This window comes from Corynebacterium sp. 1103A (assembly GCF_055700955.1).
In genome coordinates, this window is the sequence record NZ_JASTTF010000008.1 from 1 (window position 1) to 56322 (window position 56322).

Below are 56322 nucleotides of genomic sequence, written 5' to 3' on the forward strand. Positions count from 1 at the left end.
TGGCGCCACCTGTCCAAAGGCCGAAAAATGGAGCAATGTGCCCAAGTAGGCGCAAAGCTGGTCTCAACATGCGGCGCGCCTGTGGATAAGTGCCGCGCCTGCGCGAACCTACTGAAGGTGGGGAACCGCCGGTAGTCTTGACTAATCCAGCAAGGAGTTATGCACCATCGCGAAGACGTGCTCGGCCAGGCGAAGTTGTGTGGACTCGTCCAGGGTCGACAGGTGGCTGTCCAGGCACAGGTGTGTGAAGCCGTGCAGGGTCGACCACGCGCTGATGGTGTTGAAGAGCAGTTGCTCCTGGGTTAGCGTGGTGCCGGATTCGGCGGCATATGCCATCATGGCTGCGCGGTAGGAGAGGATCGCCTTGGCGTGGGAGGGCGGGAGCTCGAACGTGGCTGCCAGATCGGCGGGGCTAAGCCCCTGCTCGCTGGTGAGCGTGGAGCTGAAGGTGACCGGGAAGGTGGTTTCCGCGACGGCGAGCATGCAGCGGAAGAAGTTGGGCTCCTCGCGGGAGAAGGTGAAGTAGGCCCAGGCGGCATCGTGAAGCGCTTGGCTGGCGGTCGAGGCGCCGGAGTTGAAGCCATCGAGAGCGCCTTGGACGCGCGCGACTAGCTCGCCGATGGCGGCCTTGGCGACGGCGTGCTGGAGCTCGACCTGGTTCTTGAAGTGGCGATATGCGGAGGTTGGGGAGACGTCGGCCTCGCGGGTGACCGCCCGGATGGTGACGGCGTTGGGGCCTCCGCGCTGGCCGTACTTGGTTGCAATCCGCAACAGTTCGTTGTACAGGTCACCGTGATGGTAAGGTTTCGATCGCTGTTCCACCCTCGCTACGGTAGCACTGAATATTTTCCAGGAACCGTCTCGCCTCGTGGGAAGTGGCGCGTGGGGTAAAAGTCTTTATTTATTTCCGGCGTTTTCGCCGGTGTGCATCATCAGCAGCATGACGGCAGGGGTATTACCTTTGTTTTTCTCCCCGGGGCAATCGACCCGGTGCGGTGCGTAGGCGGGGAGGTGGATCACAGTGCCGGGGGTAACATCCGCGGCCTGGCCGTCGCAGGTGAACGTGACCTCTCCGGCCAGGCACTGGACCGTGATGGGGTGGGCCGCCTTGTGGTCGGGGAGGCACTGCCCGGGCAGGAAGCTAAACAGGATGAGGTTGACGTCGTCGGCGGTGAGCACGCGGCGGACGCCGGGGCGGGGGCGGGAGGCATCGGTGGCAGGGGCGAGTTCGAGCAGGTCGAGGTGGGTGAGCGTGGTCTCGGCCGGGGTGGCCTCACCGAAGGTCTCGGGGCGGTTAATCGGTAGGTTGTCCATCGGTGTCCAGTCTAGCGGGCGCGGCAATTAGTATGGGGCGTATGGATTTGATGATTGGTCGCGTGGTGAAGTCGCATGGGGTAAAAGGTGAGGTCGCGGTGGACGTGACCACGGACGACCCGGACGTCCGCTTTGCGGTGGGCGAGGTTATCCACGGCACGCGGGGAAACAAGGAGCATGCGCTGACTATCGCGTCGGTGCGCCCGCACCAGTCGCGCCTTTTGGTGCGCTTCGAGGAGATTCCGGACCGCACCGCCGCAGACGCCCTGCGGGGCACCAAGTTCTTCGCGCCCCCGCTTGACGATGCCGACGACGACGGCTTCTACGAACACGAACTGTTGGGCCTGCGCGTTATCCACGACGGCGCGGACATCGGCGAGGTCACCGCCCTGCAGCCCGGGGTGGCACACTCGCTGCTGGAGTTTCGTGGTGCCGAGGGGTGCACCAGCCTTATCCCGTTCGTGGAGGAAATGGTGCCGGAGGTCGACCTGGAGGCCGGGACCGTGACGGTCACGCCGCCGGAGGGGCTGCTGGATCTATGAGGCTCGACGTCGTCACGATCTTCCCGGAGTATTTGGACCCGCTGCGCCACGCGCTGCTGGGCAAGGCCATTGAGCAGGACCTACTGCAGGTCGGCGTGCACGACCTGCGCCAGTGGGCCACGGACCGGCACAAGTCGGTGGATGATTCCCCGTTCGGCGGTGGGCCCGGTATGGTCATGAAGCCCACGGTCTGGGGTCCGGCACTTGACGATGTCGCCGCCGGCACCGGCCCGGCCGCCAACGCCGCGCGCCTGGAGTCTTCGCTACCGCACCTGAACCGGGCGCGCCACGATGAGCTGGAGGGCATCGAGGCGCGCTCCTACGCGGCCGACGGTGCCCCCGACGATAAGGACGGACGCCCGCTGCTCATCGTGCCGACGCCGGCGGGCGAGCCGTTCACGCAGGCGCACGCGCGGGAGTTTTCCCGCGAGGAGCACATCGTTTTTGCCTGCGGGCGCTACGAGGGCATCGACCAGCGCGTCATCGACGACGCGCAGCGCCGCTACCGGGTGCGGGAGGTCTCCATCGGGGACTACGTGCTCATCGGCGGCGAGGTCGCGGTGCTGGTGATCGCGGAGGCCGTGGTCCGGCTGGTGCCGGGCGTTCTGGGCAACCAGCGCTCGCACGAGGAGGACTCCTTCTCCGACGGGCTCCTGGAAGGACCCAGCTACACCAAGCCGCGCGTGTGGCGGGAGCTTCCGGTGCCGGAGGTGCTGGCCTCGGGTGACCACGCGAAGGTGGACCGCTGGCGCCGCGAGGAGTCGCTGCGCCGCACCCGGGCCCGCCGCCCGGAGCTGCTGGAGCAGGCCGAGCTCAGCGACGCCGACCGCGCCTTCCTGGAAGGCTTGGACGCGGAAGGGGAGGCGCGGTAGCCATGGAGGTTTCTACCGATCTGTCGGTCCTGGTGGGCGAGGAGGAGCTGCGAGCCTGCGTGCCCGCGATGCCCGCCGCCCTGGCCGAGCACAAGGTCATCGTGAGCGATATCGCGGTGGAGGTCGTCGACGCCGAGTGCGCGGCGGACAACGTCCTGGTCCGCGAGTACGTCTGGAAGCACGGCGAGAAGCCGGTGGGGCTGGTGGTGTGGCGGGTCATCGTCAACGCGGAGACTGCGCTGGCGCTGCCGAAGGTGACCCAGGCGGTTGCGGAGGCGCTGCCCGCCGGGGCGCTAAGCTACGGCACGAGCGAAATCGGGCACACCGAGTTTGGCCTGGGTACGACCCTGGCGTACTCGGCGTCCCGGTAGTTTAGATTCTTAGTAGAAGAGGTATTTTGTGAATATTGCAGCCACGATTGCTGCGGAATTGGACGTGCGCGTCGACCAGGTTGAGGTCGCGCTCAAGCTCATGGCGGAGGGCAACACCGTGCCTTTTATCGCCCGCTACCGTAAGGAAGCGACCGGCGGGCTGGACGATGCCCAGCTGCGCACCATCTTCGAGCGCGCGACCTACCTGCGCGAGTTGGAAGAGCGCAAGGAAACGGTGCTGGCGGCCATCGAGGAGCAGGACAAGCTGACCGATAAGCTGCGCGCCCAGATTCTCGCCTGCGAGTCGAAGGCCCGCCTGGAGGACCTGTACCTGCCGTACAAGAAGCGGCGGAAAACGAAGGCGGACATTGCCCGCGAGGCCGGCCTAGAGCCGCTGACCGACCAGCTTATCGAGAACCCGGCGGCGGACCCGGGCAAGCTGGCCGAGCATTTCGTGACCGAGGGCTTCGCCGAGCCGAGGAAGGCGCTGGAGGGCGCGCGGGCCATCCTGGTGGACCGCTTCGCCCTCGATGCCGATCTGGTCGGCCAGGTGCGCGAGAAGTTCTTCGACGAGGGCGCGCTGGGCGCCCAGGCCGTCGAGGGCAAGGAAGCCGAGGGCGCGAAGTTCAAGGACTATTTCGACTTCTCGGAGCCTTTCGACACCCTGCCCTCGCACCGCATCCTGGCGCTGCTGCGCGGCGAGTCCGAGGGCGTGTTGCACCTGAACCTGGATGCCGGCGAGGACGCGGCCTATGAGGGAATCATCGCGGACCGCTTCGATCTAGATACGTCGTCGGCCTGGCTGGCCAACGCGGTGCACTGGGGCTGGCGCACCAAGCTCTATGTCTCCTCCAGCTTGGACGTGCGCATGCGGCTGAAGGAGCGCGCCGAGGAAGGCGCGCTGCAGGTCTTCGCCACGAACCTGCGCGACGTGCTGCTAGCCGCCCCCGCGGGCCAGCGCGCCACCCTGGGCCTGGACCCGGGCTACCGCAACGGGGTCAAGTGCGCGGCTCTGGACGCGACCGGCAAGGTGCTAGATACCACCATCATCTACCCGCACCAGCCACAGAACCAGTGGTCGCAGGCGGTTAGGGAGCTGGCTACCTGGTGCGCGCAGCACTCGGTGGACCTGATGGCCATCGGCAACGGCACCGCCTCCCGAGAGACGGAGAAGCTGGCCAGCGAGGTGGCCGACCTGGTCGCCCAGGCCGGCGGGGCGCGCCCCACGCCCGTGGTGGTCTCCGAGTCGGGCGCGTCGGTCTATTCGGCTTCCCCGCTGGCGGCGGAGGAATTCCCGGACATGGACGTCTCCCTGCGCGGGGCGGTCTCGATTGCCCGCCGCCTCCAGGACCCGCTGGCCGAGCTGGTCAAGATTGACCCGAAGGCCATCGGCGTGGGCCAGTACCAGCACGACGTGAACCAGACCCAGCTGGCGCGCACCTTGGATGCCGTCGTCGAGGACGCCGTCAACGGGGTAGGGGTGGATCTGAACACCGCCTCGGCCCCGCTGCTGGAGCGCGTCGCCGGGATCAACTCCACCATCGCCGGCAACATCGTGGCCTACCGCAACGAGCATGGCAGCTTCGCCAGCCGCAAGGAGCTCAAGAAGGTCCCGCGGCTGGGGCCGAAGGCCTTTGAGCAGTCCGCCGGCTTCTTGCGCATTACCGGCGGCACCGACCCGCTGGACGCCTCCGCGGTGCACCCGGAGGCCTACCCCATCGTGGCGGCGATTGCGAAGTCGACGGGGCTTGGCATCGGCGAGCTGATTGGCAATAGCCGCGTGCTGAGCGCGCTGAACCCGCAGGACTTCGCCGACGAGACCTTTGGGGTGCCGACGGTGACCGATATCATCGCCGAGCTGGACAAGCCGGGCCGCGACCCCCGCCCGGAGTTCAAAACCGCCACCTTCCGCGAGGGTGTAAACAAGGTCTCCGACTTGAGCCCGGGCATGATCCTGGAGGGTACGGTGACCAACGTCGCCGCCTTCGGCGCCTTCGTGGACGTGGGGGTCCACCAGGACGGGCTGGTGCACGTGTCCGCGATGAGCCACAAATTCGTCTCCGACCCGCACGAGGTGGTCCGCTCCGGCGAGGTCGTCAAGGTCAAGGTCATGGACGTTGACGTGCAGCGCCAGCGCATCAGCTTGAGCCTGCGCCTGGACGACGAGCCCGGCGAGGACGGCAAGCCCGCCAAGCCGGGCGAGCCGGGCAAGCCTGGAAAGGAAGCCAAGGGCGGCCGGGGGCCGAGGGGTGGCGGCAAGAAGCCGAACAAACCGCGCGGCGGCAAGCGCGGCCAGTCCGCGGCCCCGCAGGGCGGTTCCATGGCCGACGCGCTGCGCAAGGCCGGCTTCGGGCGCTAAGAACCGCTGCCCGGGATTTGGCGCGGGCTTTGTGCTTGTGTCAAAATGGTTAACTGCTGTATGTAATAGGCACGAACCGGCGCACGGGCGCTAGGGTCCTCTGTCTTAAACTGAAAAGGATTTAAACAATGAGCAACATCATCGACAAGATCGATGCCGCGCAGATGCGCGACGACATCCCGGCCTTCCGCCCGGGCGACACCCTCGAGGTTGACGTCAAGGTCATCGAGGGCAGCACCGAGCGTACCCAGCTGTTCAAGGGCGTCTGCATCCGCCGCCAGGGCTCCGGCATCCGCGAGACCTTCACCGTCCGCAAGGTCTCCTTCGGTATTGGCGTGGAGCGTACCTTCCCGGTCCACTCCCCGAATATCGCTTCCATCAAGGTCTCCCGTCGCGGCCGCGTCCGTCGCGCCAAGCTGTACTACCTGCGCGACGTGCGCGGTAAGAAGGCCCGCATCAAGGAGCGCCGCTAGCCGCTGCCTGCGCCCCTACAGCTATGGGGTGCCGCTCACGCCGCTGGTTTCTCGGACCGCCAAGTCCGGGGCCAGCGGCGTTTTGTTTTGTCTGGACCATTTGGGATGCTCGCCGCGAGGTGCTCGCCGCCGCAGGCGCCATTGTTGATAGGATCTACTGCGTGAATTACGACAACACAGCATCAACCCCGACCCCGGATGAGCCCGAGCAGGCCCAGGCGCAACCGGTGGAGCAGGAAAAGAAGCAGCTCCCGTGGCTGGTGGAAACGGCTCTGATTGTCGTGGGCGTGCTGCTGGTTGTCGGCGTCGTGCAGACGTTTATCGGCCGCCAGTACGTCATCCCGTCGGCGTCCATGGAACCGACCCTACACGGCTGCGAGGGCTGCACCAACGACCGCATTTTCACCGAGAAGATCAGTTACTACGGCGACAAGAGCCCGGAGCCGGGCGACGTCATCGTCTTTGTGGGCACCGACTCTTGGAACACCAACTACCAGTCGCCGCGTTCGGACAACTCGGTCATCGCGGCGATCCAGGAGGCGCTGAGCTTCGTCTCCCTCGCTCCGCCGGACGAGAACACCCTGGTCAAGCGCGTTATCGCGACCGGCGGGCAGACGGTGTCCTGCCAGGCCGGCGACCCGGCGGTCATGGTGGACGGCAAGCCCATCGACCAAAGCTACGTGATGGACCCGCCGACCTACCCGGTCGATGAGAACTCCGGCTCCGAGGCCTGCGGCGGGCCGTACTTCGGCCCGGTGACCGTGCCGGAGGGCAATTACTTCATGATGGGCGATAACCGGACCAACTCGGCGGATTCGCGCTACCACCTCGATGACCCGTACCACGGCACCATCCCGGACGAGAACGTGCGCGGCAAGGTGGCCTTCGTCTTCTTCCCGTTCCAACGGCTCGGCGGCGTCGATGACCCGGGAATCCAGCAGTAACCAGACCGCGCGTTTAGCCCGGCGGGACTACCGGCGTGCGGGAGATCCCCGCCCGGACTCCCGTCGTGCCGGCGCCGCGGACGGAACCGGGTCAGACCAGCGGCCGGGGCGCGCGCCCCGCGACGGTGAGGACGGCGCCAGCTGGTGGCGCGGCATGGCCCTTTCCGTCGTGGCGACCGTCGTGCTGCTGAGCCTCATCCAGGCCTTCATCGGTCGGCTCTATGTGGTCCCGTCCGGCTCGATGGAGCCGACCTTCCACGGCTGCGCCGGTTGCGAGAACGACCGCATAGCGGTGGAGCGGGTCTCCTATTATTTCCAGGACCCGCAGCCCGGCGACGTCGTCGTTTTTGCGTCCACGCCCTCCTGGGACGGCGAGTTCACCATGGAGCGCTCCCACAACGTGCTGGTGCGCGGCCTGCAAAACCTGCTCTCCCTGGTAGGCTTGGTGCCCAACGCGGACAACATCCTGACCAAGCGCGTTATCGCCACCGGCGGGCAGACGGTGTCCTGCCAGGCCGGCGACCCGGCCGTGATGGTCGACGGCCGGCCCACGGATCAGTCCTTCGTGCTGACCCCACCGGTCAACGAGGTCAACCCGCTGACCGGCTCGGAGGCCTGCGGCGGGGACTACTTCGGACCGGTGACCGTGCCGGAGGAAAGCCTGTGGGTGATGGGGGACTCGCGGACGAACTCGCTCGACTCCCGCGCTCACCTGGGCGACAACCGGCAGGGGACCATCCCGGTCGACAACGTCCGCGGCAAGGTCCGTGCGGTGGTCCTGCCGCTGGGCCGCGGCGGCATCGTCAAGCACCCGGACATCCAGAGGTAGCCGGACGTGCGGGCGCTGAAACAGCTGCGGACCTACGAGGTCGCGCTATCCAAGGCGGGCCTGGGGCCGGTCGCGGGCGTGGATGAGGCCGGCCGCGGGGCGTGCTGCGGGCCTATCACCATCGCCGTGTGCGTGCTGCCGGACAAAATCATCCCGGAGCTTTCCACCCTGAGCGACTCCAAGAAGCTCACCCCGCGAACGCGCGAGCGGCTTTATCCCATCATCCAGGACTGCGCCTGGTCCTTTGCCATCGTGCACATCGGGCCCGCCGCCATCGATCACCGCGGCATCCAGCACGCCAACGTCTCCGGGATGCGGCGCGCCGTCGCGCGCCTAGACGTGCGGCCGGGCTACGTGCTTACCGATGCCTTGAAGGTGCCCGGCATGCCCTGCCCACAGCTGCCGATGACCGGCGGCGACGCGGCGGCTCGGTGCATTGCGGCCGCAAGCGTGCTGGCCAAGGTCTCCCGGGACCGGCTGATGGTGGAACTCGACGAGCGCTACCCGGGCTACGGCCTGGCCGGGCACAAGGGCTACGGGACGGCGGCGCACACGCGCGCCATCGAGGAGCTAGGCGTCAATCCGCAGCACCGCCTGAGTTACGCTAACGTCGCCGCCGCGCAGCGAAAATACCTGGGCGCGCCTTGACGTGTGCGGGCCGCGGGCAGAATATGCTGGGCGTTATTACCTGCCCACGCGCTAAGGAGGAAGACCAACGTGAGTGCCGAAGACCTGGACAACTACGAGGCTGAAGTCGAGCTGTCGCTCTACCGCGAATACCGCGACGTGGTCAGCCAGTTTTCCTACGTGGTCGAGACGGAACGACGCTTCTACCTGGCGAACGCGGTAGAGCTCATCCCGCACACCTCCGGCGCGGACGTCTACTACGAGGTGCGCATGTCGGACGCCTGGGTCTGGGACATGTACCGCGCGGCCCGCTTCGTGCGCTACGCCCGCGTTATCACCTACAAGGACGTCAACATTGAGGAGCTCGACAAGCCCGATTTCGTGCTGCCCGATTAAGGGCGCGCCACTATAGGCGCTGGCGGGGCAGTGCGCAACTTTAAAGGCGCGGAGCCTGTGGATAACTCGGGGTGCTAAGCAGTTATCCACAGATTTGGCGGTTGCGGGGAGGCCTGCCCTTGTGCGGGGGTTGACTGCGGCGGTGTGATGTGGGTGTGCCGTTCGGGCGCGCGCTTCAAGCCACAGAATTTTTTGGGGGGAATTTCTACATGCACACCGCCTATACACGTAACTATGCCTTAGCCCGCCGCGGGGAGGCCTACGCGGCGCAGTTCTACCGCCGCCGCGGCGGCCAAGTCCTGGCCCACAACGTCCGCTACGCGGTCGGGGAGATTGACCTTATCGTGCTGGCGGGCGAAACCGTCATCTTTGTCGAGGTCAAAACTCGCAGCCGGCGCGACTTCGGCGTCGCTGAGGCCGTGAGCCCGCGCAAGCTGGCGCGCCTGCGCAAGGCGGCGCGGCTTTGGTTAAAGGACAAGCCTTTCGCGCAGGTGCGCTTCGACGTCGTGGCGCTGGTGACCTGCGGCGAAGGTTTCGAGCTTGAGCACTACCTGGGGGTCGATGATGGCGCTCGGTAAATGCTATACGACCGCCCTCGACGGGGTCCTGGCCAACGTGGTCACCGTCGAGGCCAATATCGGGGCCGGCCTGCCCGGCACCCACGTGGTGGGCCTGGCGGATACCGCCATCACGGAATCCCGGGAACGCATGCGTACCGCGGTGACCAATTCGCAGCTGCGCTGGCCCAAGACGAAGATCATCATCTCCATGTCGCCGGCGTCCATGCCTAAGTCCGGCTCCCACTTCGACCTGCCCATGGCGCTGGCCATCCTGGTCGCGGCGATGGGGCCGGAGGCGGACCTGGAAACGGGCATCGACGGCGCGAGCCCCGCGGGGCGCCTTGCCAGCTGCCTGGTGCTGGGGGAGCTCGGCCTGGACGGGACCGTGCGCGGGGTGCCCGGGGTCATCCCGGCGCTGCTGTCGGCGCGCAAGCACGGCTACTGCACGGTGCTCATCCCGCCGGACAACGCCGCGGAGGCCGCCTTGATTTCCGACATGAACGTGCTGGTGACGCCGACGCTCGAGCGGGCGCTGGCGTGGGTCTGCGGGGCGACCCCGCTGGAATCCGCCGCCGCGGCAGCCGGGCCGGGCGCGCACCCGCGGGCGCCGCGCACGCCGCTGGACTTCCGGGACGTTGCCGGACAGGCGCCGGCGAAGAAGGCCGCGGAGATCGCGGCGGCCGGCGGCCACCACCTGATGATGGTGGGCCCGCCCGGCTCCGGCAAGTCCATGATCGCCGCCCGCCTGCCCAGCATTCTGCCGCCGCTGAGCATCGACGAATCTGTCGAGACCACCGCCGTCCACTCGCTGGCGGGATCGGCCGGGACGGTCATCGGGCACGCGCCGTTTATCGCCCCGCACTCCTCGGTGACGCGGGCGGGCCTGTTAGGCGGCGGAGCGCGCGTGCGGCCCGGCGCGGTCAGCCTGGCCCACAACGGGGTGTTGTTCCTCGACGAGGTCTCCGAAATCCCCGCCGCCTTCCTGGACGGGCTGCGCGCGCCGCTGGAGGAGGGCATCGTGCGCGTGTCCCGGGCGCGCCGGGAGGTCAGCTTCCCCGCGCGCTTCCAGCTGATCATGGCCGCCAACCCGTGCCGATGCGGGGCCGATCAGGCCTCCCGCTGCAGGTGCCGCTCCGCCGACCGGCAGAACTACCTGCGCAACATCTCCGGCCCGCTGCGCGACCGCCTGGACATCATCCTGAGTCTGAACGCCCAGGGCGCGGTCATCGGCAGCGCGGAGGAGGAGCCCTCCGCCGTCATCGCCGAGCGGGTGGCCGCGGCCCGGGAGCGTTCTGCCGCCCGGTGGCGGCAGGCCGGGCTGGATGCCCGCACCAACGCGGCGGTGCCGACGTTTTGGATGCGCCGGGAATACCCGGCGACGGAGGACGCGATGGAAACGCTCAAGGCCCTGCTGCTGATGGGAGATATCACGCAGCGAGGCATCGATAGGGCGCTGAAGGTGGCCTGGACGCTCGCGGACCTGGCAGGGCTCAAGCAACCGGACCTGGATCTGGTCTCGCAGGCGCTGGAGCTACGGCAGGACTCGACGCTTTAGATGAGACAACCACAGGAGGAGGAATACTTTTATGTCCGATTTTCACTTGCGTAACGAGCTCGACGCCTGGGTCTACCTGAACCGGGTCGTGGAGGGCCCGTCGCGGCACCTGGCCGCGCTCCTGGGAGAGTACCCGGTCGACGAGGTCGCCTACGGCGTCTACCACGCCCGGGATTGGGTAGGCCCGCTTCTGCACCAGACCGCCAGCCGGCGTGACTGGCTGCGCCAGGACGAGGACTTGGCGGCCGCCCGTAGCGTCGGCGCCCGGCTGATTACACCCGCGGACCCGGAATGGCCCCGCGAGGAATTCGAGAGCGCCTTCGGCTTCTTCGCCCAGGCGGCGGGGGAGGCTCCGGTCAGCTTCGACGCGGAGGCCGTCGCCCCGCATTCGCTGTGGGTGCGCGGCGGTAACCTGCAGCAGGCCGTGCGGGAGTCCGTGGCCGTAGTCGGCACCCGGGCGATGAGCCGCTATGGCTACGAGGTGACGCAGCTGCTTGCCCGGGACCTGTGCCAGCACCACGTCACGGTGGTCTCCGGCGGGGCGCTCGGGATTGATACCACCGCCCACCAGCAGGCACTCGATAGCGGCGGGTGCACAGTGGCGGTGGCCGCGTGCGGCGTCGATTACCCGTACCCAGCGCGAAACGAGCCGCTGTTTAACGCCATCACCGCCCGCGGCGTCATGATCAGCGAGTATCCGCCGGGCACCACGCCGCAGCGCCACCGCTTCCTCACGCGCAACCGGCTGGTCGCCGCGCTAACGGCCGGGACCGTGGTAGTGGAGGCGTCGTTTCGCTCCGGGGCGCTGAACACCGCCAACTGGGCGGAGGCGCTCGGCAAGGTGGTCATGGCCGTGCCGGGGCCGATTACCGGCCGCGGGTCGGTGGGCTGCCACCTGCGCATCCAGGACCAGCGGGCTCAGCTGGTGGCAAACGGGGAGCAGATTAGGGAGCTCATCAGCCCGGTTGGGCAGGTGGACGCCGGCGAGCAGTTTGAGCTGGACTTCGCCGCCAGCCCCACCCAGCGCCTGTCGCGCAACGAGCTGCGCGTTTTTGACGCCGTCCCACCCAGCGACCGCGCCGAGGGAGCGCGCGCCCAGGACATCGCCCGCGATGCCGGGATGCGGCTGCCGCTGGCCATCCACCTGCTAGTCGTGCTGGAAAAGCAGCAGCTGGTGCGCCGCCAGGGCAACCTGTGGATCCGCGACAGCCTGCACGACGGGCACTAGGAGCCAGGGGCGGAGGTCCCCGCGAAGTCCCACACCCGCGGACTAGACTGTGGGGCATGACTACCACGCCCCGCCCCGCCGGCCAGCTGGCCGAGGCGATCGAGGACTTCGCCGAACACCAGCGGCTGGTAGAGGGCAAGTCCACGGCGACCGTGCGCGGTTACCGCTCCGACCTGCTCGATTTGTCCCGGACCGTGGGCACCTTCGCGGAGTTTCGCCTCAACGCGTTGCGCGCGTGGTTGGCGGAGGCGGTCAGCCAGGGCAAGGCCCGATCCACCCTGGCACGCCGGACCGCGGCGGTGCGCGCCTTTTCCACGTGGGCGCAGCGCCAGGGTTACCTGGACGCCGACGTGGCCGCGCGGTTGGTCAGCCCCAAGGTGGACAAGCACCTGCCGACCGTGCTGGGCACCACCCAGGCCGGCGAGCTGGTTGGTAACGCGGTCTCCCACAACGAGGAGGAATTCGCCCGCGACAGCGCCATCCTGGAGCTGTTGTATGCCACCGGAATGCGTGTCGCGGAGCTGGCCGGGCTGGACTGCGGCGACGTCGAGCTTGACCGGCGCACCGCCCGGGTCACGGGTAAGGGCAACAAGCAGCGGGTGGTGCCCTTCGGGCACGCGGCCGCCGATGCCCTAGCGCACTGGCTCGACGATGCCCGCCCCCGCATGGCCGCCGTCGAGGACGCGCTGTTCGTCGGCATGCGGGGCAAGCGGATTGATGTGCGGCAGGTCAGGCGCATCGTCGAGCGCGCCGGGACCGTGACCGGCACGCCGGACCTGTCCCCGCACGGTCTGCGGCACTCCGCGGCGACGCATTTGCTCGAAGGCGGGGCGGACCTGCGCGTGGTCCAGGAACTTTTAGGACACTCTTCGCTGCAGACCACGCAGGTCTACACCCACGTCTCCGCGCAGCGCCTGCAGGAGGTCTACCGGCAGGCGCACCCGCGGGCGTAGGGGGGCTGAGAAGGGCAAGCGCCCTAGAGTGGCTTGAGGCGGATGACCGGTTGACCTAACAGGCTGAGCGGATCGAGGTAGTCTTCCGAGCCGCGCCTGGCGCCCCAGTGCAGGCCGGGCTTGCCGTCGTGCGGGTGGCCCAGGGTGCCGATGACCTGGCCGGCGGTGACGGCCTCGCCGCGGCGGACCCGGGCGTGGACGGGTTCGTAGGTGGTGCGGATGCCGTCCGCGTGGTCGATGGAGACCACCGGTTTGCCGGCGACCACCCCGGCGAAGGCGACGCGGCCATCGTCGGAGGCGCGGACCGGGGAGCCGACCGCAAGTGCCAGGTCCACGCCGCGGTGGCCGGCGAGCCAGCGCTGGGCCGGCGGGTCGAAGCCGCGCAGCACCTGACCCGGGCTCGGGGAGCCGGAGACGGGGTCGACGTAGGCCAGGGCGGCTGGGGGTGCTAGCAGAAACAGGAAAAAGGTGGTCGAACAGCAGGCGGACAGGATACGGGGAACAATTCGTTGAATAGTCATGCCTTCACTGTGAGCCGGATGCCGCCGGTGGGGAAGAGGCAACCGCGCGGTCTGTGGATAACTCGCCGAAAATCGGCCGATTTGGTTGACCTGTCAACACGGGGTTATCCACAGGCGCGCTAATGTTTTGGCGCGGCCAGGATTTCGGGCTATTATGGAGCGCAGCAGTATGTCTTGCGTGCGTGCCAGAGCTTTATCATCTTTTACGCGCGCGGGCGTGCTGACTACGCGCGGCGAAGCCGCTGCCTCCTGCTAGAAGGTGCGCAGCAGTCGCGGCCAACGCGGTCCCCGCGGTTAAAGCGGGGTGTTGGCCACGGCCTTCGTAGCCAGGGTGCGGGACAAAAACCCGCACGAATCATTTGTCCAAAACCAAAACCGAACTAGGAAAGCGAGCGAAACATGGCAGTCGTAACCATGCGCGAGCTCCTCGACGCTGGTGTGCACTTTGGCCACCAGACCCGTCGCTGGAATCCGAAAATGCGCCGTCACATCTTCACCGACCGTAACGGCATCTACATCATTGACCTGCAGCAGACCCTGACCTACATCGATGAGGCCTTCGAGTTCGTCAAGGAGACCGTCGCACACGGCGGCACCATCCTTTTCGTGGGCACCAAGAAGCAGGCCCAGGAAGCCGTCGCCGAAGAGGCCGAGCGCGTTGGTATGCCGTACGTCAATCACCGCTGGCTGGGCGGCATGCTCACCAACTTCCAGACCGTTGCTAAGCGTCTGAAGCGCATGAAGGAACTCCAGGCCATGGACGCGGCCGAGGACGGCTACAAGGGCCGCACCAAGAAGGAAGTCCTGATGCTCAATCGCGAGCGCACCAAGCTGGAGCGCGTCCTGGGCGGCATCTCCGACATGACCAAGGCTCCGTCCGCGCTGTGGATCGTGGACACCAACAAGGAGCACATCGCGGTTAAGGAAGCTCACAAGCTCAACATCCCGGTGGTTGCCATCCTGGATACCAACTGCGACCCGGACGACGTTGACTACCCGATCCCGGGCAACGACGACGCCATCCGCTCCACCAAGCTGCTGACCGGCATCGTCGCCACCGCAGTCGAGGAGGGCCGCAAGGCTCGCGAAGAGCGCCAGCTGGCCGCCGCTAAGGAAGCCGCCGGTGACTCCGCCTCCAAGGAGCAGCGCGACGCCGCTGAGGCCGCCGCCGCTTCCGACCCGGCTTCCGCTACCGAGGCCGAGCAGTCCGCGGACGACGCGCTCAAGGTTGAGGGCCAGGTCCAGAAGCCGGAAGGCCAGCAGCCGGCCGGCAACTAAGCCTTAATTGAGGCTTGAATAACAGTTACCCCCGCGCCCGTCGAAGACGGTGGGCCCGGGGGTTTGCTGTAGCGTATGCTGGTGGACGCTTACCTTGGCTAAACACCACCCGCCGCGGGCGCGGTGAGTGCCGAGGCAAGCGGCATGAGCACTGACGCTTTAGGACAAGCGGGCCTCAGCCCGGTTTGGGGAGTGTGAAAAGGCCACCCTACGCCGGCGGCACCTGAGCTAATCGGCTACGCTTGTGCATCGAACATCGTTTTTTACACAAGGAGGATCGCCCGAATTATGGCGAACTACACTGCTGCAGACGTCAAGGCACTGCGCGAGGCAACCGGTTCCGGCATGCTCGACTGCAAGAAGGCACTCGAGGAAGCTGGCGGCGACTACGACAAGGCCGTCGAGCTGCTGCGCATCAAGGGCGCTAAGTCCGTCTCCAAGCGCGCAGACCGCGAAGCTACCGAGGGCCTGGTGGCCGTGTCCGGCAACACCATGGTCGAGATTAACTGCGAGACCGACTTCGTGGCGAAGAACGAGGACTTCAAGGCTTTCGCCGCTAAGATCGCTGAGGCCGCCGCTGCCGCTAAGGCCAACTCCACCGAGGAGCTCAACGCCGTGGAGATCGACGGCAAGGCCGTCTCGACCCTGATCGACGAAGAGTCCGCCAAGATCGGTGAGAAGCTGCAGGCTCGTCGCGCCGTGACCATCGAGGGCGACAACGTCGCTACCTACCTGCACCAGCGTTCCGCCGACCTGCCGCCGGCAGTGGGCGTGCTGGTTGCTTACGAGGGCAACGCCGAGGGCGCCCACGCCGTCGCTCTGCAGATCGCCGCGATGAACGCTGAGTACCTGACCCGCGAGGACGTCCCGTCCGAGATCGTGGAGAAGGAGCGCGAGATCGCCGAGGCCACCACCCGCGAGGAGGGCAAGCCGGAGGCTGCCCTGCCGAAGATCGTGGAAGGCCGCCTGAACGGCTTCTTCAAGTCCGTCGTCCTGCTGGAGCAGGCTTCGGTCTCCGACAGCAAGAAGACCGTCAAGCAGGTAGCTGAGGAGGCTGGCACCACCGTCACCGGGTTCGTCCGCTACGAGGTGGGCGCCTAAATATAGGCCACAGCCCCAGCGCACATATGCGCGCGGGCTTTACCCCAGGAAGCTTGCCTCCCAGCCGGGAGGCAAGCTTCCTGGGGTTTGTTGCGTTAGGGGGTGCCACGCGCCGGCAAGGGGGAAGCGCGGGCGGGGCATGGGGAAGCAGGCGGCTGGAGTGGGTAGAATGAATGCGACTCGCGTTTGGACTAAATGTCGAAACGAAAGACACCTTGTTCTACGTTCCATGACAAAGGAGACGACATGCCTGTAACCACCCCAGAAAGCGCACACAGGACCGGCTACAAGCGAGTAATGCTCAAGCTCGGCGGCGAGATGTTCGGCGGCGGCAAGGTGGGCATCGACCCGGACGTGGTCGAAAACGTAGCCCGGCAGATCGCTGAGGTGGCGAACAACGGCACCGAGATCGCCGTCGTCATTGGCGGCGGCAACTTCTTCCGCGGCGCCGAGCTGTCCCAGCGCGGCATGGACCGCGCCCGCTCCGACTACATGGGTATGCTCGGCACGGTGATGAACTCGCTGGCCCTACAGGACTTCCTGAAGCAGTTGGGTGTCGACTGCCGCGTGCAGACCTCCATCAACATGGCGCAGATCGCGGAGCCCTACCTGCCGCTGCGCGCCGAGCGCCACCTGGAAAAGGGGCGCGTGGTCATCTTCGGCGCCGGCATGGGCATGCCGTACTTCTCCACGGACACCACCGCCGCGCAGCGCGCGCTGGAAATCGGCGCGGAGGTCCTCTTCCTTGCCAAGGGTGTCGACGGCGTCTACTCCGACGACCCGCGCACCAACGCTAACGCCGAGCTCTACACGGAAATCACCCCGAAGGAGGTCATCGAGAAGGGGCTCAAGGTCGCGGACGCTACCGCCTTCAGCCTGTGCATGGACAACAGCATGCCGATCTTGGTCTTCAACCTGCTGCAGGAGGGCAATATCGCCCGCGCCGTGGCGGGCGAGCAGATCGGCACCCTGGTGCAGTCCTAATAGCAAAAGAAGCGTCAAACCTGCTAGGGTTTTCCCCAGCTAGTTTCGATATTTCAAGGGAGAAACGTTAAGTCATGATCGACGATATTCAACTCAGCGCGGAAGAGCACATGGCCGCTTCGGTGGAGCACACCCGCGAGCAGCTGGTGACCATCCGCACCGGCCGCGCTAACCCCGCTATGTTCAACGGCTTGGTGGCAGAGTACTACGGCGCCCCGACGCCTATCACCCAGATGGCTACCGTGTCGGTCCCGGAGCCGCGCATGCTGCTCATCAAGCCCTACGAGCAGTCCATGATCGGCGAGATCGAGAACGCCATCCGCAACTCCGACCTGGGCGTTAACCCCACCAACGACGGCCACGTGTTGCGCGTTACCGTGCCGCAGCTGACCGAGGAGCGCCGTAAGGACATGGTCAAGCTAGCTAAGTCCAAGGGCGAGGACGGAAAGATCGCCATCCGCAACATCCGCCGCAAGGCCATGGAGTCGCTGAAGAAGCTGCAGAAAGACGGCGACGCCGGCGAGGACGAAGTCGTGGCCGCCGAAAAGGAGATGGAGAAAACCACCTCCGGCTACATCGAGCAGGTCGACAAGCTGGTCGAGAACAAGGAAAACGAGCTGATGGAGGTCTAGCCTCCCCGTCAGCGATCTGAGTAGGGTGCCGCTGCGTCACGCGAATAGCCTGCCGCGGGGGCCAAGTTTTATTGCCCTTCGATACTTCTTTGCCAAATGAAGGAATGATAGTGACCAATCCCGCTTCGCCCGACCCCGCGCCCGCTGAGGCGGCGCCCGCTCGGCGCCACCTGCCGAAGCCGAAGAACGGCGCGGGACGCAACCTCTCGGCCGCTACCGGGGTAGGGGTCGCCCTCGGGACGTTGGTCATTTTCGCGGTCTGGGCCGGCCCGCTGGCCTGGTACCTGGTGGTCTCCGTCGCCGTCGGCGTGGCCATGTGGGAGGTGCTCACCCGCCTGCGGGAGCATTCCTACCACCTGCCGCGCACGCTGATGATTATCGGCGGCCAGGCCATGGTCTGGATTTCCTGGCCGGCGGAAGCCGGCGGCTTGGTGGCGGTCTACGTCACGGCCGTGCTGGCGCTGATGTTCGGGCGCCTGTTCCACAACGGCCGGCATCGCCCGCCCATCCACTACATGCGGGACATGTCGGTCGGCATCTTCGTGCTGACCTGGATCCCCCTCTTCGGCACTTTTGCCGCCATGCTCTCGCGGGTGGAAACCCCGCTGGCCAGCGGCTCGGCCTCCATCCTGACGTTTATGCTGTGCGTGGTGGCCTCGGACACCGGCGGCTATGTCGCGGGCGTGATGTTCGGCTCGCATCCGGTGGCCCCGGCGGTGAGCCCCAAGAAGTCCTGGGAAGGCTTCGCCGGCTCGATTCTCTTCGGCACCGTGGCCGGCGCCCTGAGCGTGAAGTTCCTGCTCCACACCGACGCCTGGATTGGCGCGCTGATGGGCGTGGGCCTGGTCTTCTGCGCTACCCTGGGCGACCTGGTGGAGTCCCAGTTCAAGCGCGAACTGGGTATCAAGGACATGTCCGCCATTCTGCCCGGCCACGGGGGCCTGATGGACCGGCTCGACGGCATGCTGCCGTCGGCCATGGTCACCTGGGTGGCAATGTCCTACCTGGCGACTTAACGCCCGGCGCGCTTGACCTGGCGGCGCAGCTCGAACATGCGCCAGCCGCCGACGCACGCCATAATCAGCGCGCCGGCAATAGCAAACAACAAGAAGGCGATCCCGGCGGGGAAGTCGCCGCTCCAGCCGAGGAAGTTGACCGGCACGGACTGCTGGTTCTGCATGATGAAGACGATCAGCAGGATAAGCAGCAGGAAGCCGATGATGAGAGCGACCCAGGTAGAAGCGGCGAAGGATCCGGAGACCTTGCCCTTGCCCTGCGGTTTCTCGTCGGTGGCGGGGGCGGTCTCTAGGGCACCGGAATCTGCGCCCGCGCCGGTGGTGGCGGGGGCCTTAGAGTTCGTCGCGCCGGCGCCCGCGTAGGCGTCGGTGTAATCCGGTTCTGCGTTTTGGGAATGTGTCATATAAATATTTAAACGTGTCGCGGGTTGGTTGCGCCACTTCTGGGCCGCGCGGACGCTTTTAGATTGGGAACTTGGCCCGTAGACGTGCCAAAATGGGAGGCATTATGGCACAGTCTGTGAAACTTAACTTCTCGGCCCCGCGGCGTGGTCTGCCGCCGAAGCACTTCGCCGACCTCTCCCACGATGAGCGCGTGGCCAAGCTCGCCGAGCTCGGCCTGCCGAAGTTCCGCGCCAAGCAGCTCGCGCAGCACTACTACGTCCACTACACCAACAACGTCGAGGACATGACCGACGTGCCCGCCAGCGCCCGGCAGGACATCCAGGACGCGCTCTTCCCGGAGCTAATGACCCCCATCAAGCACTCGGGCACGGACGACGGGGAGACCACCAAGTCCCTGTGGCGCCTGCACGACGGCACCCTGTTGGAGTCGGTGCTCATGCGCTACCCGGGCCGCGCGACCCTGTGTATTTCCTCCCAAGCCGGCTGCGGCATGGCCTGCCCGTTCTGCGCGACCGGCCAGGGCGGGCTGGACCGCAACCTGTCCACCGCGGAGATTGTCGAACAGGTACGTAACGCGGCCAAGGAGATGGCCGCGGAGGGCGGCCGCCTGTCCAACATCGTCTTCATGGGCATGGGGGAGCCGCTGGCCAACTACAAACGTGTCGTGCAGGCGGTGCGCCAAATTACCGCCCCCGCGCCCTTTGGCTTCGGCATGTCCATGCGCAACGTGACCGTCTCGACCGTGGGCGTGGCCCCGGCCATCCGTAAGTTGGCGGACGAGGACCTCTCCTGCACCCTGGCGGTCTCCCTGCACACGCCGGACGACGAACTGCGCGACACCCTGGTGCCGATCAACAACCGCTGGTCGGTCGAGGAGGTTTTGGACGCCGCGCGCTACTACGTGGACAAGACCTCGCGGCGCGTGTCCATCGAGTACGCGCTAATCCGCGACAAGAACGACCAGGACTTCCGCGCGGACATGCTGGGCCGCAAGCTGCACCAGGCGCTGGGCTCCAAGGTGCATGTCAACGTCATCCCGCTGAACCCGACGCCGGGTTCGGAGTGGGACGCGGCCCCGAAAGCGCGCCAGGATGAGTTCGTCCGCCGCGTCCAGGCTCAGGGCGTGCCGTGTACGGTGCGTGATACCAAGGGCCAGGAGATCGCTGCGGCCTGCGGCCAGCTGGCGGCCGAGGAGCGGGACGAGGATTCCGCCGACGCCAAGGAGCCGGCCGGCGTTTAGGTTTATCCTGCGGGGCTGATAGGCGGCTGATAATGTGTCAGGCATGACGCAGCCCAATTTTCCTCAGCTCGCCGCTGATCCGACCACTCAGGCCTTCGCCGTGCGGGGCCTGAGTAAAACTTTTTCCGGCACTCCGGCCGTGGACAACCTCAACCTGGACATCCCGCGCGGTTCGCTCTACGGCATCGTGGGCCCCAACGGCGCCGGCAAGACCACCATGCTGACGATGGCCTGCGGGCTCGTGCGGCCCGACGCCGGGCAGGCCTACTTGGCCGGCCACGACGTGTGGGCCGAGCACAACCAGGCGGTGGCCCGCGTCGGGCTGCTCATGGACGGCGCCCCGGTATTCGACCGCCTGAGCGGCCCCGAATACCTCTACTACCTGGGCGCGCTGCGGGGGATGGAAGAGTCCGTGGTAGCCAGTCGCTCCGAGGAGCTGCTGGCGGCGCTGCAGCTTTCCGATGCAGGCTCCAAGTACATCGCGGATTATTCGGCCGGCATGACCAAGAAGATCCTGCTGGCCGGCGCCCTGCTGCACGCCCCAGACGTGTTGGTGTTGGACGAGCCCCTGGAGGCTGTCGATCCGGTTTCCGGCCGGCTCATCCAGTCGATCCTGCGGGAGTTCGTGGCCGGCGGCAAGACCGTCATCTTGTCCTCCCACGTGATGGAGCTGGTCGAGGGGCTGTGTGATCACGTCGCGGTCATCCACCGCGGCCGGGTGGCCACCTGCGGCCACGTCGATAACGTGCGCCACGGCCGCAGCCTGACCGACCTGTTTATTGAGCTCACCGGCGGCGGCTCACTGGCCGAGGGCTCGCTGGGCTGGCTGCGGGGTGGTCGCGATGACTAAGGCCTCGGTTCCTGCCACGCTGTTTTCCCTGCACCGCACGCTGTGGACGCGCAGCTTTAAGTCCAACCCGTCCCAGACATGGATGGTGGCACTTTTCGGCTTCTACGCGCTCATCGGACTGGTCAGCGTGACCCTGAACGTGGGCCTGGAGGTCTCCGCCGGCCCGGGCCGCTTCCACGCCCTGACCGGTGCCGTGGCCCTTGGCACGGCGGCTCTGATCGTCGTCAGCATCTTCATGCCCGCCGGTGAGCGGCAGGTCGGGCCGATGGATCTGCGCGGCTTGCCCATCGACGCCGCAACGGCCGAGCGCGGGCTCGCGCGGGTGGCGCTGTGGTCCAGCCGCGTCTTCATCGCCGCCGCGGTCACGCTCATCTTCGCGGTGGCCGGCTCCTTCGTGCTGGCGGCCAACGACGCCGCCGCGATGATCGTGGTCTTCGTCCTGGGCCAGGCCGTCTCGCTGGCGTTGGCGGTGGTGTGGACCGAGGTCATTGCCGGGGGAGCGCAGCTAGCGGTCAAGGAGATGGGCGCCAGCAAGACGCGGATGTCCATGATTTCCGGGGTAGGCTTCGTGGTGTTGATCTTCGGCTTCATCGCCGTCCAGAACTTGGGCGTCGAGGGCCTGCCGATAGTCGGCTTCGGCGAGGTCGCCGCCTGGACGCCGACGGGCGCCGGCATGGGCTGGGTGGCATCGGTAGCCAACGGGCAGTGGGCGCAGGCTTTAGGCCAGCTGCTAGTCGCCGTGGTGTTCCTGGCCTTGGGGTTGTGGCTGTGGCGCCGGCAGACCGCCCGCAGCTTCCGCCAGGCCTACGAGTCGGGGCCGCAGGTCTTGGAAGGGACCCGGGCCCAGGGCGTGGGTGCCCTGCGGCTGGCGGGCCTGCCCTATGCCAGCCCGGGCACAATGGAATACAAGCGCGTGCTGCGCTACTTCATCCGCGATACGCGGCTGTCGTCCACGCTGCTGCTCCTGCCGGTGATGATCATCTTTGCCGTCGTGATGAGCTTCGGCGAGCGCGGGATGGAAGGCTTGTTCTTCCTGGCCTTTACCGGAGTCCTAGGAGGGATCAGTGCCTCCAACGATTTCGGCTACGCCGGGCCCAGCAATTGGGTGACCATGGCAGTACCGGTGCGCCCGCGCGTTTTCCTCTACGCCCGCCACCTGGCCATGATCACCCCGGGCGTTATCGCGGCGGTCGTCCTCTTCGTCATCTTGCTCATCATCCAACCCGATCCCTCGCTGACCGTGCTCGTGGGTGTGGCCACCCTGGGCCTGCTGCTGTCGGCCTGCGGCCTGTCCATGGTGATGACCACCTTCAACCCGTACCCCATGTCCGCGCCCGGGGCGAACCCCTGGACGGACAAGTCCGGCATGCAGGCCGCGGCGTTTATCAGCGCCTTCGTCGTGCTGCTGGCCGGCTGGCTGCCGATTGCGCCCGGCGGAATCCTGATGATCCTCGGGGTGAGCCAGTCCTCGGCCCTGCTCACCGGCCTGGGAGTGCTGGTGACTGTGGCTCTACCCGCGGCGATTTACGCGGCGGCCTGGGTCATCTGCGGCAAGCGCGTGGACAAGCAGATGCCGGAAATCTACGCCAAGGTCGGAACCTACGTGAAGTAGCGCGGGGCAGGGCCACCTGCCGCGGACACGAAAAAGCCGCCGGCCCCGGGAGGGTGCGGGCGGCTTTAGTCTTGCGCGGGCGTGCGCTTTCTAGCGCTCTACCTGGGCGGTCGGGACGGTCTTGCCAGTGGCCTCGACGGCCTCGCCGACGCGCAGGTGGGACACGCGGGAAGGCTCGATGTTCAGGGCGCGCAGCTGGGAGTCGGTCAGCTCCGCGTAGGGGCCGCCGACCGTCTTCTGCTCGTAGGTCCAGTCCAGCTCCTGGTAGCCCTCCGGCTGGTTGCGGGCGGTGATGGTGCGCACCTGCTTCATTTTCGGCTGGAAGAGGTCGATGATGAGGCCGATGGCGATCAGCGCGGCAAAGAGGAAGAGGTAGATGGTCTCCACGTGGCCCTGGTGGTTACCGAAGTTGTAACCCAGCAGGACTAGGACGGTGATCCAGCCGGCGACCTGAACACCGGTATGCGGGGTCCGGGACCAGCCGAACTCTGCCGAGGGGACGTCATCGGTGGAAACTCCGCCGTGGACCTCAGGAACCAACTTGTGGGAAGACACGTGCACTCCTTTTGCGTGTGCGCCTTAAAGCACGCGCCCCAGGCCGGGGCGCGGCACGGCGCTATAGGCCAACTATCTGTGCCCTATTTTAGAACATTCCCAGCCGCCGTTGCGATCGAACACCCCCGCCGCGCGGGGCCCGCGGAGCTACTACTCTAGGACGGGTGAGTATTAAGCGCGTTCTGATCCTGGGTTCTACCGGCTCAATCGGTACCCAAGCAGTGGAAGTCATTCGGGCCAACCCCGACAAATTCGTGGTCGTCGGCATCGCCGCCGGCGGCAGCAACCCGCAAGCCATCGCCGAACAGGCCCGGCAACTCAACCTTTCGGCTAACCACGTCGCTGTGGCCAACCCCCAGGCGGCCGCGGAGGTCTCGGAGGCCTTGGGCGGAAAGGTCATCGCCGGCCCAGACTCCGCGGAGGAGCTTACCCGCCTAGTCGCCGCGGACACGGTGCTCAACGCCCTGGTCGGTTCACTGGGGCTGAAAGCCACCCTGGCCGCCATCGAGACCGGCGCCTACCTGGCGCTGGCCAACAAGGAATCTCTGGTGGCCGGTGGCACACTGGTCACCAACGCCGCCCGCCAGGGGCAGATCGTGCCAGTAGACTCGGAGCACTCCGCCATGGCCCAGGCGCTGCTGGCGGGCCGGCGCGCGGAGCTGCGCTCGCTGGTGCTGACCGCCTCGGGCGGGCCGTTTAGGGGCTGGACCCGTGAGCAGATGTGGGACGTGACCCCGCAGCAGGCCGCTCAGCACCCGACGTGGTCGATGGGGAAGATGAACACCCTGAACTCGGCCACGCTCATCAACAAGGGCCTGGAGCTTATCGAGGCGACTCTGCTCTTCGACCTGCCGGCCGCCGATATCGAGGTCACCGTGCACCCGCAGTCCATCGTGCACTCGATGGCCACCTTCGCCGACGGCTGCACCATGGCGCAGGCCTCCCCGCCGTCGATGAAGCTGCCGATTTCCCTTGCCCTCGATTGGCCGAACCGCGTGGCGGATGCGGCGCCGGCGCTGGACTTTAGCAACGCCTACACGTGGGAGTTCGAGCCGCTGGATGATGAGTCCTTCCCCGCGGTGCAACTGGCCCGCCAGGTGGCTATCACGGGCGGCAGCCACCCGGCGGTGTACAACGCCGCGAATGAGGAGGCGGCCGCGGCGTTTCTTGCCCGGCGGATCCGCTTCCCGCGCATCGTGGACATCGTGGGCGAAGTGGTAGGTGACTGCGGCGGTTATGCTGGTGTACCCTCAAGCGTCGACGATGTCCTCGCCGTTGAGCGCGAGGCCCGCACCCGCGCCAACGAGCGCGTGGATTATTACGCCCGCTAGCCAGCTAGAAAGCGGTACTGTTAATGGCCAATATCTTGGGGATAGTCCTGTTCGCCCTAGGCATCGGGATTACCATCGCCCTGCACGAGGCGGGGCACATGCTCACCGCCCGCGCCTTCGGGATGCGGGTGCGCCGCTATTTCATCGGCTTCGGCCCGAAGCTGGCGGGCTTTACCCGCGGGCATACCGAGTACGGACTGGCCGCCCTGCCGGTCGGCGGATTCTGCGATATCGCGGGCATGACCCCGCAGGACGAGTTCCTCACCGAGGAGGAAAAGCCCCACGCGATGTACACCAAGCCGTGGTGGCAGCGCATCGCGGTGCTCAGCGGCGGTGTGGCCGTGAACCTGGTCTTGGGCTTTCTGATCCTCTTCATCGTCGCCCAGACCGCAGGCCTGCCCGATCCGAAGGCGGACTACCGTCCGCGCGTGGGCGAGACCGTCTGCAGCGCCGACGCGGATATCGCCGGCAACCTGGAGCCGTGTCAGGGCGACGGCCCGGCGGCCGCAGCCGGGGTGCGCCCGGGCGATGTCATCCTGACCCTGAACGGCGAGGAGGTACCGGATTTCACGGCCCTGCGCGACGAGGTCATCCAACTGCCGGGTAAGACCGTCGAGCTGGGCATCGAGCGCGACGGCCAGTCCCGCACCGTCGAGGTGCAGCTTGATACCGTCCTGCGCCCGAACCCGCAGGGGGAGTTGGTGGAGGCCGGGTCTATCGGGCTGGTCAACCAGCCGCTGGACACGGTCCGGCAGAACGGTTTCTGGGAGGCGTGGCCGGCCACCTGGCACTACTCGTGGAACATGCTGGAGGCGACCGTCGAGGGGATCAAGCAGTTCCCGGCAAAGATCCCGGGCGTGGTGGCCTCCATCTTCGGCGCCGAGCGCGATGAGCAGGGGCCGATGTCCGTGGTGGGCGCCTCCCGCGTCGGCGGCGAGCTGGTGGAAAACAACCTGTGGGCGGCGTTTTTCATTATGCTGGCGACGCTGAATTTCTTCCTAGCCTTGTTCAATCTCATACCCCTCCCGCCGTTTGACGGCGGCCACATCGCGGTGGTTATTTACGAAAAGATCCGCGACTTCTTCCGGCGGATGGCAGGCAAGCAACCCGCCGGCCCGGCGGACTACACCAAGCTCATGCCCGTGACTTATGCGATTGCGGCGGCGCTGCTGGCCGTCGGCGCGGTCATCATCATCGCGGACGTGGTCAATCCCATCCGGCTGTTCGGCTGATTGGCCCGCCACAGCGCAGGCGTCGGTGCGCGCCAGGCAGTGCTAAAGTGGGGGCGTTATCGGTAGTACCACACAACCTGTCCCTACTTTTCCTAGCTGGTTTCCGTCCTCTGCGGGCGGCGCCTGTCGGAGGGGCGAGGACAGGCCGGCAAATCAGACAAGCAAGGAGCGTGCATGTCAACCTCTATTGGTCTCGGCATCCCCGAAGGACCGCCGCCTACCCTGGCCCCGCGGCGTAAGACCCGTCAGCTTTCCGTCGGCCCCGTCGGCGTGGGCTCGGAGCACCCCATCTCGGTCCAGTCGATGACCAACACCAAAACGCACGATATCAACGCCACGCTGCAGCAGATCGCGCAGCTTACCGCGTCCGGCTGCGACATCGTGCGCGTCGCATGCCCGAAGCCCATCGACGCTGAGGCGCTGCCGGCCATTGCGAAGAAGTCGCCCATCCCGGTCATCGCGGACATCCACTTCCAGCCGAAGTACATCTTCCAGGCCATCGAAGCCGGCTGTGCCGCGGTGCGCGTGAACCCGGGCAACATCAAGGAATTCGACGGCCGCGTTAAAGAGGTCGCGCAGGCGGCCGGTGACGCCGGCATCCCGATTCGTATCGGCGTCAACGGCGGCTCCCTGGACAAGCGCCTGCTGGAAAAATACGGCAAGGCCACCCCGGAGGCCCTGGTCGAGTCCGCCATTTGGGAGGCCGGCCTTTTCGAGGAGCACGGCTTCGGCGACATCGCCATCTCCGTCAAGCACTCCGACCCGGTGCTGATGGTGGAGGCCTACCGCCAGCTGGCCGAGCAGACCGACTACCCGCTGCACCTGGGCGTTACTGAGGCCGGTCCGAAGTTCATGGGCACCATCAAATCCTCGGTGGCCTTTGGCTCGCTGCTGTCCCAGGGCATTGGCGACACCATCCGCGTGTCCCTGTCGGCCGACCCGGTGGAAGAGATCAAGGTGGGCGACCAGATCCTGCAGTCGCTGAACCTGCGCCCGCGCAAGCTGGAGATCGTCTCCTGCCCGTCCTGCGGCCGCGCCCAGGTCGATGTCTACACGCTGGCCGAGGAAGTTACCGCCGGCCTCGACGGGATGGAGTTCCCGCTGCGCGTGGCCGTCATGGGCTGCGTGGTCAACGGCCCAGGTGAGGCGCGCGATGCCGACCTCGGCGTTGCCTCCGGCAACGGCAAGGGCCAGATCTTCGTCAAGGGCGAGGTCATCAAGACCGTGCCGGAAGACAAGATTGTCGAAACGCTCATCGAGGAAGCTCAGCGCATTGCTGAGGAAGAAGGCATGGAAGCCGTCGAGGGCGCCAAGGCCGAGGTGCGCGTCACGAAATAACAAATTGGCTTAGGCCGGCACGAAAGACGTGTTGGTCACGGCCGGCAGCCACCGCTTGAGTAATGTTTGCACATATGAAAAAGGCGGTGGCTTTGCTGTGCGTAACAGCGTTGTGTAGTACCGGGGTAGTGGCCTGTACGCCGAAGCCGCCGTCGGTTGATCCGGTGGCCGAAGAAGTATTCACCGCTCTTGAGGAAGGCGACACGGAATCCCTAGACGGGCTGGTCGATAATGCCGAGGCCACCCGGCAGACCTTCCAGGAAAGCTACGACGGCCTGCAGGCCGAAGGCGTGGACTTCGAGCTGGCTGGCGTCAACAGCCACGATCCGGGCTACGCGACCGTGGATTACTCGGTGAGCTGGACACTGCCACGGGATCGGCAGCTGCACTACGACACCCAGATGGCGCTGACCAAGTCCAACGACGAATGGACCGTGCGCTGGCAGCCGTCGATGATCCATCCCAAGCTGGGGGCGAATCAGCACTTGGAGCTGCGTGCCATTGAAGCCGAGCGGGCCGGGGTGGTCAGCTCCGACGGGGTGGAGCTGCTCAAGCCCGGCACGGAGTTCCGCCTGTTGGTAGACGGGGAGAAGACCTCTTCGCCCCGCGGGCTGGCCGCGCGGATTGCCGACGCGGTCTCCCGCGCCAAAGCCGAGGATGAGACCATCGGTGGCATCGACGCCAAGGAGCTGGCCAAGACGCTGGAGGACAACACCGGCACCTATTCGGTCGGGATGTACAGCGAGGCCGCCGGCAAGATCCTGCAGGAAGAACTGGCCGGGGTGGACGCGGTGCGCCTTAACGAGGAACCGGCCCTGGTGACGAAGGACCCCGGTTTCGCGCCGGATATTATGTCGCGCGTGCGCTCCTTGGTCCAGGATGATGTGGACGGCAACAACGGCTGGAGCATTTCCGTGGTCAACGAGCACGGCGCCGCCCTCAGCGACGTCGAGCGCCACGCCCCAGAGCCGGCGCCGGCGCTGAAGGTGGGCATCGACTACGACGTCCAGCGCGCCGCCCAGGAGGCCGTCGATGCCCGGGCGGGGCAGGAGGCCATGATGGTGGCGATGCGCCCGTCGACGGGCGAAATCCTGGCCGTTGCGCAGACCGCCGAGGCCGACAAGAAGGGCGATGTGGCCCTGCAGGGCCAGTACCCGCCGGGCTCGGTATTCAAGATCATCACCGCCGGGGCGGGCGTTGACCACCAGGGCCTGGATTCCAGCACGATCGTGCCGTGCCCAGGCACGATGGATATCTACGGCCGCGTGGTAACCAACTACAACGGCTTCGCACTGGGCGATGTCCCGCTCGAGCGCGCGTTTGCCCAATCGTGCAACACGACCTTTGCCGATATCTCCACCAAGCTGGCCCCGGGCGAGCTGAAAGACATGTCGAAGGCCTTCGGGTTGGGCATCGACTACGAGGTGCCGGGATTAAACACCATCACCGGCTCGGTGCCGATGGGCGAGGAGCCGCTGGAGCGCACCGAGGCCGGCTACGGCCAGGGCCACGACCTGGCCAGCCCGTTTGGCATGGCGCTGGTCTCTGCGACCGTGGCGGCCGGCAAGCGGCCGGTGCCGACCCTCCTGGCGGGCCGGGAGACCAAGGCCAGTGAGGACGTCAACGGACCAAGCCCGGAAATCATCGACAAGCTGCGGCAGATGATGCGGGCGACGGTGACAAACGGCACGGCCTCCGGCATGCAGGCCGGCGGCGAAATCCACGGCAAGACCGGCGAGGCCGAGATCAACGAGGGCTCGCACGCCTGGTTTACCGGCTACCGCGCCGACGATGATATCGCCTTCGCCACGTTGGTGGTCTTAGGCGGCGGCTCGGAGGTCTCCGTGGCGATAACGGACAGCTTCTTCCAGAAACTGGACCAGCATCGCGCCGAGCCGGATCCGGACACGCCGGCGGCCCCGGCGGAGAACTAACGCGCGCCGCGCGCAGCGTTAACGACGTCTGAACCCGGCGGGTTGCTTTGCCGTCATGGGGACTACGATGGAGAGCATGACTAACCGCGGAAAACTGCAACCTGGTAAAGAAACTCCCGTGCGCACTGTCGATGAGTCCATTGAGCGCCCCGAATACGTCTGGAAGGACACGGTCCAAGAAAATATTGGGGAGCCGTTCGTCCAGACCCCGGAGACCATCGAGGCCATGCGTGAGGCCTCCAAGATTGCGGCCAACGCCCTGCAGGAGGCCGGCAAGGCGGTGGCCCCGGGCGTGACCACCGACGAGGTCGATCGCGTGGCGCACGAGTACATGTGCGACCACGGCGCTTACCCGTCGACCCTGGGGTATATGGGCTTCCCGAAGTCGTGCTGCATTTCCCTTAACGAGATTGTCTGCCACGGCATCCCGGATAGCACCGTGATTGCCGACGGCGACATCGTCAACATCGACGTCACCGCGTACAAGAACGGCGTGCACGGCGATACCAACGCCACCTTCCTCGCCGGCAACGTCTCCGAGGAGCACAAGCTGCTCGTTGAGCGCACCAAGGAAGCGATGATGCGCGGCATCAAGGCCGCCAAGCCGGGCCGTGAGGTCAACGTCATCGGCCGCGTCATCGAGTCTTATGCCAAGCGCTTCGGCTACAACGTCGTCGAGGACTTCACCGGCCACGGTGTGGGCCCGACCTTCCACAACGGCCTGGTCGTGCTGCACTACGACTCCATGGCCTACCGCAACGTCCTGGAGCCGGGCATGACCCTGACCATCGAGCCGATGATCAACCTGGGCTCCCTGGATTACGAGATCTGGTCCAACGGCTGGACCGTGCAGAACAAGGACGGCAAGTTCACCGCCCAGTTCGAGCACACCCTGGTCATCACCGAGGATGGCAACGAAATCCTCACCCTCCCGGACGAGAACTAAGCACCCTTCCTCCCCGCTGGCGCCCACGCCGAACGGGGAGAAGTCATAAAAAGGCGCCGGCCCCACAATGGGACCGGCGCTTTAGCGTATTCGAGTAAACGCTTTACTTGAACAGGCCGTCGAAGATGTGGCCCGGCAGGATGCCGTTGAACACAGCGTAGTTGTAAGCAGCGATCAGGCCGCCAACCAGGGACAGAACGCCGCCGGCGATGGTGGTGTCGCGGAACAGGGCGGCCCAGTCCGGAAGATCCTCATCATCTGCCTTCTCGGAGCCGAGCAGGTCGACGCCGGAGACCTGGTTTTCGTCCTTGATGACGGGCTTGCCGTCCTCGCCCTCGCTCCAAGCGCCCAGGTCCTTGCCCCACTGGGACGACAAGGAGCCGATGGAGCTCGAGCTGGACTTGGTGTCCTCGGGGACGTTGTCCTCGGCGGAGGCGATGGCGGTGCCGGAGAAGGCGACGGTCAGAGCGGTGGCGGCAGCAACAGCTGCGGTGCGGAAGTTGCGCATTTTAGTTACCTTTCAGGGAAACGAGTTGAGCTGAGTGCTGTCTTAGCGGGAGAACGGGCCGTACTTGATGAAGTTGTCCAGCGGGCCAACGATCATGCCGAGCACGGAGCCGATGCCGCCGGCGATCAGCAGGCCGTAGAGAGCCTTTGCCCAGTTCGGGACGTTGGTGAAGTCCTTGGAGGAACCGAAGATGGAGACGCCGTCGGCTGCCTTGTCACCCTCGAGGTTCAGGCCGGTGTTGATCTTGGAGGACAGGCTCGGGGTGTAGTCCTTGTCGGTGGTGTCCTGCTCAGCACCATCGGTGGTCAGGTTGGTGTGGTCATCGACGACGATCTGGTTGCCGTCCTGGTCAACGGTGGTCTCAGCGGTAGCGATGGAGGTGCCGCTGAAGGCTACAGCGACGGCAGTGGCGCCAGCGATGGCTGCTTTGCGAATACGCATATTAAATCCTTAAGAGAGGTCGTAATGTGCAAGGCTTCCCTCGTGGAAACCTGTTGTGTTGTGTGGCAATCCCAGGGGATTGCCAGATTACACTCGGTCCCCGGACAGTGGCTGGAGCCGGTGTCAAAGAGGAATGCTAACGGATATGGTGCGCAAATGCAGCCTGTTCACACTAATTGGGGGAAGAGTTATCAGTCTCCTCCAAGCTAAATATACTTAAATTGAATTAAGGACAACTGTTCGACCCTAAAGTCCCTGCTGTGCTGATGCTGGTGTGACTATTGTGTTGGATGGTGATGTAGTCACACCGGCGGTCGGGGTGAGTTTTTTGGGAAAACTTAGGAAAAATCTAGCCCCAAGAGTGCGTTCTCGGTGAGTTCCGGCAGGGCCGGGTGGATCCAATACTGCTTCGTGGCGACCTCACGCACGTCCAAGTCGAAGGCCATCAGGGTGATCATCTGCTGGATGAGGGTGGACGCCTGCGGGCCGTAGTAGTGCGCGCCCAGCAGCTGGCCGGTGGCTTTGTCTGCGATGAGCTTGCAGATTCCCGTGTGGTCCTCCATCGCCCAGCCGTAGGCCACGTCGCCGTAGTCTTGGACCTTGACGGTCACGTCGTAGCCCTGTTCGCGCGCGGCATCCTCGGTAAGCCCCACGGTGGCAATCTGCGGGTGGGTGAAGATAGCCGAGGGGACCAGATCGTGGGGCATCGGGCGCATGTCGTCCGGGTGCAGGATGTTGTGGCGCACGGCCTTGGTCTCCGCGTTGGCGACGTGCTTGAGCATGTAGGGCGAGGAGACGTCGCCCAACGCCCACACGCCGTCCGCAGTGGTGCGGCCGTAGTCGTCGACGGCAATACGCCCGTCCTCGCGCATCTCGATCCCGGCAGAGTCCAGGTTCATCTGGTCGCCGTTGGGCACGCGGCCGGTGGCGATGAGGATCTCCTCGGCGGTGATTGTTTGGCCGTTGTCCAGCTCCAGCTCGACGCCCTCGCCGCCTTCGCGCAGGGCGGTGCCATTGGCGCCGGTGATGACTTCGAAGCGTTCCTTGGCCTGCTCATTGAAACGGGAGGATAGGTCCTTGTCGAGGAAGCGCAGTAGCTCCTCCGAGCGGTTGATGATGGTGACCTTAGTGCCCAGCCCGTCGAAGACGTGGGCAAATTCCATGGCGATGAACCCGCCGCCGACGATAATCAGCGACTTCGGCTGTCGCTCCAGGCGCATGATGTCCTCGTTGGTGCGGTAGGTGACCCCGGAGTTCGCGTAGACCTCCGGGATAAGCGGGCGCGAGCCGGTAGCGATGATGATCTGCTCGCCGCTAATCGTTGTGGCTTCTTTACCCTGGCCGGTGCGGATGGTCTTGGGGCCCACGAATCTGGCGTGCTGGTCATAGACAGTAATATTCGGGGTCTCGTCGCCGCGGCGGTAGGCCTCGCCGCCCTCGGCAATTTTGTCGATGCGCTGGTGGAAGACACGGTCCACGATGGAGTCCCAGTCGACGCTGTCCACGTGGGCCTGGATGCCCAGCTTGTCGGCCGTGCGGGTGCCGTAGGCGGTATCGGCGGCGTAGACGTACATCTTCGTCGGGATGCAGCCGACGTTCATGCAGGTTCCCCCGAAACGGCCGGATTCGACGATGGCGATGGACTTGTCGTCGAAGTCCGGGGTGGGGATGGAGTTGCCGGAACCGGCGCCGATGATGATGAGGTCATAGTGGGCGTCGACAGCCGGGGCGGCGGCGGACTGGGTCATGGATTTTCTCCTTATATAACTGGTGGTGAAGTAGGGCCCGAAGATTAAGGCCTCGTTGAGCCTTGAAAGGTAGTCCTTTACTACTAGTGTGCCCGTGCTAGCCAGTGAGAGCTAATCTCAAAGGCCTCGCGGCGTGCGGGCGGCAGCGACAAAAAGACTTCGTGCCGGGCGCCCAGGATCGGACAGACAGTAATGTCGTTGCCCAAGCGGGGAGCCCAGTGGACGGTCTGGGAGACATCCACGACGGCGTCGGTCGTGTCCGTCTCCGGCGAATAGGGCTTGCCCAGCCGCGAGCGGGTCGAGCACAGCACCAGCCCCGGCACGCCGATATCGATGGCCCCTTGGTGGATCCGGTCCTGGCCGGCAATGACCCCGCGCAGCCAGCCCAGGTACTTCTTGTGTCCGGACACCGGCTTCAGTGTGGTGTCGTAGTCCCACTCGCCGTAGCGGGAGGCGTGGATGGAGTCGCCGAAAGCGCTTAAGCCCCCGCCGGGGAAGGCCACCTTCGGGAAGGCCTTGCCGATGGCGTTGATGACCGGCTTGGCGGCCTGCAACACGGGCTTCGGCACGCCCATGATGTCGAGCCACGGGCTGTTAAATATCGCCGAGGACACTCGTGCGTGTGCGGCGGGCTGGAACGTGCGCAGCCGGTCCAACCAGAGCGGCACGATGACCCCGGCCGTCGAATGCGCGAGGGGAGTGACATCCGGGTGCGGGCCGCAGATAACCTCCAAGGCCGCGTAGAGGTCGGCGAAGTATTCCTCCATCGCCGCGGCGTAATGCCACGTCTGGCCATCCCGGCGGGAGCGGCCGCATTTGTGTAGATCAATGGCGTAGAAGGCATAGCCGCGGGCGTGGAAATAGCGCGCCACGTGTGCCTGGAAGAAGTAATCGGTCATCCCGTGCACCCACAAAAGGGCTGGGCGGGAAGCGAACTCTTCGTCCCCCTCTGGGCCGTCCTCCACGGTGGTGGCGGGAGCATCAGCGGCGCCGTCTGGGCCGGGGTAGTACAGGACGAGAGTGGCGCACAGATCGCCTTCACCTAGCGGATCGGGGCCTAGTTCGAGGGCGCGGGCGAAAAATCCCGCGCCCAAACGGTCGGGGTGCCAGTGTTCGGGTTGGTTCACACTCATGCCCCCAACTTTAGGCACACTTGCGCCTCAATTCCGCCTCAATCACGTCTTCGGCGGGGCGTCTGTACAAATCGCTGGGCTACCAGCGTAGGGTTGTAGACAACGCGTTTGCCTGGGGCCGCGAAGCCGGTGACCCAGGCACTGCGCTGCGAAAGGATCGGATAGCCCCTTTTGCGAAACTTTGACCACAATCATTGAATATGAAGAGGTAAGTAATAAGGTGTCCCCCGCAAAAAACGTCGTCCAAGCAGTTGACGAGGTAGACGTAGCACTCGTCGGCGCCGGCATTATGAGCGCCACCCTGGGTGCGATGCTGCGCGAACTAGAGCCCAGCTGGACCCAGATGGTTTTCGAGCGCCTCGACGCTCCCGCCGAGGAGTCCTCCTCGCCGTGGAACAACGCTGGCACCGGCCACTCCGCGCTGTGTGAGCTTAACTACACCCCGGAGAAGAACGGCCGCATTGATGCCTCCAAGGCGATGAACATCAATGAGAGGTTCCAGATCTCCCGCCAGTTCTGGTCCCACCAGCTCAACAACGGCATCTTGACGGACCCGCGGGAATTCATCAACCAGGTTCCGCACATGTCCTTCGCCCAGGGCGAAATCCAGGTAGACTACCTGCGGCGCCGCTACGAACTGCTCAACCAGAACCACATGTTCCCCGAGATGCAGTTCTCCGCGGATGATTCCGTCTTCGCAGAGAAGCTCCCGCTGATGGCCCAGGGCCGCGACTTCAACTCCCAAAAGGTCGCCATTTCCTGGACCGACGTGGGAACCGACGTCAACTTCGGCGCCCTGACCAAGCAGTTCCTCACCGCCGCCAAGGCTGCCGGCACTGAGGTGCGCTACGGCCAGGAGGTCTACGACCTCAAGCGCGACGGTGGCGTGTGGAAGATCTACTCCAAGAACCGCCACACCGGTGATACCCAGATGACCAAGGCGAAGTTCGTCTTCGTCGGCGCGGGCGGCTACGCCCTCGGCCTGCTACGCAAGGCCGGCGTGCGCGAGGTCGCCGGCTACGCTGGCTTCCCGGTCTCCGGCCTGTGGCTGCGTGCCAGCAACCCGGAGCTCATCAAGCAGCACCAGGCCAAGGTCTACGGCAAGGCCAGCGTCGGCGCCCCGCCGATGTCCGTACCACACCTGGACACCCGCGTCATCGACGGCGAGAAGGGCCTGCTGTTCGGCCCGTACGGTGGCTGGACCCCGAAGTTTTTGAAGAAGGGCTCCAACCTGGACCTGTTCAAGTCCATCCGCCCGGACAACATCCCGTCCTACCTGGGCGTGGCCGCCCAGGAGTTCGGCCTGACCAAGTACCTGGTGCAGGAGGTCATGAAGGACTTCGACGACCGCATGAAGTCCCTGCGCGAGTACGTGCCGTCCGCCGACCCGAATGACTGGGAGACCATCGTGGCCGGCCAGCGCGTCCAGGTCATCAAACCGGCCCCGGCCCCGCGCTTCGGCTCCCTGGAATTCGGCACCACGCTGATCAACAACCCGGAGGGCAACATCGCCGGCCTGCTCGGCGCTTCCCCGGGCGCTTCCATCGCCCCGGCCGTCATGCTGGAGCTGCTGGAGCGTTGCTTCGGTGAGCACATGATCCAGTGGTCCGAGAAGATCTACGAGATGATCCCGTCCTACGGCGAAAAGCTGACCAAGAACCAGAAGCTCTTCGACGAGATGTGGGAGTTCACCCAGAAGACCCTGAAGCTGGACCAAGACTAAGCGTTCTAGCTTAGACAGCGTCTTCTAACACTTGCCCCGCCACGGCCCTTGGCCGTCAGGCGGGGCTTGGTGCGTTTTCCCAGACAATGACCGTCACGCCCGTGGGGTGAGGCGACGGGGAGGCAGCGGCCTTAGGTCCCGCAGTAGGTCAGGTAGTTCTCCAAGCCACCCGGGTCCGGGTGGGTGAGCAGCTCGCGCTCGTCATCCGGCAGCGTGTCCACGTCCGCGCCCTTGTCGGTCAGGGCGGTAACCAGGCGTTCGGTGGGGGCGAAGTCACCGTCCGCGGCGGCGTCGAGGGCGTTTTCCACCGCCCGCGGACGAGGGATGAAGCGCGGGTGGTGCCGGTCCAAGCGCGCGGCATCCGGGCCGGTGGCCAGCCACTCGTTTACCCACTCCTTCTCGCCCAGCGTGTCGGTCAGGCGCCGGGTAGCCTCAGGATCCCCGCCGGCGGCCGCGGCGAGGTCGCGGTGGCAGGTAGTCAGATCCGGCTGGCTTTCGGCGAGCAGCTCGCGCCAGCAGCGCACCAGCGCGTCGGGGGCGTCGTCGGAAAGGCCCAGGGTCTCGCGCCGCGTGTAGTCGGTGGCGTAGTTGCCGAAGCGCTCGCCGAAGCTATCGACTTCCCGCTGGGCTACCTCGGTCGCGCGGCTGGGGTTGTCGCTCAGGATGGGAAGTAGGGACTCGGCCAGGCGGGTCAGGTTCCAGCCCAGGATGTTGGGCTGGTGCCCAAAGGCGTAGCGGCCGAAGCGGTCGATGGAGGAAAAGACCGCGTGCGGGTCGAAGCACTCGCCGAAAGCGCAGGGGCCGAAATCGATGCTCTCGCCGGAGATGGTCGTGTTGTCCGTGTTCATCACTCCGTGGATGAAGCCGGCCTCCTGCCAGCGGACGACCGTGGCTATCTGGGCCTCCATGACGGCGCGGAAGAAGTCTCGGTAAGGCTCGGCGGTATCCGCCAGGGTGGGGTAGTGCCGCCGGATGGCGTAGTCCGCGAGCGAGCGGGTGGCCTCCGGGCCGCGCAGCTGCGCGTAGTGGAACGTGCCCACCCGGAGGTGGCTGGCCGCCACGCGGACGGAAATGCCGCCGGGCAGGGCGCGCTCTCGGGCCACGGGCCGGCCGGTGGAGATGACCGCCAGGCAGCGCGTGGTGGGAATCCCCATGGCGTGCAGGGCCTCGGAAAAGACGTACTCGCGCAACATGGCCGGCAGGGTGGCGTGCCCATCCGTCCCCGGCCGGGAAAACGGCGTCCGGCCCGTGCCCTTAACGTGCAGGTCGCGCAGGACCCCGTGCGCGTCGCGGACCTCGCCCAGCAGCAGCGCGCGCCCGTCGCCCATGTGCGGGTTGAACTGCCCGAACTGGAAGCCGGCATAAGCCATCGCCTGCGGGGGCTGGTCCGCGGGGTTGCCGCGCCCGCACAGGAAGGCGATGCCCTCCGGGCTGGCCAACCACTCCGGGTCGAGCCCGAGACGAACTGCCAGCGGGCGGTTGAGCAGGACCAGGCGCGGGTCGGGCTGCTCTTCGCCCCAGCTAGCGCGCACGAAGTCGGGCAGCGCCGCGGTGAAATCAGCGGTTAGTTCGGTGCCGTTGCCTAGAACAAACGTCATGGGCCTAGCCTAACGGGATTTAGGTCTCCACGTGGCCGGCAATCCGCACCGTGGCCCGGCCGCCGACCCAGAGGTCGTCGCCGTCGTCGCGGATCTCCACCCGCCCGGCGCGGCCGCGGCACGTGCCCTGGCTGACCCAGTACTCCGGTCCCACGGCGCCCTGGGAGCGCAGGAACTGCGCGGCCCCGCCGTTGAGTGAGCCGGTCACGGGATCCTCGTGGTCGGGCGTGAACGCGCGGATGACATAGGCCGGGGAGTCGTCGCGGGCTGTGCCGTCGCTGTCGCCGTGCGCGCCGGGCTGTCCAGTCATCCCCACGACGCCGAGCTTGTGCGGGGTGGTGGGGCGGAAGGAACCGAGGGCGCGCACGGCGGCGGCGTCGGCCAGCTGGACCATGCGCCAGCCCGGGCCGTTGTCCACCCAGGCGTGGGAGATGACCGCAGCCGTGTCCACGCCGATGGCGTGGCAGCTGTCGGCCAGCTCGTCCTCGCTCAGCGGGCCCTTTTTCTGCAGGGGCGGGGTGGCGAAGAAGAGGGGGCCGTCGCCCGGGGCGTCCTGGCGGATGGTGATAAGTCCCGCGGCGCATTCCTGGGTAATTTGGCCGGGCTGGCGCGGGGTTCCGCCGAAGGCGAGCCAGGCCCGCGCGCTGCCCAGGGTGGGGTGCCCGGCGAAGGGCAGCTCGGTGTGCGGGGTGAAAATCCGCACCCGGTAGTCCGCCTCCGGCGCGGTGGGGCGCAGCAGGAACGCGGTCTCGGACAGGTTCGTCCAATTGGCGATTGCCTGCATCTGATGGTCGCTTAACGCGTCCGCGTCTTCGATGACCGCGAGCGGGTTGCCGCTAAACGGGGCGGTGGCAAAGACATCGACTTCGCAATATTCGTGGCGCATGGCGGCGATCTTAGCGCGTCGGCGTGCGCGATCCCGCCTAAGGTAGAGGGCATGAACCTGCCGCTGTTTTCCCGCGTCGAGCCCATCCAGACCATGGCCGACGGCACCATCAAACAGGTCAACCCCTTCTCCGGTACGGAAGTGTGGACGGTGCCCGGCCGGGGCAACCGGCCCTTGGCTACCACCAACGACACGCCCCAGCCCACCGAGGCCGAAGACGATAAGCGGTGCGCCTTCTGCGCCGGGCGAAAGGTGGAAACCCCGCCGGAAAAGGCGCGGATCCTGGCCGACGGGACCATCATCCGGCACGCCATGCCCGCCGAACTCGACGCGACCACACCGCTGTTTAGGCGCGTGCCCAACCTGTTCGAGATCGTCTCCTACGACTACTGGCGGGCCAACTACGGCTACCGCATGGACACCGCCACCGCCGCCCACCAGGTGGCCTACCTCGCGAACCCGGAGGGGCGCCGCCATGTCGAGGCCATCATCGCCGCGAAGGCCAAAGCCAGCGGGCAGGACCTGCCATCGGGCCAAGAGGAATTCCAGGCCGCGGCCGCGCCCTTCTTCGGCGGCGGCCACGACGTCATCATCGCGGACCGGCACGTGGATTCCGACGGCGGGCTGTTATCCTCCGGGCGGCTGACCCCGGACGAGCACCTACGGATGATGCAGCTGTGTATTGATTCCATGCGGGACCTCTATGAACACAACCGGTATGTGTCCTACGTTGCCGCGTTCCAGAACTGGCTGGCGCCGGCGGGCGCGTCGTTTGAGCACCTTCACAAGCAGCTGGTGGCCATCGACGACCGCGGCATGGCCTCCCAGCGGGAGGTCCAGCTGCTGCGCTCCCACCCAAACATGTACAACGAGTGGGCGGTGGGCTACGCCGCGAAGCACAATCTCGTCATCGCGGAGAACCAGCACGCGGTGCTTTTCGCCGGCTTCGGGCACCGCTACCCGACGCTGGAGGTCTTCTCCAAGTCCGCGATCGGCCGCCCCTGGCGCCAAAGCGCCGAGGAGGTGCGGGCCGTCAGCGACCTGGTCCATGCCGCCCACGCGGCGGTGGGCCCGGCCGTGGCCTGCAACGAGGAGTGGCACCACCAGCCCGTCGACGTGGCCGTGCCGCAGCCCTGGCGGATCCTCATCAAGCTGCGCATCTCGACGCTGGCCGGCTTCGAGGGAGGAACCAAGATCTACATCAACACCATCAGCCCGTGGGGCCTGAAAGACAAGGTGCTCGACGCGCTTGCCACCGCCCACGGAAAAGGCCGGGTGGCCCCGGACATCCGCCTGGGCGACGAGTGCCACACCGAGCACAACTGCCTGCGTTACAGCCTCTAAGCAGGCCGGCTGAGAAATGCTAGACCACCAGGGTCATCTCCCCGGCGGGCCGGCCGGTGGTCTCAGGCAGCTCCACGGTGAAGCCGGCCTGGTCGAGTAGCTCGGCAACCCCCTCGGCATCACTGGCGGGCTGCTGGGCGCTGGCGAGCGCCCGGGCGGCCAGGCCCTTGTAGTGCTTGTTGAAGTGGCTGACTACCTTGCGGCTGCCGTCCGGCTGCACGGATTCCACGCGCAGCGTCAGCGCGCCGGGCGCCGGGCCCAGTTGCTTGTACGCACCCGAGCGCAGATCGATAATCAGCTCGCCGCCTTCCTGTAGCTTCTTCAGCTCGGCCGTGATGGCCTTGCCCCACCGCTTCTTCATCGTGGGTGCGGCTTCCGCGGGGTGGGTGCGCCGGGGCAGCTTGGTCGAGCCCGACAGCCGGTAGTGCGGGATGAGGTCCCCGGCGCGCACGACCCCGAACAGCGCCGAGCCGACCGCTAGGTGCTCGAGCGCGGCCGACGGCAGGCTGGCCGGCTCCAGGGCGTCGTAGAGCACCCCGGTGTAGCGGTAAAGCGCCGGGGTAGTGGGGGTGGCAAAAAGCTGCTGGTTCGCCTCCGCTGAGGGCAGGAGCTTGTCGGAAATGCCCAGCACGCCGAGGGCCTCGCGGGGCTCGAGCGCGCTGAGATCCGTGGCTATGTCCTGCCGGATTTCGGTCAGCGCGGGAAAGGACAGCGACTCCAGATCCAGGGGAGCGCCTTCGCCGCCGGTCGACTTCGTCTCTGAGGGAGGGAGGATGATGAACATAGTTTTAGGGTAGCGGGGTATATTTGTGACATGATTACTCGCCTGTCTGAGCTGTTTTTACGTACCCTCCGCGAAGATCCTGCGGATGCGGAAGTCCCTAGCCATAAGCTGCTGGTCCGCGCAGGCTACGTGCGTCGAGCCGCGCCGGGCATCTACACGTGGCTGCCGCTGGGGCTGCGGGCGCTGCGCAAGATTGAGGACGTCGTCCGCGAGGAAATGAACGCCATCGGCGGCCAGGAAGTGCTCTTCCCGGCGCTGCTGCCGCGGGAGCCCTACGAGGAGACCAACCGGTGGGCCGAGTACGGCGACAACCTCTTCCGCCTTAAGGACCGTAAGGGCGCGGACATGCTGCTCGGGCCGACGCACGAGGAGATGTTCACCACCGCGGTCAAGGACATGTACTCGTCCTACAAGGACTTCCCGGTGACCTTGTACCAGATCCAGACCAAATACCGCGACGAGGAGCGCCCCCGCGCGGGCGTGCTCCGCGGGCGCGAGTTCACTATGAAGGATTCCTACTCCTTCGACATGACCGACGAGGGGCTGGAGGACAGCTACCAGCGCCACCGTCGCGCCTACCAGAACATCTTCAACCGCCTGGAGATTGATTACGCCATCTGCCAGGCCACCTCGGGCGCGATGGGCGGGTCGGCCTCGGAGGAATTCCTGGCCGTGTCCCCGGTGGGCGAGGACACCTTCGTGCGCGCCACCGACGGCGACTACGCCGCCAACGTCGAGGCCGTGGTCACCCAGGCCCCGGCCGAGCGCGACTTCGCCGGCGCTCCGGAAGCGCAGATCCACGAGACCCCGGAGACCGGCACCATCGAGGCCCTGGTGGACTGGGCCCACGAGGCCGGCATCGAAGTCGACGGCCGGGCCGTCGAGGCCGCCGACACCCTCAAGTGCATGGTCATCAAGACCCGCCAGCCGGGCGAGGACTGGGAGCTGGCCGGCGTGCTCATCCCGGGCGACCGCCAGCTGGATGAGAAGCGCCTGGAGGCCAGCCTCGAGCCGGCCGAGTTCGAGCTGGCCGAGGAGGCCGACTTCGCCCGCCACGACTTCCTGGTCAAGGGCTACGTCGGGCCGAAGTCGCTCAACGACAACGGCGTGCGCGTGCTCGCCGACCCGCGCGTGGTCAACGGCACCTCCTGGATCACCGGCGCGGACGCCCCGCAGCACCACACCGTCGGCTTGGTGGCCGGCCGCGACTTCCACGTCGACGAGTTTATCGAGGCCGCCGAAATCCGGGAGGGCGATCCGGCGCCGGAAGGCCAGGGCACCCTGCGCCTAGAGCGCGGCATCGAGCTGGGCCACATCTTCCAGTTGGGCCGCAAGTACACCGAGGCCTTCAACGTGTCCATCCTGGATGAGAACGGCAAGCGCGCCACGCCCACCATGGGCTCCTACGGCATCGGTATTACCCGCATGCTGGCCGTGCTGGCGGAGCAGCGCCACGACGACAAGGGCCTGAACTGGCCGGTGGAGGTCGCCCCGTACCAGGTGCACGTCGTCGTCGCGAACAAGGACCAGGCCGCCATGGCCGCCGGCGATGAGCTGGTGGACAAGCTCGACAAGCGTGGTATCGAGGTGCTCTTCGACGACCGCCCCAAGGTCTCCCCGGGCGTGAAGTTCAAGGACGCCGAGCTGCTGGGCATGCCGTTTATCGCCATCCTCGGCCGCTCTTTCGCCGACGGCATCATCGAGCTGCGCGTGCGCGGTGGCGAGACCCTCGAGGTCCCGGTGGGCGAGATTGTCGACACCCTGGTGGAGCGGGTGCGTGGCGATGAATAAGGCGCAGGTTTTCACCGCGGTCCTGGGCGGCATGGGAGTGCTGCACTTTGCCGCGCGCGACGCATTCGAGTCCATCGTCCCGCCGCAGCTGCCCGGTCACCCGCGGCTGTACAACTACGCCTCCGGGCTGTGGGAGCTAGCAACCGCCGGCCTACTGTGGCGCAAGGACACCCGCCGCGCGGGCGCGGCCAGTGCGTACGCCTTGCTGCTGGCGGTCTGGCCGGCCAATTTCTACCACGCATGGAAAGAGCGCTCCGGCTCGGTGCCGAAGCGCTGCTATCACGTGGTGCGCTTGCCGCTGCAGATTCCCATGCTGCAGCTGGCGCGCCGAATCTATCAGGCGAACTAGCCCAGCGGGCCGCCGCAGTTCGGCCACGCGCCCGGGCCCTGGGTGGCCAGGACGTTTTCTGCCACGGCGATCTGCTGCTCCGGGGTGGCCTGGTCCGCCTGCGGGGCGTACTGCTGGCCGCCGTGTGCCGCCCACGTCTGGGCGTTGAACTGCAGGCCGCCGTAGTAGCCGTTGCCGGTGTTGATAGACCAGTCGCCGCCGGACTCGCAGGCGGCTACCTGCTGCCAGGCGTCGGGGCTAGCGGCGCCCGCCGTCGGGGCGGCGAGGCCGGCGACACCGATCGCGGTAGCGGCTGCGGCGGACAGGAAAGATTTCCGGGAAAACATAAACTCCTAAAATCGGGTGCAAGGTCTGCCTGGTTGCGCGAGCGACAGGGCCCAGCGGCAACCATCGAGCGTCCAACTTAGGGCGGTCCCCCGCGGCTATGCAATGAAAACCTCCGCAAAAACCGCTAAAGGTTTTCTGGCCGCTCGTTCAGGCGGCGTTAAGCTCCCCGCTAGGAGCGGGCGGCGACGGCGATGAGCCAGTCGCGCCACTCGGTGGAGGCCGACTGCCCGCTCAAGCGCGCGGCCTCGTCGGTGGCGGCAGCGCGCCAGGTCTCGGCGTTGGACTCGCGCAGCGACCGCACGAACTGCCCGGCGCTCGCCGCGTCCGTGGGCAGCTCCAGCCCGGCCGGCTCGTAGCCGGCGGCCGGCTGCGGGACCTCGCCGCTGGCCGCTAGCGCCTGCTGAAGCTGGGCGGTCAGGTGCGCGTGGGTATCAAGTCGGGCGTCGATGATGGGCTCGAGCCAGGGCTCGGCAAAAGCGCGGGCGAAATCCAGGCCGAAGGACTGCTGATATTCCCAGTCCAGTAGCTCCCGCGCCGTATCGGCCTGCTCTGGGTCCAGGGCATCGACTGCCAGCTCGGGCGTGGGTTCGGACTCGGGCGCGTCCGAGCCGCCGGAGTCCGCGGCGAGATCGTTAACGGCGGCGGAAAGATCGATGGCCTGCCTGGTCACCAGGGGCCGGGACTCGGCCGTCACGGAGGTGAGCTGGTCCAGCACCTCGTCGCGGGCGCGAGTGAGCACGGCCGCGGGGCCTGCGGAGTCCCCCGCGCCTTCGCCGACGGCTGTTTGTCCGCCGACTGATTCTCCGGCGGAAGAGTTTTCAGCGGAGTGGGCGACCTCGCAGGAGGCTGGGACCTGGCCGTCCTGGGTACCGCACAGGCGGGCGACTTCCGTGTAGAGCGCGTCGGCCTGGCCCTGGCGCAGATCCGCGTGCCCGGGATCGGTGGCGCTCAAGGTCTGGGCGTCTGCTTCTGCCGACTGGGCGAGCTCGACCAAGGTGGCGTCTGGGCGGGGGCCGAAATAGTCCACCACGGGTTGGCAGGCGGTCGCGGCGGGTGCGAGTGCGATGACGGCAACGGCGGGGGCAGCAAGCTTTCGGCGGTTCACGGAAGAGACTGTACCCGGTCGGGTTAGGCTTGAGGGTATGGCTTTCCCAGACTCAGCAACATTGACTGATTTCGTGCAACCGCTCATCCAGGATCGCGGCCTCGACGTCGAAGACATCAAGACCACGCGGGCAGGGAAGAAATCCCAGGTAATCATCCGTGTGGACGGGGATAGGAGGCCGACGTCGGACGTGCTGGAGGAAGTCTCGGATCTCATCTCCCAACGTTTTGATGCCGCCGAGGCCGCCGGCGAGCTCAACTTCGGCGCCGGCTACACCCTGGAGGTCTCCACCCCGGGCGTGGACCTGCCGCTTTCTGCCCCGCGGCACTTCCGTCGCAACCAGGCCCGCCAGGTGGCCGTCGAGCTGGCCGATGCCCCGGGCCAGCGCACCGTTTGGCGGCTGGGCGCGCTTAATCCGGATAACACCGAGGTCATCGTGGTCCGCACCGTCAAGAAGGACCTCGAGGTGGAGATCCTGCGATTGGCTAATATCGCCCGGGCAGTGGTAGAAATTGAATTCGCGCAACCTTCAGCCGCCGAGCTGGAAGTAGCGCGCGAAGACTTTGAACATGCGGCCGAGCGCGTCTCGGCCTAACGAGAGGAACGACAAGTGAATATTGATCTGGCGGCACTACGGGCCATCGAGAAAGAGCGCGAAGTTCCGGTCCCTGAGCTGCTGCGTTCCATCGCGGGCGCACTGCTGAGCTCCTACCTGGACTACCGCGGCGGCTCGGCCGGCGACAACGCCAAGGCCCGCGTGGACATCGACTCGGAGACCGGCGCGGTCGCCGTCATCGTCAGCGAGCTGGACCCGGAGACGGGGGAGCTGGCCACCGAATACGATGACACGCCGGAAAACTTCGGCCGCGTCGGCGCCCGGGCGGTCCGCGAGGCTATCTACGGCCGCCTGCGCATGGCCGAGGCCGACCGCACTTTCGACTCCTACTCTCACATCCAGGGCACCGTGGTCTCCGGCATCGTTGAGCGCGAAGCCACGCTGAACGCCCGCGGCATCATCGTCGTGCAGCTGGGCACCGAGGCTGAGCCGCAGGACGGCATCCTGCTGCCGGCCGAGCAGATCCCCGGCGAGAAGCTGGAGCACGGCGACCGCGTCAAAGCCTACGTCGTGGGCGTGAGCCGCAACGGCAACAACGTCCAGATCAACCTCTCGCGTACCCACCCGGAGCTCGTCCGCGGGCTCTTCGAGCTCGAGGTGCCGGAGGTAGCCGATAAGGCCGTGGAGATCCTGGCGATCGCCCGCGAGGCCGGCCACCGCTCTAAGGTCTCCGTGCGCGGCACCGTCAAGGGGCTCAACGCCAAGGGCGCGTGCATCGGCCCGCGCGGCCAGCGTGTGAACAACATCATGCGCGAGCTTGGCGGCGAGAAGATCGACATCATCGACTACCACGATTCCCCGGAGGTCTACGTCGGTAACGCCCTGGCCCCGTCCAAGGTGGTGCGCGTCGAGGTGCTCGACCCGGACGCCCAGGTCGCCCGCGTGACCGTGCCGGACTACCAGCTGTCCCTGGCCATCGGCAAGGAAGGGCAAAACGCCCGCCTGGCCGCGCGCCTGACCGGCTGGAAGATTGATATCCATTCGGATGCGGACGCCGCCGCCCACGAGTAGGCGTGAGCTGTCCTAGGCTCCACACGCGGAGTGTGGGGCCTAAGTTCATTTTTAGTCCACTTTGCCGTAAACTATTGGACGGCCCTAACGCGGCCAGGTTTCATGGAGCCAAGCCAAGATTCGGAGGTAATGAGTGCAAGCTAATCGGGTCCGTCCCATCCGGCTTCGCACTTGCATCGCCCACCGAACCACGCATCCGGACTCGGAATTGTTGCGGGTGGTGGCAACCACCACCGCTGAAGGTACGGTCATCGCCGTGCCCGACCCGCAGCGGTCGCGCCCGGGGAGGGGCGCGTGGATCCAGCCCACCCTGGCCGCCTACGAGCTAGCGGAGAAACGGCGCGCCTTCGGGCGGGCTCTTCGCGTGTCTGCAGCTGTGGACACAGGTCAGATTCGAAAGTACTTGGAGGCCAAAGCCGCCAAGGAACCGCATACCGCGGTCGGCGACGGCCGTGGGGAAGACCCTGAGATTGTAAGGAAGACCGAACACTGATGAGCGCACAACGATGAAGCATCAGCGATGAAAGTCCTACGTAAACCCTAGGGATCGTAACCGCCTTTCCGGCGCTTATGGTCTCTAGCTAACCCAAGAGGAGACAAGTGGCCGGAAAGCTACGCGTTCACGAGCTGGCTAAACAGCTCGGTGTAACCAGCAAGGAACTGCTCGCAACCCTGAAGGAACAAGGCGAGTTCGTCAAGACCGCCTCGTCCACCATCGAACCGCCGGTGGTCAAGAAGATGCGCGCCCACTATGAGGCGCAGGGCGGCGGCGACAACGCCGCCGAGCAGAAGTCCGACAACCAATCCAAGCCCAAGCCGGGCTCGAACAAGTCCGCCGCGCCGAAGCCGGGCCAGGAAGCTCCGAAGCCGGGCGCTGGCAAGTCCGCACCCAAGCCGGGCGCGCCAAAGCCGGGTGCTGGCAAGGCAGCTACCCCGAAGCCGGGCCAGGAAGCTCCGAAGCCGGGCGCTGGCAAGTCCGCACCCAAGCCGGGCGCTAGCAAGTCCGCCCCGAAGCCGGGCCAGGGACGCGGCGAGCGCCCGACCCCGGGCAACGCAATGCCGCGCCCGATGCCGAAGCCGGGCGGCACCCGCCGGGTGGCCAACAACCCGTTTTCCACTGGCGGCTCCAACGAGTCGCGCGGTGGCGGCAAGGGCGGCCCGCGTCCGGGCGGCACCAAGGGCCCACGTTCCGGTGGCAACAAGCCGGGCCAGGGCCGCGGTGACAACAAGCCGCGCGGCGGCCAGTCCTCCGGCGGTCAGGGTGGCGGTCGCCGTCCTACCCCGGCGATGATGCCGTCGCACCCGAACCCCGCTTCCATGCCGTCCAAGTCCGCCAATGGCGGCGGTGGCGGCCGGGGTGGTCGCGGCCGCGGTGGCGGTCCGGGCCACGGTCCGGGTGGCTTCCGCGGTGGCCGCGGCGGCCGTCGCGGCGGTACCGCCGGCGCATTCGGTCGTCCGGGCGGCGCACCCCGCAAGGGCAAGAAGTCGAAGCGTCAGAAGCGGCACGAGTTTGAGGAGCAGCAGAAGCACGTCGTCGGCGGCGTTCGCCTGCCCGACGGTGGCGGCAAGACCGTGCGTCTGCGCCGCGGTGCTTCGCTGGCGGACTTCGCCGAGAAGATCGGTGCGGATCCGGCTGCCCTGGTCCAGGCGCTGTTCAACCTGGGTGAGATGGTGACCGCCACCGCCTCCGTCTCGGAGGAGACCCTGCAGCTGCTGGGCGCTGAGATCAACTACAAGGTCGAGGTCGTCTCCCCGGAGGACGAGGACCGCGAGCTGCTCGAGTCCTTCGACCTGCAGTTCGGTGAGGACGAGGGCAGCGAGGAAGACCTCGCTAAGCGCCCGCCGGTGGTCACCGTCATGGGCCACGTCGACCACGGTAAGACCCGCCTGTTGGACACCATCCGTAAGACCAACGAGCGCGAAGGCGAGGCCGGCGGTATTACCCAGGGCATCGGCGCCTACCAGGTGGACGTAGAGGTCGACGGCGGCGATCGCGCCATCACCTTCCTGGATACCCCGGGCCACGAGGCCTTCACCGCCATGCGTGCCCGCGGTGCCAAGTCCACGGACCTGGCCATCCTGATCGTGGCCGCGGACGACGGTGTCATGCCGCAGACCATTGAGGCCATCAACCACGCCAAGGCCGCGGACATCCCGGTCGTGGTCGCGGTGAACAAGATCGATAAGCCGGAGGCGCAGCCGGACAAGATCCGTGGCCAGCTCACCGAGTACGGCCTGGTTCCGGAAGAGTACGGCGGCGACACCATGTTCGTGGACATCTCCGCCAAGGCGGGTCAGAACATCGAGGAGCTACTGGAGGCGGTCGTTCTGACCGCGGACGCGGCCCTCGAGCTGACCGCCAACCCGGACATGGACGCCCAGGGTGTGGCCATCGAGGCCTACCTGGACCGCGGCCGCGGCCCGGTGGCTACCGTCATCGTCCAGCGCGGTACGCTGCGCGTCGGTGATTCCATCGTCGTGGGCGACTCCTTCGGTCGCGTGCGCCGCATGCTCGACGAGTTCGGCAACGACGTGGACGAGGCCGGCCCCTCCCGCCCGGTCCAGGTCCAGGGTCTTAATGGCGTGCCGGGTGCCGGCGACAACCTGCTGGTGGTCGAGGACGACCGCGTGGCCCGCCAGATCGCTGCCCAGCGCGACGCCCGCAAGCGTTCCGCTATGCAGGCCAAGGCCCGCAAGCGCGTCTCCCTGGAGGATCTGGACGCGGTGCTGAAGGAGACTTCGACGCTGAACCTTATCCTCAAGGGCGACAACGCCGGTTCGGTCGAGGCTCTGGAAGACGCCCTACTAGACATCAAGGTCGACGATGAGGTTCAGCTCAACGTCATCGACCGCGGTGTCGGTGCGGTCACCCAGACCAACGTCACCCTGGCAGCGGCCTCCGACGCCGTTATCATCGCCTTCAACGTCCGCGCTGAGGGCAAGGCGACCAACGAGGCCAACCAGGAGGGCGTGGATATCCGCTACTACACGGTTATCTACCGCGCCATCGAGGATGTGGAGAAGGCCCTCAAGGGCATGCTCAAGCCCATCTACGAGGAGCGCGAGACCGGCGCGGCCGAAATCCGCGCGCTGTTCAAGTCCTCCGCCGTGGGCACCATCGCTGGCTGTATGGTGACCGAGGGCCAGGTCAAGCGCAACGGCAAGGTGCGCATCGTACGCGATGGCAACGTCATTGCCAGCGATGCCCGTATCGAGTCGCTGCGTCACGAGAAGGACGACGCCACCGAGATCAACGCCGGCTACGAGTGCGGTATGGTCCTGTCCTTCCCGGACATCCAGGTCGGCGACCAGATCCAGGCCTTCGAAGAGGTCGAGGTCCCGCGCGACTAGTTCGACCCGATCCAGCAACTAGCTGGCGCTGACCGGTAGGCCCACTACCGGTAGCGATTGTCCCCGCCACGCTATAGTGCGTGCCGGGGATTTTTCGTTGCGCGGGGAAGCTAGAATAGATTAGCTTGAAGATCGATTTTTCCAACTCAGGTCTAGGAGGAGCAATGGCAGACCACGCACGCGCGGGACGCATGGCGAAGAGGATTCAGGCAATTGTTGCTAACGCCCTCGAACACAACATCAAGGACCGCCGCGTGGAGCTGGTGACGGTCACCGACACCCGCGTGACCGGGGATCTGCACGACGCGACGGTCTACTACACGGTCCGCGGCCGCGACATCGACGACGAGCCGGACTTCGACGCCGCCGCGGAGGCCCTGCACCGCGCCCGCGGGCAGCTGCGCAAGCTGGTCGGCGACCAGCTGGGCGTGCGGTTTACGCCGACGCTGAGCTTTGAGGTCGACACCGTGCCGGAGTCGTCCGCGCACATGGAGCAGCTGCTAGAAAAGGCGCGCGCCCGCGACGCCGAGCTGGCGAAGCTGAAGGAAACCGCCCAGCCGGCCGGCGAGGCGAACCCGTATAAGGAGAAAGAAAGCGAGTAGATCCGTGCTCGAACAGGATTATGAGCGGGTAGCGGCGGCGGTGCGCGCGGCAGACAGCGTGTGCATCATCACCCACCTGCGACCGGATGCCGACGCGGTGGGCTCGGCCTGCGCGCTGAACATGGCGCTGCAGCAGTTCGACAAGCTCACCCGCGTGGTCATCGGTCAGCGCCGAGAAATCTCCCGCAACCTGCTTTCCATCCCCGGCTCGGAAGCCGTCGAGCTGGTCGAAGACCTGCCGGACGGCTACGACCTCTACGTCACCGTGGACTGTGGCTCGCTGGATCGCACCGGCTCGCTGGCGCCCGCGGTGGAGCAGCAGGCGGCCGCGGGGCGCGTGGTCTGTATTGACCACCACGCCTCGAACCCGGGCTTCGGCTCGGTGAACCTGGTGGACTACGAGTGCGAGTCCACCACTGTGGCGCTAACCCAGATCCTCGACCTGCTCGACGTGCAGATGGATACGGACATCGCGCACGCGCTCTACGCCGGCCTGGTCACGGACACCGGCAGCTTCCGGTGGGGCCGGCCCGCCATGCACGAGTACGCTGCCCGCCTGATGCACTACGGGCTGGACACCAAGCAGATCGCGGTGGATCTGCTCGACAGCACCACCGCGACCGACCTGCAGATGCTAGGCCGGGTGCTTTCCGGCGTGCAGGTCGTCGAGGCCGGCTCGCACACGCTAGGCGTGCTGGTCGGCCGCCTGGCGGATATCGGGGATCGCTCCGATGCCGCCGTGGAGTCCCTGGTGGAATTCGTCCGCGCCTTAGACGGCACGGACATCGGCGTCGTGTTCAAGGAGCAGGCGCCGGGTGTCTTCGCGACCTCCCTGCGGTCCTCGGTCGTGGATTGCTCGGCCATCGCCCTGCAGTTCGGCGGCGGCGGGCACGTGCCGGCCGCTGGCTACACCGCCCACGGCACCCCGGAAGAAATCACTGAGAAATTAGTGGAAGTTGTCCGCACGTATTAATGACTAAAGACGAAAACTCTGCCGATACCACCCCCGCCCCGATCGAGGCCGACACGAGCGAAACCACCACGACCGGTAGGAAGGCCTCGGAGGTCACCCTGCGGCGCATCCTCGGGCTCGCGCTTCCCGCGCTGGGTGTGCTGGCGGCGATGCCGCTCTACCTCCTGTTCGACACCGCCGTCGTCGGCCGCTTGGGCGCCGAGGACCTAGCGGCTCTGGGCGCGGCGGCCGCGGTGCAGTCGGTGGTGACGACCCAGCTGACGTTTTTGTCTTACGGCACCACGGCCCGCGGCGCGCGGCTGTACGGCGCGGGCAAGCGCGCCGAGGCCGTAGCCGAAGGCATCCAGGCCACCTGGGTCGCGCTGGGCGTGGGCACGGCGCTGGCGGTTATCATGTGGCTTTTTGCCGAAAAAATCACGTGGTGGATGACCGGCAACGCGGATACCGCCGCCCGCGCGGCCCAGTGGCTGCACATCGCGGCTCTGGCCATTCCGATCACCCTGGTGGTTATGGCCGGCAATGGCTGGATGCGGGGCGTGCAAAACACCCGCAAGCCGCTGGTCTTCACCCTGGCCGGTGTCATCCCCGGGGCTATCTGCGTGCCCATCTTCGTCCACCTCTGGGGCCTGCCTGGCTCGGCGGCGGCCAACGTGCTGGGCATGGGGATCGTGGCCACGCTCTTTCTCATCGAGCTGGCCCGGCAGCACGGTGGTTCCTGGAAGATCCGCCCGCGGGTCATCGGCCGCCAGCTGGTGCTGGGCCGCGACCTCATTTTGCGCTCGTTGAGCTTCCAGGTTGCTTTCCTGTCCGCGGCCGCGGTGGCCGGCCGTTTCGGCACCGCCTCCCTGGCCGCGCACCAGGTCATGCTGCAGCTGTGGAACTTCCTGACGCTGGTCCTGGATTCCCTGGCGATCGCGGCGCAGACACTTATCGGCGCAGCGCTGGGCGCCGGCTCGGCGCAGGCCGCCCGCCGCACCGGCGGGCGCATCATGCACTACTCGGCCGGCTTTGCCGCCGTCCTCGCCGCCATTTTCGCGCTGGGCGCCGGGGTCATCCCGTGGATCTTTACCAACTCGGACGCCGTGGTGGATGTCATGCGCGGTCCCTGGTGGGTCATGGTGGCGATGGTGGTCGCCGGCGGCATCCTCTTCGCCTTCGACGGCGTCCTGCTGGGCGCCGGCGACGCCGCCTACCTGCGCAACATCACCATCGGCTCGGTCCTGGTGGGCTTCTTGCCCGGCATCTGGCTGGCCTACGCCGCCGACGGGGGACTGCTGGGCATTTGGTTGGGCCTCGGGGCGTTTATCGCCTTGCGTACAATCGCGGTGGTATACCGTTTCTACTCCATGCGCTGGGCGGTCATTGAGCCCCGAGCGGTGGAGGACGCGCACTAGCAGCCAACTGAACCGACAGCGAGAACGAGGAGGACCAGGTGCCACGCACCCTGTGGGCAGTCGCGGACCTGCACGCCGCCGTCAAGGCGAACACGCCCCATATCGACGGTCTGGCGCCTGAGAACCCTAACGACTGGCTCATCGTGGCCGGCGACGTGGCGGAGCGCACCGAGCTCGTGCTGCGGGTGCTACGCCAGTTAAAGTCCCGCTTCGCCGAGGTCATCTGGGTCCCCGGCAACCACGAGCTGTTCAGCCGGTCCGGGGACCGGTGCCGCGGCCGCGACAAATACGACGCGCTCGTCGCCGGCTGCCGGGACCTAGGCATCTACACCCCGGAGGATCCGTACCCAGTCTTCGCCGGCCACACGGTGGCGGGCCTTTTTACCCTCTACGACTACAGCTTCCGCCGCCCCGGGGTCAGCGTGGAGGAGGCCTTGGCCGCCGCGCGGGAGGCGCAGCTGGTGATGACCGACGACTTCGCCATAGCGCCTTTCGCGGACATCCGCGGGTGGTGCTGGGACCGGCTGGCCTACACGATCAAGCGTCTGTCCCGGATCTCTGGTCCCACGGTGCTGGTCAACCACTGGCCGCTGGTCCAGGAGCCGACGCTGAAGCTGGGTATCCCGGAGATCAGCTTGTGGTGCGGCACGCGCCATACCCGCTCCTGGGCCAAGCGCTACGACGCCCGCGCGGTGGTCTACGGCCACCTGCACATGCCGGGCACAACCGTGGTCGATGGGGTAGAACACCACGAGGTCTCCTTGGGCTACCCGCGTCAGTGGCGCCAGTGGGATGCCCACCGCAACCGGCAGCCGTGGCCGTACCCGGTGCTGCACGAGGAGGACTGATCATGCTAGAGCCAAGTTTGTTCCCGGAATCCGCCCGGTTCTGTTACGTGCGGACCCGCTCGGAGCACTCCGACTTGATGAATTTCCAGGGCCTGCACCCGCTGGAGCAGTCCATTGTTTCCCGTTCGGTCAACGTCCGCAAATCCGAGTTCGGCGACGCCCGCTGGTGCGCCCACGAGGCCCTGCGGGAGGCCGGCTACACCGGCAGCGAACCGATCCTGCGCGGCGAGCGCGGCAAGCCGCTGTGGCCAGATGGGTTTACCGGTTCCATGACGCACACCGAGGGCTTCCGCGCGGCCGTGGCGGCGCCCACCACCAAGGTGCGCTCGCTGGGGCTGGACGCCGAGCCGGCGGAGCAGCTGCCGGAAGGCGTGCTGGCGATGATTGCCCGGTCCGGCGAGATCCCCCAGCTGGAGAGGCTGCGTGCGGCGGGCATCCCCTTCGCCGACCGGCTGTTGTTCTGCGCCAAGGAGGCCACGTACAAGGCGTGGTTCCCCATGACGGACCGCTGGCTGGGCTTCGACCAGGCCGAGATCGATCTGCGCGAGGACGGCACGCTGATTTCCTACCTGCTGGTTCGGCCGACCCCCGTGCCGTTTATCTCCGGGCGTTGGATAGTCAGGGACGGCTACGTGGTGGTCGCCACGACGGTGGACATCAGCTTTCCCTAAGGCCTAGCCTTACGCACCGCTGGCCGCCGGGGACGCGAAGCGTTAAAGCGTGGACGGGCGCGCGACGAAAACGGTGGCCAGCCGCTTGCCCTTCTCCTTGACTAGGGCGACTGCGCGCCCGTCGGGGCCGACGGCGGCGTGCGTGCTTTCCAGCCCGCGGGGCTCAAGCCACTGTCCCATCGCGAGCGCGGCCTGCTCGTCGGCGGTGACCTCGAGGACGGGGTAGCAGCGGGTGAGCGCCTCGTCGAGAGAGAGCGACAGGCGGGGAGATTCCTCCAGCTCGGCCAGCGGAGCGGAGTCATCCAAGTAAAAATTGCCCACGGCCGTGCGCCGCAGGGCGGTCAGGTGCCCGCCGCAGCCCAGCGCTTCGCCCAGGTCCCGGGCCAGGGAACGGATATAAGTGCCGGAGGAACACTCCACGCTGCACTCGATGTCGATCCAGCCGTCGGTGCGGGTGATGGAGTTCACCTCGAAGGAGTGGACGGTCACCGGGCGGGCGGGGATCTCGACGTCCTCGCCGTCGCGCACGCGCTCGTGGGCGCGCTTGCCGGCGATCTTGATGGCGGACACGCTGGCGGGCCGTTGCATGATATCGCCGCGCAGGTCCTGGATGGCGGCCAGGATGCGGGCGTCATCGAGCGCCTCGGTGGTCCCGCGCGAGGTGATTTCGCCCTCGACGTCGTCGGTAGTGGTCGCTGCGCCCAAGCGGATGGTGGCCTCGTAGGCCTTGGTGGCTGCGACGAGGTGGGCCAGGAATTTCGTGCCGCGCTCCAGCCCGGCGATGAGCACGCCGGTGGCCATCGGGTCGAGGGTGCCGGCGTGACCGACCTTGCGGGTGCCGAAGTAGCGGCGCAGCCGGGCCACGACATCGTGTGAGGTCATGCCCGCGGGCTTGTCCACAATTACCAGTCCACAGCTAGCGAGAGGATCCGTCATGGCCTTCGAGTCTAGGGCATGGGCAGCCATATTCTAGCATAGAGGGCGTGGATATTTGGTATGGAATGGAGGCCATCAGCGACCAGCTGGAGGCCAGCGTGGTCACCATCGGCGTCTTCGACGGGGTACACCGCGGCCACCAGCAGCTGATCGAGCGCACCGTGAGCCGGGCCCACACCCAGGGCATCAAGGCCGTCATGGTGACCTTCGATCCGCACCCGGTGACCGTCTTCTTGCCGCAGCGCGCCCCGCTGGCGGTGACGACGCTGCAGCGGCGCTTCCAGCTGGCTGAGCGCTACGGGCTCGACGCGGTGGTCGTCATCGACTTCACCCACGAGTTGTGTGGTCTGAGCCCGCGGGACTACGCCCAGTCGCTCCTGGTCGACAAGCTGCATGCCCAGGGCGTGGTCGTGGGAGCGAACTTCACCTTCGGCGCCGACGCCGCCGGCACTCCGGCCGTCCTTACAGAGCTGGGCGAACAGATGGGCTTTACGGTCGATGTCATTGAGCTGCTCGATGACGAGGGCGTGCGGATCTCCTCGACCACGGTGCGCCAATTCCTGGCCGCCGGCCAGATCGACCGGGCCAACTGGGCGCTGGGGCGGCACTTCTCAGTCTCCGGGCCTGTGGTCCGCGGGGCCGGGCGCGGCGGTAAGGAGCTGGGCTACCCCACGGCCAACCAGTACTTCCCGGATTCCATCGCCATCCCCGCCGACGGCGTCTACGCCGGGTGGTTCACCATCGACGAGCCCGCCGCGCCCATCGAGGGCAACATGGAGGCAGGCGTGGCCTACGCGGCGGCGATCTCCGTGGGCACCAACCCGACCTTCGGGGACGAGCAGCGCTCCGTGGAATCCTTCGTTCTAGACCGCAGCGCGGATCTCTACGGCCACGACGCGACCGTGCAAATTACCGCCCACGTCCGCGACATGGTCAAGTTCGACTCCGTCGACGAGCTACTCGAGGCCATGCGCAACGACGTGGCAAAAACCCGCCAGCTGCTGGCTGCAGACGCGCGGGCCTGCGGGTGGGAGCCGGGCACCTATTTCCTGGAAGGCGAGAGCTAGCTAGCGCGGATTAGCGCGAGGGAGGACACGTACGTGCGCAAGATCATCCTGGACCTGGACACCGGCATCGACGACGCGCTGGCGCTAGCGCTCGCCGTGGCCCACGAGGACCTCGAGCTCATTGGGGTGCTGGGCACCTACGGCAACGTCGAGGTCGAGGTGGGCGTGCGCAATACCTTGGCGCTTTTAGACCTGCTTGGTTGCGACGACGTGCCGGTCTTCGTCGGTTCGCAGCGACCGGGCTTTGCGGTCAGCGCGGCCTCGGCCGGCATTCACGGCGCAAACGGCCTGGGTGGCGTAGAGCTGCCCGCGCCCAGTCGCCAGGCGCAGCCGGAGCCAGCCGTGGATTTCTTGGTCCGTATGGCGCACCGACACCAGGAAAGCGGCGATATCGTCTTCGTGCCCACCGGGCCGTCGACCACGCTGGCGCGGGCCCTGGACCGTGACCCGGCGGTGGCGAGCCTTCCGGTCGTCATGATGGGCGGGGCCCTGACCGTGCCGGGCAACGTCACCGCCTGGTCCGAGGCGAACGTCTCCCAGGATCCGGCGGCTACCGATGCCGTCGTGCGTGGCTGCCGGGATCTGACCATGGTGGGCCTCGACGTGACCTTGCAGACCCTGCTGACGCGGGAGACCACCCGGGCCTGGCGGGCCGCCGGCACGGCGGCGAGCGTGGCCTATGCCGACATGGTGGATTTCTACCTCGACGCCTACGCGAAAAACTCGCCCCACCTGGGCGGGTGCGGACTGCACGACCCGCTGGCCGTGGCGGTCGCCGCGGAGCCTGACCTGGTCGGCTGCCGGCGGATGCCGCTCAAGGTCGACGTGGACGGGCCAACTATTGGGCGGACCATCGGGGACGAATCCCGGATCGGGGAGGACGCCGGGGTAGCAGTCGCCCTGGACGTCGACACCGACCGTTTTGTCGACGGCTTCTGTCAGCGGCTCACTCGCGTGCTCGCGTGATTTGGTGGTTTGTGCCGCTAGCAGCTAAGATTTCCGGATAGCTTTGTGACTGCGGTCCGCAGCAGTTGCGGCGGCGCCTTTGAGGGCGCTTGATTTCATGCGGACTGAAATATGTTTGAGGAGATTATCTCATGGCACTGACCACTGAGAAG

Annotated in this window: 57 protein-coding genes (1 of these 57 only partly in view); 42 read left to right on the forward strand and 15 right to left on the reverse strand. The window is 66.6% G+C overall.

Translation table 11 applies throughout. The features are described from left to right. Window positions 1-141: 141 nt before the first annotated feature. Entirely contained in the window at window positions 142-771 is a 630-nt protein-coding gene (locus QQS52_RS06965) for a TetR/AcrR family transcriptional regulator (protein WP_472773184.1), read from the reverse strand. A gap of 126 nt (window positions 772-897) precedes the next feature. Beyond that, entirely contained in the window at window positions 898-1314 is a 417-nt protein-coding gene (locus QQS52_RS06970; protein ID WP_472773185.1) for a cupin domain-containing protein, read from the reverse strand. A gap of 41 nt (window positions 1315-1355) precedes the next feature. On the opposite strand from QQS52_RS06970, the gene rimM reads away from it, so the two are divergent. From rimM to QQS52_RS07035, 13 genes are all read left to right on the forward strand, one after another. Further along, entirely contained in the window at window positions 1356-1856 is a 501-nt protein-coding gene (rimM, locus tag QQS52_RS06975) for a ribosome maturation factor RimM (protein WP_472773186.1), read from the forward strand. Then, window positions 1853-2728, forward strand: a complete 876-nt coding sequence (gene trmD, locus QQS52_RS06980; protein WP_472773187.1) for a tRNA (guanosine(37)-N1)-methyltransferase TrmD — start codon at window positions 1853-1855, stop codon at window positions 2726-2728. Before rimM ends, trmD begins: the two co-directional genes overlap by 4 nt. A gap of 2 nt (window positions 2729-2730) precedes the next feature. Further along, a complete protein-coding gene (locus QQS52_RS06985) occupies window positions 2731-3099 on the forward strand; it encodes a hypothetical protein (protein WP_472773188.1) in 369 nt (122 codons plus the stop codon). A gap of 28 nt (window positions 3100-3127) precedes the next feature. Next, window positions 3128-5458, forward strand: a complete 2331-nt coding sequence (locus QQS52_RS06990) for a Tex family protein (protein WP_472773189.1) — start codon at window positions 3128-3130, stop codon at window positions 5456-5458. Between the two features lie 128 nt (window positions 5459-5586). Continuing rightward, window positions 5587-5931: a 50S ribosomal protein L19 gene (gene rplS, locus QQS52_RS06995; RefSeq protein WP_472773190.1), complete on the forward strand. Its 345-nt coding sequence runs from the start codon at window positions 5587-5589 to the stop codon at window positions 5929-5931. A 227-nt stretch (window positions 5932-6158) separates the two neighbouring features. After that, window positions 6159-6875, forward strand: coding sequence for a signal peptidase I (lepB, locus tag QQS52_RS07000; RefSeq protein ID WP_472773279.1), 717 nt, complete (start codon window positions 6159-6161; stop codon window positions 6873-6875). 154 nt (window positions 6876-7029) lie between these two features. Continuing rightward, window positions 7030-7704 (forward strand): signal peptidase I, encoded by a 675-nt coding sequence (gene lepB, locus QQS52_RS07005; RefSeq protein WP_472773280.1) that lies wholly within the window; start codon window positions 7030-7032, stop codon window positions 7702-7704. A 6-nt stretch (window positions 7705-7710) separates the two neighbouring features. Continuing rightward, window positions 7711-8352 carry a ribonuclease HII gene (locus QQS52_RS07010; RefSeq protein WP_472773191.1) on the forward strand — a complete coding sequence of 214 codons (642 nt, stop codon included), beginning with the start codon at window positions 7711-7713 and terminating at the stop codon, window positions 8350-8352. Between the two features lie 69 nt (window positions 8353-8421). After that, window positions 8422-8727, forward strand: coding sequence for a DUF2469 domain-containing protein (locus QQS52_RS07015; protein WP_472773192.1), 306 nt, complete (start codon window positions 8422-8424; stop codon window positions 8725-8727). Window positions 8728-8936: 209 nt separating this feature from the next. Further along, window positions 8937-9305, forward strand: a complete 369-nt coding sequence (locus tag QQS52_RS07020) for a YraN family protein (RefSeq protein WP_472773193.1) — start codon at window positions 8937-8939, stop codon at window positions 9303-9305. Then, entirely contained in the window at window positions 9292-10842 is a 1551-nt protein-coding gene (locus QQS52_RS07025; RefSeq protein WP_472773281.1) for a YifB family Mg chelatase-like AAA ATPase, read from the forward strand. The genes QQS52_RS07020 and QQS52_RS07025 overlap by 14 nt, the downstream gene beginning before the upstream one ends. Window positions 10843-10873: 31 nt before the next feature. After that, window positions 10874-12070 carry a DNA-processing protein DprA gene (gene dprA, locus QQS52_RS07030; RefSeq protein WP_472773194.1) on the forward strand — a complete coding sequence of 399 codons (1197 nt, stop codon included), beginning with the start codon at window positions 10874-10876 and terminating at the stop codon, window positions 12068-12070. A gap of 56 nt (window positions 12071-12126) precedes the next feature. Beyond that, the gene (locus QQS52_RS07035) at window positions 12127-13023 is read left to right on the forward strand and encodes a tyrosine recombinase XerC (RefSeq protein ID WP_472773195.1); all 897 of its coding nucleotides are present in this window, start codon (window positions 12127-12129) and stop codon (window positions 13021-13023) included. A gap of 23 nt (window positions 13024-13046) precedes the next feature. Here QQS52_RS07035 and QQS52_RS07040 read toward each other — a convergent pair whose 3' ends face one another. Then, window positions 13047-13544: a M23 family metallopeptidase gene (locus QQS52_RS07040; protein WP_472773196.1), complete on the reverse strand. Its 498-nt coding sequence runs from the start codon at window positions 13542-13544 to the stop codon at window positions 13047-13049. A 399-nt stretch (window positions 13545-13943) separates the two neighbouring features. On the opposite strand from QQS52_RS07040, the gene rpsB reads away from it, so the two are divergent. The 5 genes from rpsB (at window position 13944) to QQS52_RS07065 (ending at window position 18555) form a co-directional block, all read left to right on the forward strand. Further along, window positions 13944-14822, forward strand: coding sequence for a 30S ribosomal protein S2 (rpsB, locus tag QQS52_RS07045; protein ID WP_472773197.1), 879 nt, complete (start codon window positions 13944-13946; stop codon window positions 14820-14822). Window positions 14823-15110: 288 nt separating this feature from the next. Continuing rightward, window positions 15111-15923, forward strand: a complete 813-nt coding sequence (gene tsf / locus QQS52_RS07050) for a translation elongation factor Ts (RefSeq protein ID WP_472773198.1) — start codon at window positions 15111-15113, stop codon at window positions 15921-15923. Between the two features lie 246 nt (window positions 15924-16169). Beyond that, window positions 16170-16907 (forward strand): UMP kinase, encoded by a 738-nt coding sequence (gene pyrH / locus QQS52_RS07055; RefSeq protein WP_472773199.1) that lies wholly within the window; start codon window positions 16170-16172, stop codon window positions 16905-16907. Window positions 16908-16981: 74 nt separating this feature from the next. Then, window positions 16982-17539, forward strand: a complete 558-nt coding sequence (gene frr / locus QQS52_RS07060; protein ID WP_296205010.1) for a ribosome recycling factor — start codon at window positions 16982-16984, stop codon at window positions 17537-17539. 110 nt (window positions 17540-17649) lie between these two features. Further along, complete coding sequence (locus tag QQS52_RS07065) at window positions 17650-18555, forward strand: phosphatidate cytidylyltransferase (protein ID WP_472773200.1); 906 nt, start codon at window positions 17650-17652, stop codon at window positions 18553-18555. Here the strand turns inward: QQS52_RS07065 and QQS52_RS07070 are convergent. Next, complete coding sequence (locus QQS52_RS07070) at window positions 18552-18959, reverse strand: LapA family protein (RefSeq protein WP_472773201.1); 408 nt, start codon at window positions 18957-18959, stop codon at window positions 18552-18554. The two genes, QQS52_RS07065 and QQS52_RS07070, sit on opposite strands and share 4 nt — an antisense overlap. Before the next feature lie 104 nt (window positions 18960-19063). Between QQS52_RS07070 and rlmN the strand changes: the two genes are divergently transcribed. The 3 genes from rlmN to QQS52_RS07085 are packed head-to-tail and all read left to right on the forward strand — an operon-like array spanning window position 19064 to window position 22662. Then, a complete protein-coding gene (gene rlmN, locus QQS52_RS07075; protein WP_070769736.1) occupies window positions 19064-20200 on the forward strand; it encodes a dual-specificity RNA methyltransferase RlmN in 1137 nt (378 codons plus the stop codon). 43 nt (window positions 20201-20243) lie between these two features. Then, on the forward strand, window positions 20244-21050 hold the full coding sequence (locus tag QQS52_RS07080; RefSeq protein WP_472773202.1) for an ABC transporter ATP-binding protein: 807 nt from the start codon (window positions 20244-20246) through the stop codon (window positions 21048-21050). Further along, the gene (locus QQS52_RS07085) at window positions 21043-22662 is read left to right on the forward strand and encodes a hypothetical protein (RefSeq protein WP_472773203.1); all 1620 of its coding nucleotides are present in this window, start codon (window positions 21043-21045) and stop codon (window positions 22660-22662) included. The genes QQS52_RS07080 and QQS52_RS07085 overlap by 8 nt, the downstream gene beginning before the upstream one ends. Window positions 22663-22752: 90 nt before the next feature. Here QQS52_RS07085 and QQS52_RS07090 read toward each other — a convergent pair whose 3' ends face one another. Beyond that, window positions 22753-23217 (reverse strand): DUF2631 domain-containing protein, encoded by a 465-nt coding sequence (locus QQS52_RS07090; protein ID WP_472773204.1) that lies wholly within the window; start codon window positions 23215-23217, stop codon window positions 22753-22755. Between the two features lie 164 nt (window positions 23218-23381). Here QQS52_RS07090 and dxr point away from each other — a divergent pair, with 164 nt between their 5' ends. The 5 genes from dxr (at window position 23382) to map (ending at window position 29998) form a co-directional block, all read left to right on the forward strand. Beyond that, a complete protein-coding gene (gene dxr, locus QQS52_RS07095) occupies window positions 23382-24548 on the forward strand; it encodes a 1-deoxy-D-xylulose-5-phosphate reductoisomerase (RefSeq protein ID WP_472773205.1) in 1167 nt (388 codons plus the stop codon). A gap of 23 nt (window positions 24549-24571) precedes the next feature. Next, complete coding sequence (locus QQS52_RS07100; protein WP_472773206.1) at window positions 24572-25780, forward strand: M50 family metallopeptidase; 1209 nt, start codon at window positions 24572-24574, stop codon at window positions 25778-25780. A 174-nt stretch (window positions 25781-25954) separates the two neighbouring features. Continuing rightward, window positions 25955-27118, forward strand: a complete 1164-nt coding sequence (ispG, locus tag QQS52_RS07105) for a flavodoxin-dependent (E)-4-hydroxy-3-methylbut-2-enyl-diphosphate synthase (protein ID WP_070769459.1) — start codon at window positions 25955-25957, stop codon at window positions 27116-27118. Window positions 27119-27192: 74 nt separating this feature from the next. Next, window positions 27193-29052: a penicillin-binding transpeptidase domain-containing protein gene (locus QQS52_RS07110; RefSeq protein ID WP_472773207.1), complete on the forward strand. Its 1860-nt coding sequence runs from the start codon at window positions 27193-27195 to the stop codon at window positions 29050-29052. A gap of 76 nt (window positions 29053-29128) precedes the next feature. Continuing rightward, entirely contained in the window at window positions 29129-29998 is an 870-nt protein-coding gene (gene map, locus QQS52_RS07115) for a type I methionyl aminopeptidase (RefSeq protein WP_472773208.1), read from the forward strand. Window positions 29999-30101: 103 nt separating this feature from the next. On the opposite strand, the gene QQS52_RS07120 is transcribed toward map, so the two are convergent. The 4 genes from QQS52_RS07120 to QQS52_RS07135 form a co-directional block, all read right to left on the reverse strand. Then, complete coding sequence (locus tag QQS52_RS07120) at window positions 30102-30506, reverse strand: hypothetical protein (protein ID WP_472773209.1); 405 nt, start codon at window positions 30504-30506, stop codon at window positions 30102-30104. Between the two features lie 42 nt (window positions 30507-30548). Continuing rightward, window positions 30549-30947, reverse strand: coding sequence for a hypothetical protein (locus tag QQS52_RS07125; RefSeq protein ID WP_472773210.1), 399 nt, complete (start codon window positions 30945-30947; stop codon window positions 30549-30551). A gap of 338 nt (window positions 30948-31285) precedes the next feature. Next, entirely contained in the window at window positions 31286-32695 is a 1410-nt protein-coding gene (gene mtr / locus QQS52_RS07130) for a mycothione reductase (RefSeq protein ID WP_472773211.1), read from the reverse strand. A gap of 83 nt (window positions 32696-32778) precedes the next feature. Next, window positions 32779-33828 (reverse strand): alpha/beta hydrolase, encoded by a 1050-nt coding sequence (locus QQS52_RS07135; protein WP_472773212.1) that lies wholly within the window; start codon window positions 33826-33828, stop codon window positions 32779-32781. A 220-nt stretch (window positions 33829-34048) separates the two neighbouring features. Between QQS52_RS07135 and mqo the strand changes: the two genes are divergently transcribed. Continuing rightward, window positions 34049-35551 (forward strand): malate dehydrogenase (quinone), encoded by a 1503-nt coding sequence (gene mqo / locus QQS52_RS07140; RefSeq protein WP_472773213.1) that lies wholly within the window; start codon window positions 34049-34051, stop codon window positions 35549-35551. A 131-nt stretch (window positions 35552-35682) separates the two neighbouring features. Here the strand turns inward: mqo and QQS52_RS07145 are convergent, their stop codons facing one another. Then, window positions 35683-37149 (reverse strand): protein adenylyltransferase SelO family protein, encoded by a 1467-nt coding sequence (locus QQS52_RS07145; RefSeq protein ID WP_472773214.1) that lies wholly within the window; start codon window positions 37147-37149, stop codon window positions 35683-35685. A 19-nt stretch (window positions 37150-37168) separates the two neighbouring features. Further along, the gene (locus QQS52_RS07150; protein WP_472773215.1) at window positions 37169-38035 is read right to left on the reverse strand and encodes a PhzF family phenazine biosynthesis protein; all 867 of its coding nucleotides are present in this window, start codon (window positions 38033-38035) and stop codon (window positions 37169-37171) included. A gap of 51 nt (window positions 38036-38086) precedes the next feature. On the opposite strand from QQS52_RS07150, the gene QQS52_RS07155 reads away from it, so the two are divergent. Then, a complete protein-coding gene (locus tag QQS52_RS07155) occupies window positions 38087-39379 on the forward strand; it encodes a DUF4921 family protein (protein ID WP_472773216.1) in 1293 nt (430 codons plus the stop codon). Between the two features lie 19 nt (window positions 39380-39398). Here the strand turns inward: QQS52_RS07155 and yaaA are convergent, their stop codons facing one another. Next, window positions 39399-40163, reverse strand: coding sequence for a peroxide stress protein YaaA (yaaA, locus tag QQS52_RS07160; protein ID WP_472773217.1), 765 nt, complete (start codon window positions 40161-40163; stop codon window positions 39399-39401). Between the two features lie 30 nt (window positions 40164-40193). Between yaaA and QQS52_RS07165 the strand changes: the two genes are divergently transcribed. After that, window positions 40194-41954, forward strand: a complete 1761-nt coding sequence (locus QQS52_RS07165) for a proline--tRNA ligase (protein ID WP_472773218.1) — start codon at window positions 40194-40196, stop codon at window positions 41952-41954. After that, window positions 41947-42303, forward strand: a complete 357-nt coding sequence (locus QQS52_RS07170; protein ID WP_472773282.1) for a DoxX family protein — start codon at window positions 41947-41949, stop codon at window positions 42301-42303. Before QQS52_RS07165 ends, QQS52_RS07170 begins: the two co-directional genes overlap by 8 nt. Here the strand turns inward: QQS52_RS07170 and QQS52_RS07175 are convergent. Both QQS52_RS07175 and QQS52_RS07180 read right to left on the reverse strand, forming a co-directional pair. Further along, window positions 42300-42629, reverse strand: coding sequence for a transglycosylase family protein (locus QQS52_RS07175; RefSeq protein WP_472773219.1), 330 nt, complete (start codon window positions 42627-42629; stop codon window positions 42300-42302). The two genes, QQS52_RS07170 and QQS52_RS07175, sit on opposite strands and share 4 nt — an antisense overlap. A gap of 170 nt (window positions 42630-42799) precedes the next feature. Next, on the reverse strand, window positions 42800-43735 hold the full coding sequence (locus tag QQS52_RS07180; RefSeq protein ID WP_472773220.1) for a DUF4439 domain-containing protein: 936 nt from the start codon (window positions 43733-43735) through the stop codon (window positions 42800-42802). Between the two features lie 37 nt (window positions 43736-43772). Between QQS52_RS07180 and rimP the strand changes: the two genes are divergently transcribed. From rimP to QQS52_RS07225, 9 genes are all read left to right on the forward strand, one after another. Next, entirely contained in the window at window positions 43773-44330 is a 558-nt protein-coding gene (gene rimP / locus QQS52_RS07185; RefSeq protein ID WP_472773221.1) for a ribosome maturation factor RimP, read from the forward strand. Between the two features lie 15 nt (window positions 44331-44345). Then, window positions 44346-45362: a transcription termination factor NusA gene (gene nusA, locus QQS52_RS07190; RefSeq protein WP_472773222.1), complete on the forward strand. Its 1017-nt coding sequence runs from the start codon at window positions 44346-44348 to the stop codon at window positions 45360-45362. Between the two features lie 133 nt (window positions 45363-45495). Then, window positions 45496-45855: a YlxR family protein gene (locus tag QQS52_RS07195; RefSeq protein ID WP_472773223.1), complete on the forward strand. Its 360-nt coding sequence runs from the start codon at window positions 45496-45498 to the stop codon at window positions 45853-45855. Between the two features lie 107 nt (window positions 45856-45962). Continuing rightward, the gene (infB, locus tag QQS52_RS07200) at window positions 45963-48713 is read left to right on the forward strand and encodes a translation initiation factor IF-2 (RefSeq protein WP_472773224.1); all 2751 of its coding nucleotides are present in this window, start codon (window positions 45963-45965) and stop codon (window positions 48711-48713) included. A gap of 164 nt (window positions 48714-48877) precedes the next feature. Beyond that, window positions 48878-49315 (forward strand): 30S ribosome-binding factor RbfA, encoded by a 438-nt coding sequence (rbfA, locus tag QQS52_RS07205; RefSeq protein WP_472773225.1) that lies wholly within the window; start codon window positions 48878-48880, stop codon window positions 49313-49315. A gap of 4 nt (window positions 49316-49319) precedes the next feature. Next, entirely contained in the window at window positions 49320-50288 is a 969-nt protein-coding gene (locus QQS52_RS07210; RefSeq protein WP_472773226.1) for a DHH family phosphoesterase, read from the forward strand. Then, complete coding sequence (locus tag QQS52_RS07215) at window positions 50288-51682, forward strand: MATE family efflux transporter (protein ID WP_472773227.1); 1395 nt, start codon at window positions 50288-50290, stop codon at window positions 51680-51682. Before QQS52_RS07210 ends, QQS52_RS07215 begins: the two co-directional genes overlap by 1 nt. A 38-nt stretch (window positions 51683-51720) precedes the next feature. Continuing rightward, window positions 51721-52530, forward strand: a complete 810-nt coding sequence (locus QQS52_RS07220) for a metallophosphoesterase family protein (RefSeq protein WP_472773228.1) — start codon at window positions 51721-51723, stop codon at window positions 52528-52530. 2 nt (window positions 52531-52532) lie between these two features. Next, complete coding sequence (locus QQS52_RS07225) at window positions 52533-53201, forward strand: 4'-phosphopantetheinyl transferase family protein (RefSeq protein WP_472773229.1); 669 nt, start codon at window positions 52533-52535, stop codon at window positions 53199-53201. 42 nt (window positions 53202-53243) lie between these two features. Here QQS52_RS07225 and truB read toward each other — a convergent pair whose 3' ends face one another. Next, entirely contained in the window at window positions 53244-54137 is an 894-nt protein-coding gene (gene truB, locus QQS52_RS07230; protein WP_472773230.1) for a tRNA pseudouridine(55) synthase TruB, read from the reverse strand. Between the two features lie 38 nt (window positions 54138-54175). Between truB and QQS52_RS07235 the strand changes: the two genes are divergently transcribed. The 3 genes from QQS52_RS07235 to rpsO form a co-directional block, all read left to right on the forward strand. Next, window positions 54176-55204 (forward strand): bifunctional riboflavin kinase/FAD synthetase, encoded by a 1029-nt coding sequence (locus tag QQS52_RS07235; RefSeq protein ID WP_472773283.1) that lies wholly within the window; start codon window positions 54176-54178, stop codon window positions 55202-55204. A gap of 33 nt (window positions 55205-55237) precedes the next feature. Then, window positions 55238-56170: a nucleoside hydrolase gene (locus QQS52_RS07240; protein ID WP_472773231.1), complete on the forward strand. Its 933-nt coding sequence runs from the start codon at window positions 55238-55240 to the stop codon at window positions 56168-56170. Window positions 56171-56301: 131 nt separating this feature from the next. Then, window positions 56302-56322: the 5' portion of a 30S ribosomal protein S15 gene (gene rpsO / locus QQS52_RS07245; protein WP_070768484.1), read on the forward strand. Its footprint extends 249 nt past the window's final position; the window shows 21 of its 270 coding nt (coding positions 1-21); the start codon lies at window positions 56302-56304; its stop codon lies off the right edge, out of view.

Coding starts and splice junctions, on each gene's coding strand:
- QQS52_RS06970 (WP_472773185.1), bottom strand. CDS start 1,314: ATGGACAACCTACCGATTAACCGCCCCGAGACCTTCGGTGAGGCCACC.
- rimM (WP_472773186.1), top strand. CDS start 1,356: ATGGATTTGATGATTGGTCGCGTGGTGAAGTCGCATGGGGTAAAAGGT.
- trmD (WP_472773187.1), top strand. CDS start 1,853: ATGAGGCTCGACGTCGTCACGATCTTCCCGGAGTATTTGGACCCGCTG.
- QQS52_RS06985 (WP_472773188.1), top strand. CDS start 2,731: ATGGAGGTTTCTACCGATCTGTCGGTCCTGGTGGGCGAGGAGGAGCTG.
- rplS (WP_472773190.1), top strand. CDS start 5,587: ATGAGCAACATCATCGACAAGATCGATGCCGCGCAGATGCGCGACGAC.
- lepB (WP_472773280.1), top strand. CDS start 7,030: ATGGCCCTTTCCGTCGTGGCGACCGTCGTGCTGCTGAGCCTCATCCAG.
- QQS52_RS07020 (WP_472773193.1), top strand. CDS start 8,937: ATGCACACCGCCTATACACGTAACTATGCCTTAGCCCGCCGCGGGGAG.
- QQS52_RS07025 (WP_472773281.1), top strand. CDS start 9,292: ATGGCGCTCGGTAAATGCTATACGACCGCCCTCGACGGGGTCCTGGCC.
- dprA (WP_472773194.1), top strand. CDS start 10,874: ATGTCCGATTTTCACTTGCGTAACGAGCTCGACGCCTGGGTCTACCTG.
- QQS52_RS07035 (WP_472773195.1), top strand. CDS start 12,127: ATGACTACCACGCCCCGCCCCGCCGGCCAGCTGGCCGAGGCGATCGAG.
- QQS52_RS07040 (WP_472773196.1), bottom strand. CDS start 13,544: ATGACTATTCAACGAATTGTTCCCCGTATCCTGTCCGCCTGCTGTTCG.
- rpsB (WP_472773197.1), top strand. CDS start 13,944: ATGGCAGTCGTAACCATGCGCGAGCTCCTCGACGCTGGTGTGCACTTT.
- tsf (WP_472773198.1), top strand. CDS start 15,111: ATGGCGAACTACACTGCTGCAGACGTCAAGGCACTGCGCGAGGCAACC.
- pyrH (WP_472773199.1), top strand. CDS start 16,170: ATGCCTGTAACCACCCCAGAAAGCGCACACAGGACCGGCTACAAGCGA.
- frr (WP_296205010.1), top strand. CDS start 16,982: ATGATCGACGATATTCAACTCAGCGCGGAAGAGCACATGGCCGCTTCG.
- QQS52_RS07070 (WP_472773201.1), bottom strand. CDS start 18,959: ATGACACATTCCCAAAACGCAGAACCGGATTACACCGACGCCTACGCG.
- rlmN (WP_070769736.1), top strand. CDS start 19,064: ATGGCACAGTCTGTGAAACTTAACTTCTCGGCCCCGCGGCGTGGTCTG.
- QQS52_RS07080 (WP_472773202.1), top strand. CDS start 20,244: ATGACGCAGCCCAATTTTCCTCAGCTCGCCGCTGATCCGACCACTCAG.
- QQS52_RS07085 (WP_472773203.1), top strand. CDS start 21,043: ATGACTAAGGCCTCGGTTCCTGCCACGCTGTTTTCCCTGCACCGCACG.
- QQS52_RS07100 (WP_472773206.1), top strand. CDS start 24,572: ATGGCCAATATCTTGGGGATAGTCCTGTTCGCCCTAGGCATCGGGATT.
- ispG (WP_070769459.1), top strand. CDS start 25,955: ATGTCAACCTCTATTGGTCTCGGCATCCCCGAAGGACCGCCGCCTACC.
- QQS52_RS07110 (WP_472773207.1), top strand. CDS start 27,193: ATGAAAAAGGCGGTGGCTTTGCTGTGCGTAACAGCGTTGTGTAGTACC.
- map (WP_472773208.1), top strand. CDS start 29,129: ATGACTAACCGCGGAAAACTGCAACCTGGTAAAGAAACTCCCGTGCGC.
- QQS52_RS07120 (WP_472773209.1), bottom strand. CDS start 30,506: ATGCGCAACTTCCGCACCGCAGCTGTTGCTGCCGCCACCGCTCTGACC.
- QQS52_RS07125 (WP_472773210.1), bottom strand. CDS start 30,947: ATGCGTATTCGCAAAGCAGCCATCGCTGGCGCCACTGCCGTCGCTGTA.
- mtr (WP_472773211.1), bottom strand. CDS start 32,695: ATGACCCAGTCCGCCGCCGCCCCGGCTGTCGACGCCCACTATGACCTC.
- QQS52_RS07135 (WP_472773212.1), bottom strand. CDS start 33,828: ATGAGTGTGAACCAACCCGAACACTGGCACCCCGACCGTTTGGGCGCG.
- QQS52_RS07145 (WP_472773214.1), bottom strand. CDS start 37,149: ATGACGTTTGTTCTAGGCAACGGCACCGAACTAACCGCTGATTTCACC.
- QQS52_RS07150 (WP_472773215.1), bottom strand. CDS start 38,035: ATGCGCCACGAATATTGCGAAGTCGATGTCTTTGCCACCGCCCCGTTT.
- QQS52_RS07155 (WP_472773216.1), top strand. CDS start 38,087: ATGAACCTGCCGCTGTTTTCCCGCGTCGAGCCCATCCAGACCATGGCC.
- yaaA (WP_472773217.1), bottom strand. CDS start 40,163: ATGTTCATCATCCTCCCTCCCTCAGAGACGAAGTCGACCGGCGGCGAA.
- QQS52_RS07165 (WP_472773218.1), top strand. CDS start 40,194: ATGATTACTCGCCTGTCTGAGCTGTTTTTACGTACCCTCCGCGAAGAT.
- QQS52_RS07170 (WP_472773282.1), top strand. CDS start 41,947: ATGAATAAGGCGCAGGTTTTCACCGCGGTCCTGGGCGGCATGGGAGTG.
- QQS52_RS07175 (WP_472773219.1), bottom strand. CDS start 42,629: ATGTTTTCCCGGAAATCTTTCCTGTCCGCCGCAGCCGCTACCGCGATC.
- rimP (WP_472773221.1), top strand. CDS start 43,773: ATGGCTTTCCCAGACTCAGCAACATTGACTGATTTCGTGCAACCGCTC.
- rbfA (WP_472773225.1), top strand. CDS start 48,878: ATGGCAGACCACGCACGCGCGGGACGCATGGCGAAGAGGATTCAGGCA.
- QQS52_RS07215 (WP_472773227.1), top strand. CDS start 50,288: ATGACTAAAGACGAAAACTCTGCCGATACCACCCCCGCCCCGATCGAG.
- QQS52_RS07225 (WP_472773229.1), top strand. CDS start 52,533: ATGCTAGAGCCAAGTTTGTTCCCGGAATCCGCCCGGTTCTGTTACGTG.
- truB (WP_472773230.1), bottom strand. CDS start 54,137: ATGACGGATCCTCTCGCTAGCTGTGGACTGGTAATTGTGGACAAGCCC.